Raw genomic sequence first — 48,725 nt, forward strand, 5'->3', positions numbered from 1 at the left:
TCAAGCGCTCAAAGCAGGTATCGGATTCACTGGAGTTAGCCAATGGGTTCGCCTCCTGTGAGGACTCCTGTAGCTCTTCAAGCTCTCTGTAACCGTCTTGGTCCAAACCAGATCGAGGAGTTCTTCCACCGTGGATGCAGGTCATCCCAATCCCACTCGACGATAGAGACCGTTTTGGCCGGTTTCTGGTGGGAGTTGTCAATGCGTCAGATCGAGGTCTCTCGCACTATCGTCTTTGATGCACCTCGTCGAGCCCGGGCCTTCTTCGAGTCAACCGTGGCCGACAACATCGACATCGGCCGCCCAGATGAAGTCAAGCTAATCTTTGCTCGCCAGATCCGTAAGAACACCAACGCTGAGTTCGCAACCAGGATCGTAACACGGGGAACCGATGTCACCATCAACGCGTTCTACAAACACTCTCGTATCAAGGAATACCTCAAGGAGGGTCGTGCACTCCGTATTGAGACGGTGGTCAATAGCCCCACCGATCTTGGTGTGCAACGTCGCCTCCGCAACCTCGCCGAGTTGATCGACAAGGCTCGAGCCGCCAATCGTCGACTACTTGACATCCAACGTGCCGGTCAGGGCTGTGCCATCGAGACTGCTCTATGGGAGCGGATCTCACAGCCCTCGCTAGAGGAGGGCAGACGAACCGGAGCGATACGCTTCGGGGATAAACGCGTCATGGCCCTGGCCGGTGCGCTCTGCGTGGCGCTAAATACCGTCATCGGCTTCACCAACAAGAGCCTTCGTGCCTCGGTGTCCCAGCTGCTTGGTGGTCCCTATAGCGCCGCGCAGATGACCTATGACCTGCGTAAGCTGCGCCTCAAAGGTATCATTACAAGGATTCCCCATACCAACAGCTATACGCTTACGCCAGAGGGAATCCGCTTTGCCATCACCTATACCAAGCTAGGCCACCGCGTTCTGCCACCCCTTCTCGCAGCCAACCAGCAACCTGCTCCTATCGGGTTACAGCGCGCACTCAACACGATAGAGAACTATGTCGGCAACTATCTCGAACATGCAAAACTCAAAGCCGCTGCTTGAAAACTTGGCTCAAAATTAAAGACTGGGATACCAGAGGAGCCCTAGAGCTGCCCTGGTATCCCAGTCTTCGATTTTGAGGTAGGTTTTAACCCAATCCTCACATCACCTTTCTTCTCAAATAGGGTCTCTACCCCCTAGCCACCTCCCGAATCCTGCTCACCTCCATCACCGTCTACAGATTCACTACCTCCTTCGATAACCTCCCTGCGCCTTTGCATTACAAGTCGCACTCCTTCTTGCGGTCCGCTACTGCGGTGCTCTTGAGCGGATGATCTCCCGTTTGATTGGACCGAGTATCGGGTGCACCGACGAGATTGCTCGCCTCGCTCCAGGTGAGAAACGGAGAGAACGCCACTGTGCTGCATGACGCAAAGGGGCCTCCAGTTGGATCAATCTGCGACTTGGCCACACTTGTTCAAGTGGGCATGTACGTGGAATGGCGAACCTAATGCGATCCACCTGAAGTGCGAGAGGGTCGAGCGGAGATGAGACAGCGCTCATAGTCCAAAAGGCCCATCAAGGGCCTCCCACGCTTGTGGAGAGTCACATCGTTGCAAAGGTCCCAGGGTTGAAAGGGGCACTCGTTTCGCTGACACCATAGCCACTTTGGGGACTTGTCGGGTTTTCTGGCAAGTCCATAGGGTTAACACATGGCCTGACCTGGTGGGCCCGGTGAGATTCGAACCCACGACCAAGGGATTATGAGGTGTTCACAAAGTGTCCGAGCTGGTAGTCATAGTGTCCGAGTACGTCCCATTTATGCAGCTCGTTGAAGTCTTTTGGCAAGGGTAATGACACAGGCTCGGACTGGGTGGGACGTTCTCGGACACATTTGTTGGGTGAAAAGTTGGGTGGACTTCGGATTTGGTTCCTCTATCGCATCTCCTGATTCCAACCTAAGCAAGCAATGAGCCCAGCGTTTGTGGGCAGACGTGACTGATGCCAGCAGTCGGGCCAAGAAGTTCTGAGTCACTCTTTCAGGAGAGAACTCGCCGCGCAAGTTTTCCGAATTAGAGGAACTCCCCCACTAGAGAAGGGCTAGGAGAGCAGAGACACATCGGACTTCGGAAGGTCTGGGGTCAACGATTGGGACAGCGGGAAGAAGTAGTCATAATTGTTAATAAATTGCGGTTGGTAGTTCGCGCACTTCTGGATCGGCCCAGGAACAGTCACTGACCCCGATGGCGTTGGTATCGAAAAGACCTCGACGCAGGAGATTAAGTCAGTAAAACGTGTCGTCCCCGAATGAGCGTGCCCAGCTGGATTTGGTTGGACGCTATCCGAGCCGTACCAGATCTCAGCTTTTGCTGCTGGTGCCAAAGTAAAGACTGGGCCAGCTGGGGGCTGCCCTTGGACGTTGATCTTTGTGCCGTTAGCCGAGGGAAGCGATGTTGAGGACAGGGCTGCGGACTGGGACCCAGTTACTACAATGCGTTCGATCGTAGGTACTCCCCCACCCAGGGAACAACTCGTGCCTGAGGTGTTCTCGATGATCTTGGCGTGCAACTCCCGATTCATACCGATCCCCATGAGGGAGGTGTTTTGCCGAGAGTCGTAGACAAGGCTCATAGTTGGGGTCATGATCATCAACTGCGCCGCCGTACACGAGGGTGCATTCGTGCTCGTTGTGGGTTGTGTTGTAATCTTCGACTTCGGCGAGGTAGTGGGTTTGGCTACGTGAGAGGCTGGGGCGCCCCCGGTGGCCCTTGCACCAGACGACGAGGCGCCCAAGTAATACATTGTGGCACCAACAGCTACAATCACGGCGATTGAACCGAGCTTCCAAATCTTGTTCTTCATCATTTCACCTTCTATCTTTCATGTTATGGCTATCCGTCATGTTCTGGCCCTACAACGCGTCGCGCACGGAGCTAAGAACTGTTTATTGTGGAGATCCCCAGTAGGTAATGTCAAAGTCGCCGGCGAAGCCTCCGCTCCACTGCCATGCGACGGCGTGGGCACCTCCAGCGGACTGGCCGCCAAAGAACTCAGCGCAACCTCCACTACCGCACCAACTCCCCAATGTCGGCGCTGGGTTGGCCGCGAAGGAGCTCTCAGAGGTCCACTCAAGGGTGTTTGGGATTGAGCCGTAGGACCCAGTCCCAAAGTCCGTTTGCCATGCCCCGGGATTACTGTAAACTCCAACGGTATAACCAGCTGCTGCAATGGTGTTGTAGAACGCATTGAATGTCGCGCGGTCCTGCGCGGGACCATAAAGAATCGTGCCTCCTTGGGGTTTGCCGCACGAGCTACCGTTTGAGTGCCAACCGTTACTCTGGCCGCCAGTATGCTCAATGTCGATCCAAATGATGTTATTGTCATTTGGCCCAACCAAGTGGCCGAGCACCCAATTCGCCTGTGCCGTGCCCCATGCGGCGTCTCCACCCGCCGAGTTTGAGATACCGGGACCTGCCATGAAGTAGTACTCTGAGGCACCCATTGCCAAGATTCTCGTTGAATCGTAGCTTGCGGCGTTGGCGTCGCCTAAGCTGTAGTAGTTACTCGCAGCGCAGCCATCTTTTTGTTGGAAGACACCCATCTCGCCTGCGTAGAACCCATAGATACTCGAAGGGCCGTTGCCTTCGTAGTAGTAACCTTCAGACGAGGAATAGGTCGGTGTCGGCCCGTTGGTGTCCGAACCATACAGGTACCGCCCACCAGGGCCAGGGTAGAATCCGTCTGGACTTATGGTTTGGGAAATAGTGCCAGAGGGACCAGTAGTACTAGATGAAGCAAGTGACGTCTCGGATGACATCACCAGAGGGTCCAGACCGACAAGGGTTGCACAGAGTACTGCTAGCGCCCCCCCCGCACGAAAGCTTTCAGTTTCATGAAGTTCTCCTCCTTGCCCTGACCTTGCGACTTCGCGACGCAATACCCAATCCGCATCGTAGCGCAATCGACCGAGGCCCGACCCAGATTGGGACAATATTTGACGGCATGTCGTCCATTCGGTTGACAAGGGCACATTCCAAGGAACTCAGAGCGCCTCATTGGACTTGTTCTGGCAGGATTCAACTGGGTAGGTTCTGACCTGGTGGGCCCGGTGGGATTCGAACCCACGACCAAGGGATTATGAGTCCCCTGCTCTAACCGCTGAGCTACGGGCCCCGAGCTCCGGGGGAGAGACTCGAACTCTCAACCACACGGTTAACAGCCGCGTGCTCTGCCGATTGAGCTACCCCGGAATAGACTTCACAATCTAGCAGGCCATGCAACCCAACCAGTCACGCAATGCTCGTGATCCTATCCATCCTGAAGGATCTCCTTCAAAGCCTGAGCCGACTCGTTGCGTCGGAGCCGAGAGATGGCTCTCGCTTCAACCTGACGAACTCTCTCTCTTGACACACCGAAGCGTTCCGATGCCTGCTCAATCGAGTGCGGCTCCTCGCCATTGAGTCCAAAGCGGTAAATGAGGATAGCTCGCTCGCGCTCATCCAACTTGTCGAGCACTATTTGCACTACTCGTCCAAGATCCTCGGATACCACCGTCCCCTCGATAGGAGGGCTCGACCTATCAGGTACCGCATCGCCGAGCATAGACTCGGAACCGCCCTCAGAGACCGGACTCGCCTCAAGCGACAGCACCGACTGCGCATACATCAAAATCTCCTCAACTCTGAAAAGCTCAATGCCACACGTCTCAGCCACCTCGTCAAGTCTTGGTTCGCGGCCGAACTTCTGTTGAAGATCGAGTCGGGTCTGTTGAATTCGCTGGAAATCCTGCAACAACGACCTGGGCAGGCTGATCTCGCTACGAAACTCTCCAATCGCCTGCGAGATCGCCTGACGAATCCACCAGGTGGCGTAAGTTGAAAAACGAAACCCTTTACGCCCATCAAAAAGCTCGACTGCGCGCATCAGGCCAATGTTGCCCTCCTGTATGAGATCCTCGAGTGGAACCGATCCTCCATGCATCCTTCTAGCGATCGATACTACGAGCCTCAGGTTCGCCGATACAAAGCGCTCCTTAGCCTCAGCCAGAACAAGCTCCTCATCTCGGGAGCGCAGTTCACGCGCCTGGAGTTCTTGAACGATCGCACTTAACTGAACCTCCTGATCACGCGACAAGAGTCCAAAGTCCTGCAGGCTGCCGAGAAATCTACGTGCAGACTCCATTGAAAATCGGCCTTCTTCTGCGTCCGGATCAGCTTCTAACTCTAGAACCCCTGAACTTGGCGTTGGGGTTGAGCTCCTCTTAGTCGGTCTATTACCGCCTGGCTGGCCGCCCTTAACCTCTCCAGCCGGTCTACTTTCCTCACTACCCCGAGGAGTTTGCCTAACCGATCTTGTTTCATCTGGTTCACTCGGTGCTTGCATCTGAGTTATCGAACTCCGAGACAGCTTTGGTCTCGCTCGATGGGCACTAGCAGGTCGTGGGCCATCAACCAAAGATGGATCTTCCCCGGGTGGCAAGTTATCGTTACACTCCTGTTCAACTGGTGGCATCGGAGATTCATTAATGACCTCGTCTAAATCAGCCAACCGTCTAGTGTTCTTACGCCTTGCCTGATTTTCATCGACCACTCAAAGGTCTCCACTAACCGAATCCGCGCCAGAAGAGGAGGTGGAGGCGAGGACATCCGCCCCATCTCGATTCGAACGCATTGATACCAACCAGTTAATCAACTCGCCACAAAGCTCCATTTTCGTCCGATCCTCTTGCAACTCCTCAATCAAGAGTCTTATTCTTGGAACCTCAGCGATCAACGTCGTCAGTTCGCCCGCGGATACTCGTAAGGAACGAGTGACTTTGGATAGTTCAAGTTTTGACTCTCTTAGCACCAATGTTGCGATGACATCACCGCTGTTATCAGTCTCGGGCCTCTCGCTGGCAAGTCGAAAAAAGAGCTCCAACACCGTGTCTGACTCGAGTTCAGTTAAACGCTGCTGTACCTCCCACAGCGAAGACGCTCCGCCGATGGCATCGACAACTCTCCGATGTGTTGGGTCGCGAAACAGCTCGGCGACGACAATGCCATCTAGCCCTTCGGGATCGTGCACCAGCAACCTGAGCGCCTCGACAGCAGGACGGTCAGTCACCGTCGTATCACCAGCGTACTCTTCGATAACACGATGTCGTGATCCCTTCGGTAGCTGCAGCATCAGCTCGTTCACCGAAAAACCGGTACGGTCAGCGATGAGTGCAACATACTCGCCACGAATCAGATGGTTTGGGTGTCGCTCGATCATTGCGATCGCCTCTTTGGCGACCCTAGAACGATCCTCCGTCGAGCTGAAATCTCCGTGGCTCAATAGACGCTCTAGTCTGAAACGAGTTATGGGTACAGCGCGAGCGAGCGCAATGTGAACCAGCGCAGGATCCTTGAGAGCCGCATCGGCAGGATCGAGCTCGTCAGGCAGAGTCACCACATCAAAGACGACACCTCGACTCTCCTCCTCGCCCCAGAGTCGCTCGGCCGCATTCTGTCCAGCTGCATCGGCATCAAAGAAAAGGGTGATCCGCTTGGCAAAGCGTCGTAAGACATCGAGGTGCTCCTCAGAGAAGGCGGTCCCACAGGTAGCCACCACGTTCGTGATCCCGAGTTGGTCAAGTGCAATCACATCGGTATAACCCTCGCAGACGATTGCCACCCCTTGATCCACGATAGACGCGCGTGCGCGGTCGAGGTTGTAGAGGGTACGCCGCTTGCGATAAACCGGTGACTCCGATGAGTTCTTATACTTGGCCGCCTTGCCTTCAAGGCGTTCTAGCTCCTCTGGCAAAATACGACCACCGAAGGCTACAACGCGACCAGTCGCATCACGAATCGGGAAAACAATCCTACCGTGCATGTGATCAACGAGAGAACCGTGCTGATCCCGATAGCCAAATCCCCCCTCCTCCCAGTCTCCGGGCTCAATACCTAGGCGAGCGATAGGGAGTTGAACCCGTGTAGGTGAAAGCCCAAGCCCAAACGAGCGAATCGACTCAGCGACGACACCACGTTCCGATAAATAGGTCCTTGCTGCCTCGCCACGGAGAGGATCGGCAAGTTGTGCCTGATACCATTGCGCAAGGCGATCATAGCCATCAAAGAGCCGAGTCTTCAAGTTGCGATCCGCCGGCGCATTCGTCGTCTGTTCGATCGCTACATGCGCACGATCTGCCAAGTATTCAAGCGCCTCGACAAAGTCAACTCCTTGGGTTTCCCGCACAAAGGTGATGGCATCACCCTTGGCGTGGCACCCAAAGCAATAGTACACACCGTCCTCTCCGTTGACGGAGAACGAACCGGTGCGCTCTTGGTGGAAGGGACAAAGGCCGACGTAACGCCTGCCTACGCGCTTTAGCGCAACCGAAGCACCAATGAGGGTGACGATGTCAGTGGCATCCAGGACACGCCGAATATCAAGCTCAGAGTAACCCACTCCACGAGCTCCTTCCCTCAAGTACTGTCGTACTTACAGGCTAGCCCTCACGAACCAGTGACTGAGCTACGGCGAGACGAGCGATAGGAACGCGATAAGGTGAACAGCTGACGTAGTCGAGACCGATCTTCACGAAACTTGCGATTGACTCCGGGTCACCACCGTGTTCTCCACATACTCCGAGCTTGATGTCGGGCCTCGCAGAACGCCCTCGCTTAGCTGCTATGTTCACTAACTCAATAACCGCCTCTTCATCCACAACCTTAAACGGATTCGAGGGCAAGAGACCTTGGGCAAGATAGATCGGCATCAGCTTTCCCTCAACGTCATCACGAGAGAAACCATAGGTCAACTGGGTAAGATCATTGGTACCGAAAGAGAAGAACTCAGCCACCTCGGCGATCTCCATCGCCAAGAGAGCTGCCCGTGGGGTCTCGATCATAGTCCCAAACAGTACATCAAGTCCATCATCAGCACCTAGCTCAGCCAATGCCTCCTCGACCCATGCATGCGCATAGGCGAGCTCCGGCTTAGAGATAGTTAACGGGATCATGACCTCCACATGAGGGTCACCACCTGCCCGCTTGAGCTCCATGGCTGCCTCAAGAAGAGCTCGAACCTGCATGGTATAGAGTCCAGGCTTTAAGACCCCAAGACGTACACCCCGCACACCGAGCATCGGGTTGAATTCTCGCCAGGTTTTGGCAGCCTCAAGTAGCTTCTCGTCCTCCTTGGTTAGAGTTCCGTTGCTCTCCTTTATTAAGAGTGCCTCGATGTCCGGCAAGAACTCATGCAAAGGTGGGTCGAGGAGGCGTACAGTCACCGGCAAGCCGTCCATGGCGCGCAGAATCTGGAGAAAATCCTGGCGCTGCGCGACCCTGAGTTCTTCAAGCGCCTGCTCCTCGTCGGCTGGTGTATCCGCCAAAATCATCCGCCGAACTATGGGAAGTCGGTCTTCGGCAAGGAACATGTGCTCAGTCCGGCAAAGTCCTATACCCTTGGCCCCGAATCGACGAGCAACCTCGGCGTCTGGACCCGAATCCGCATTTGCCCGAACGCTCATGTGGCCAGCGGAGAGCTCATCCGCCCACTGCAGGAGGAGATCTAGCTCCTCTGGAGGCTCAGCCACCTCCAGAGGCAAACGTCCCAAAGTGACGGTACCAGTCGTCCCGTCGATAGAAATCTCATCACCCTCACGAATCAGGTTATCTCCTACCCTAACGCCGCCACCCTCGAAGATTAACTGATCAGCGCCTACGACCGCCGGCTTTCCCCAACCTCGTGCCACCACCGCAGCGTGCGAGACCAATCCACCTCGACTAGTGAGTACACCATTGGAGGCGAGCATGCCATGGACATCATCAGGAGAGGTCTCCTTGCGAACCAAGATCACGTCTTCTCCGCGTTCGTGTGCCAGCACCGCGGCCTCGGAGGTGAAGTAAACTTTGCCTACTGCTGCGCCAGGCGACGCTCCTAGTCCAGTGGTGAGCACCTCAAACTTGGTGGTCGCAAACTGCGGGTGCAACATCTGGTCAAGATGGTCTGGAGAGATACGCAAAAGCGCCTCCTCCTTACTGAGTTTGATCCCTGCATCCGTGGTCATCGCCACGGCCATGCGAAGCGCCGCCATGCCGGTACGCTTACCCACACGAGTCTGGAGCATCCAGAGCTTGCCCTGTTCGACGGTGAACTCCACGTCGCACATGTCTCGATAATGCAACTCAAGGCGTTCAAAGATCTCCATTAACTGGTGGAAGACCTCGGGGAAGTGGTTCTCTAGCTCGGCCAGCGGCTCAGTCATCCGGACACCCGCAACTACATCTTCACCTTGGGCATTCACGAGAAAATCCCCATACACACCCTGATCACCTGTAGCAGGATCGCGAGTAAAGCCAACGCCAGTGCCCGAGTTATCATCGCGATTGCCAAAAACCATCGCTTGCACATTCACCGCAGTCCCGAGGCGATGATCTATCCCTTCGCGCTCGCGATAGGCGATAGCTCGTGGTCCATTCCATGAACCAAAGACCGCCTCTATTGCCCCCCGAATCTGTACCTTCGGATCCTGCGGGAATGGTTGCCCAGTCTCGCTCGCAACAAGTTCCTTGTAGGCGCCCACAAGATAACGAAGAAGCTCGGCTGGAATGTCGCCATCAGAGTCGACGCCCGCCAACTCTTTAGCGGCATCGAGTAGTCGGTCAAACTCCATCGAATCAATACCCTGCACAATCCTCGCATACATCGCTATGAAACGGCGGTAGGAGTCATAGGCAAATCGGGGATCGTCGGTTTGAGCCGCCAATCCTTCGACGGAGACATCGTTTAGACCTAGGTTGAGCACTGTATCCATCATGCCTGGCATAGAGAATTGGGCACCGGAGCGCACTGAGACCAGCAGCGGATCTCCTGGATCGCCGAGACGCTTACCCATTCGCTCCTCTAGCTCAGTTAACGCGCGGTCGACCTCGACCGTCAGGCCATCGGGCCAACCTCCGTCAATATAGGCACGACAGGCATCGGTCGAGATAGTGAAGCCGTGCGGAACCGGGAGCTCCAATACAGAGGTCATCTCGGCCAAATTGGCTCCCTTGCCCCCAAGCAAATGCTTGAGGTTCATCGGGGCGATCTCGTGGGGATAATCGAATGAGAACACAAACTGCACGGTCGTCTCCTTACCATCTGCCTGCACTGAACGCGCGACGAACGGGCTGTTCTCCCTCCATCTGGCCGCTTCAGTCCTGTCCCTGCCCGCTTTTGGCGGTGTACTACCTGTCAGCGACGTTGCCGAGGTATGCCAACTGAGTATAGCCAGCCATCTAGATTACTTAGACAAAAGGAGTTGCATGTGGCTTTGCGACTGAACCCAACTTAGCATGAAGATAGCTCGCGACTTCAGACACCGGGACTCTCACCTGTTTAGTAGTGTCACGATCCCGAACCGTAACTGCGTTGTCCTCGAGGGTGTCAAAATCGACGGTGACACAGAAGGGGGTACCAATCTCGTCTTGACGCCGATACCGACGACCGATTGACTGAGTTACATCGAAGTCGCAACTGAATTCCATAGACAAGCTCGCGAACATGGCATCAGAGACTTGCTGGAGTTCTGCCTTCTTGGAGAGCGGCAATACCGCGACAGTGTAGGGTGCGAGGAGCGGCGACAGTCGCAACACCGTACGTTCCTCACCTCCAACCTCATCACGATCATAGGCCGAGAGCAGAAAGGCCATCATTGCCCTAGTAACACCGCCAGCTGGTTCGATCACGTTCGGCAAGTATCGCTCATTAGTTTGAGGGTCAAAGTAGCTCATGTCCTCGCCCGAGTGGGTCGCGTGCGCATTGAGATCATAGGTTCCTCTATTTGCTATCCCTTCGAGCTCTCCGAAACCCCATGGGAACAGATACTCCACATCTATGGTGCCTTTGGAATAATGAGAGAGTTCGTCAGCCTCGTGCGGACGTAGACGCAGCTCATCCGCTGGGATACCAAGCGTCCGATACCACTGATAGCGTTCGTTCACCCAGTAGTCAAAATAGCGGTCAGCGAGTTCTGGCGGCGTGAAGAACTCCATCTCCATCTGGTCGAATTCTCGGGTACGAAAGACGAAGTTCCCCGGGGTGATCTCGTTACGGAAAGACTTACCAAGTTGGGCTATCCCAAAGGGAGGTTTCAGCCGGAGCGCGCGCTGAACCAATGGGAAGTTCACGAACATCCCTTGAGCGGTCTCCGGACGTAGATAGGCGACAGATGCATCATCGGCCAATGGACCTACAAATGTCTTGAACATCAGGTTGAAATCTCGCGACTCCGTGAGATCAGAGGATCCACAATTTGGACAGACACCCTCGATCTGATCCTCCCGCCACCTCGAGCCACACTTGCGACAATCCACCAGTGGATCGGTGAAGCCAGCCAGGTGTCCAGAAGCCTCCCAAATTTTAGGGCTCGAGAGTATGGCCGCCTCGATTCCAACCACATTCGTTCGCTGCTGCACCATGAAGTTCCACCAAGCATTGCGAACGTTACGCAGCATCAACGCGCCGAGGGGACCGTAATCGTAGGTTGATCGAAATCCTCCATAGATCTCCGCCGACGGAAAAATAAACCCCCGTTGTTTCGCGAGGCTGACAATTGCTTCCATTCGATCAAGATCAGGCATATCGGGATTGTAATAGGAGGAGCTTCTCCGCCTGGTTGTCAGCGGCTAGTATCCCTGGGTTTCGACCGATGGATGCTCTAGAAGTGTTGCGATTACCCCAGTGGAGCGAAGACCTCTGCCCACTACCTCCTTGACCAAGCGGATGGCAAAGGCCTCAAAATCACGTCCAGTCCCGACGTTCTCATCGGCAAGAACCTCGCTGACACGATGAGCAAGGACTGAAGCCGTCTTTCCGAGAATCTCTGGCGTGATCGACTCTCCTCCACATCCTTGGCATCTTGGTGCCGAACTTGCGAAGTCAAAGCCAGTGAAGGGGCCAGTGGCTCCACACTGTCCGCACCTAGACAGGTTGGGGGCATATCCTTCGATATCGAGCAGTCGCATGAGAAGTGCGCCCAACAAGGAGGGAGTTGGTTCATCATGGAGCAGCCGTAAACCACGATTCATAAGTTCATAGACCACTGGATCTGGGTGCCGATCTAGCGTAAGGTTGTCTATCGTCTCAAGCCACTCCAGCGCTGCACCGAACTGACCAGGATCCACCCCAATTCGGGCCAAGTGCGAACTCACTAGCGTCGCCTGTTGGATGACATCGAGCTCTCTGCCCCGATATAGCAAAACATCGATCTCGCTAGTCGGCTGTATTAGGCCCGACATACGACTCTTGGCACCACGTACACCTTTTGCCACCGCTCGCAGTTTGCCGTGCTCTCGAGTGAAGAGGCTGACGATCCTATCCGACTCACCTAGTGGCCAGGTTCGGATCACAACTGCACGATCCGGGTATGACTTCATCTATTACGAAAGCGCTGTCGACGCCCACCGAGCACCAGTAGCCCAATGAGCACCACGACCAAAATCATCAAGCCTCCGAGTTGCGCGGCGCCCCCCTCGATCGCCACCAAGGCGACGAAGACAAGACCAAGACCGATCAACCACGCTACGATCCTCGCGATCACGTATACAACCTTCATCGACGACGTTGCTCCTTGACTCCCCCGTAACGACGTGACCTCCCTTGGTAGAGTCGCACCGCGTCGAACAGATGTTCTCTGCGGAAATCCGGCCAGTACTCATCCACAAAGACAAGCTCGGAGTACGCCATCTGCCAGAGCAAGAAGTTCGAGATCCTAAACTCTCCCGAGGTTCGAATGACAAGATCAGGATCAGGCATCTCCGGTTGATAGAGATGGGAAGCGATAAGCGAGTCGTTGATCTGGCTCGGGCGGTGACCTTCCGCCACGATCGTCCGGACGGCATCGACTATCTCGGCTCGGCCGCCGTAGTTAAAGGCCATCGTCAGGGTTAACGTTGTGTTGTCCCTAGTCAGCTCCTCGGCTCGATCCATCTCTCGTAAAACGGACCGGGGTACACGCCAGTTGCGCCGACCAATAAAGCGTATTCGCACCCCGAGATCATTGAGCTCGTCTCTGCGCCGGCGCAACAACCCTCTATTAAAGTTCATCAGGAAGCGAACCTCATCGCTTGGGCGCCGCCAGTTCTCGGTAGAGAAGGCGTACACCGTCAACCACGTAACACCAAGATCAAGAGCACCGTAGACGGTATCCAGCAGAGCCTGCTCCCCTGCCGCGTGTCCCTCAGTACGAGGGAGTCCAAATTGTTGCGCCCAACGACCGTTTCCGTCCATAACACATCCAACATGGACGGGTATCTTGTCTGGATCGATCCCCTCGATCATACATCCCGCCGTAGCTCTGAGCTAAGGTGGGGCTGCATCGGCTGGCCCATGGCTGCCATCCAGAACTCAACAGACAACGACTCACCTCGCAAGACAAACCTCCGGCTGGTGGAATCGACCAACTTCGAGGTCTCAGTACGCGCCAGCTGGTGAGCCTGCAACGAGGCTCGATATCCATCCTCGGTCGCTTCGACCGATCCCGTCAGAACCTCACTAATACCGGTAGGCTGTGCCACCACAAACTCCAGTCGATAATCTGACAAAAACCGAATGTACCCTGCCTCGGTATGCAGAGGCGAACCATCACTCGCATGGGTTGTCTGTCGGTATGTTAAGAATGGACGTCCCGTGTCGGTGAACTCAAGCGTCTCTTGGTATTCGAAATCCGCGATGGTCGGATACCACCCGCGACCCTTCCCACTCCAGAGACCCTGTATTGCGTTACGAAAAACCATGCCCCTCCGACATTGACTCGTCATTGAGCTTAGCGTTACCTGCTGCCAGCATAGGAGGCAAACTCCAAGAGCATAGGTCAGAGTAGATCTAGACAGCCCTCGCCAACCTTCACACTAGCCGCCTGACGAATAGCCAACCCTAAATACACAGCCAAGCCTGAGCAAGGAACCGGCCACAACCAAGGCTGGATTATCGACAACACGACAGCATGAACGCAAATGACCTCGACGCCCTTGCGGTCTCAAATTCAGCTCCGAAGCCAGCCGACACCGATCAGGCCAACCACCAGAGTCTGTACCGACTCAAATAACTCGGTGCTAGGTGTGGGCCAATCTGTGTATCGATGGGTTACCACCACTTAAGATCGCGACCCCTTCACGTGAGGAAGATGCGCCAAATCTAACTCCACAACAGCTCCACTGGCCGCGATAATGCAACTAAGCTTAAGCTTGGTGACGAACAGAACAATGAGTACACCTACGGTGGTTTATATCGTTGTGATGATAGCCATCATTGTCGGTGTAGATCTGCTCCTCCTTCGAAGCAAACCGTTGGCAAGATTGATAGTGAATGTGGGCATCGTCGGTTTATTTTTGACGGTATATATGCGATTCGTCAAGAAAGCCTGAACCTTCCACCGCAGCTTGAGCTAGTCCACAACAGCATGCAGTTATCTAAGAAAACGAGGTGGCCTTCTAGCTTGTCGAGCATCACAATCCACCCTCCAACTGTCTGACTCAGGGCAGAATTTACTCGCGAGAATCGCAGAGACTAAGCAGTCCCCTATCAAAGATGCTCGAATAGTCGTTGGACGGACTCATGTTCGCCTCGACATAAAGCGGCAGAGGTCAGCTGCTGTGGGTTCACCCGACATTGGAGTCCGCAACGGGTAGTTTGAAAGGGTGAACTCACTGCCAAACACGCTCCGCAGTAGTGCCCCAATCTTCTAGAAGACTAATGAATTAGACTGCGCCCATGCGAAAGCAATATCACTTTCGAACAGCCAAGAACGGTAGTGGGTTTGACGCGTTCGATGTCGATCGGCTCATCGAGCTGAGTTATGGACTGCCAATTGAGAATGTTGCGCTCGCCTCCATTACCGACGTCGACACACCTTACTGGTTCTACACAAACCCCGAGTTGCCGACGGTCCGCGAGGTCATCGAGCACACAAAGTTGATCCATGAAGCGGATCTGACCTATCCAATCCTGCTGAGTATCGACGGTGAAGTGATGGACGGAATGCACCGCGTTGCAAAAGCGATTCTGGAGGGTAGTACCACGATAAGAGCAATCCATCTTCCAGCGCTAGGCGAGCCTGACTATCGCAACTGTCTGCCAGGGGAGCTCCAGTATTAAGTGTGGCGAACCATCGTTCTGCGCACAACCAAACTCCAGCTTGTCGATAGATCGGAACAGCCTTGGCTCATCCGGGTATGAACACGACTTCGTTTAGCCCGTCGAGTCTGCAGCGGCTGATGCGACTACCCGAGAGATTCATCAACGCGAGCTCTCCTTTGTGTGAAACAACACTCGACACACAACCAACACCAACTCTGTACTCGTTGCTCAGGTCGACAAGAGTAATGACATCCTCTCCATCCTTACTGAAGCGGCCTCCATGGCTGCTGTTAGCGGCCATGCAATAATGCATCGATGCGGCCAAATAATTGCACGGTAGCGGACACCAAAACTGCACGCACATCTGCGCCCTTCAAGGGTGGCTGGTTCAAGGTGAAGTACGCGTACATCGTTGAGGCGCGGCAGCGCGAGCATCGGGTTTGCCAATGGCGACTCGAGATTGCACCAGAGCACACGTCATCGCTCAAACAGTGCCGTAGCATATAGGTCTAGGTCGTCTACATAGCCACACGACCAGGGCAGGCTTGACCTAGAGCTTGCGTCAATCGAGGGTAAGCCTTACTGCATAGCTGGCGGCATCCGGCTAACCGGAGAAGCAGATATCTGCTGCCGGGTGCAGACGCAGCCATATGATCACCCTCAGGCTATCGGTAGAGGTGCAAACCGTCGTGGTCAGATCAGGGAGGTGCCGTACGCTGAATATAGGAAGCATCCACCCACCGGTGCACTGGGTCGTCAAGCTCTCATCGAGCTCGAAAGCCAGATATCAAAGTAGCAAACTCAGATTTCGAATTCATCAAGCATGCGCGAATCACGACTCCACTCTTTCGCGACCTTGACCTCGAGCCGCACGCGGTAACGACCGCGGAGGCGACGGTTGACGCGATGTCGCACCGACCGCAATCGCGCTCCCCCCTCGCCAATGAGAATACCCTTTTGCGATGTGCGCTCGACAAAGATGGTGACCGGCACCTCCTCCTCGTCATCTCCGTCCCAATCGATGACTCGACACTCGACGGAATGAGGAACCTCTTCACGAAGACCATTTAAGAGTTCGTCTCGAACGACCTCTGCGATCCAGATCCTTAACGGCAAATCAACCTTAGTTTCTGGGTCATACATAGGCCCACCTTCCGGAAGATGTCCTGACAGTATCTCGCGTAACTCAACCACGCCCTCACCGGTCTTCGCGGAGGCCAACAGGTAATCGCTGACTACCCAACTTGAGAGCTCCTGCAACTTAGGCAGAAGAGTACCAGGATGCACAAGATCTACCTTGTTTATGACCACCATGTCATCCGGACTAAGTTGGCCAAGAACACCACGCTCTCGATCGCTTAGCGGCTTAGTTGCATCGAGCACCATCAGGGTAAAGTCAGCACCTTCAATCTCTCCCTCGGTCACGGCGAAGAGGCGAGCTGCAAGCTGATCATGACCGACATCTAGTCCAGGGGTGTCCACTAGCACCATCTCGACCTCCGGTTCGCGCACTATCACTCGGACCGCTCGGCGTGTGGTGTTCTTGTGCCACGAAACGGTCGAGAGTCGTGCCTCCGCAATCGCGTTGATCAACGAAGATTTACCGACGTTTGTACGACCTACCACAGCTACGAATCCGGATCGCATCATCCTGCCTCTCCAGTGATATCCTGATCGATCCGTGGGGTAATCGCTACCTTGGCAACACGATGCCCGGTAACTTGTAGAACCCGAAAACTGAAACCAGCTACCTCAACCTCTTCGCCAGCAGATGGTAAATGGCCAAGCTGTCCAGAGATCAATCCGCCAACTGTATCCCAACCTCCCTCAGGTAAGTCCACATGTAGTAGCTCTTCAAGGTCGTCGATCGAGTAGGTGCCCTTGACCTGTAGACCGCCGTCTGAATCGGTCACCACCGCGTCCTCCTCGGTATCGAACTCATCGGAGATATCTCCGATCAACTCCTCGATAAGATCCTCAAGGGTAACGAGGCCAGCAGTTGATCCATACTCATCCACCACCACGCTGATATGAAACTTCTCCACCTTCATTTCACGTAGAAGGTCAGCAACCGGCTTGCTCTCAGGAACAAAGTGTGCAGGTCGCATATGGCGGCCGACTGGTTCATGGGCTGCGTCCTTGCGTTCTGGTGCAAGCAAGTCCTTTGCCAAAAGTATTCCGACGACATTGTCAATAGATCCGTCGTAGACTGGCAGCCGTGAACGTCCCACACGGACGATGACAGCAATCGCCTCATCCACAGTAGCGGTCGCCTCGACCGCTACGATATCTGGACGCGGAATCATCACCTCTCGAGTAATCGTATCTCCAAAATTTATTACCGAGTGGATCAACGCTCGTTCCTCATCTTCGATCACGTCTCCCTCTTCTGCGGCATCCGCCATAGCGAGAAGCTCTTGTTCTGAGACGAACGAAGTGATAGCACCGCGACCCGGAGTCAACAAGCGAGAGAGCCGTGAAACCGCCGAAGCTATCACTTTGATCGGCCAGAACTTCACCAGTATCGACACCATTGGTGCTGCAAAAAGGGCACTCTCATCCGGCCGAACGACGGCGATGTTCTTTGGCACCGCCTCACCAAGCACGAAGATCACCAATACCTCAACTATGGTCGCAGCAACTACTCCAAGCGGTCCGAATAGGTGATCGGCGATGATGCCAACGAGGGTGGCTGCAACCAACTGTGCAACCAACGTCACAAAGAGCACAGTACTCAAGTAGGAACCAGGGTCCTCGACCATTGCAGCTAGCAACTTCGCGCCCCGGCGCCTTTGTTCAACCAAGCCGAGAGCACGGATCCTGGAGGTACGCGTCAGCGAAGTCTCAGCAAGGGACATCACCGCAGACAGCAACACCAACAGAACTACGACAACCAGCGCCCAGGTGTCTTCAGTGTTCATCAGCTGGCCTACTCACGCCCCCGACCAAGCTGTGTCGCCTTCAGGGGACGGTAGAACCGTTCCAACAACTCATCCTCTCGTGCCTCCATCACCTCTGCCTCAGCATCAATAACATGATCCATCCCCTTAAGGTGCAGGATCCCATGCACGAGCAAAAGTGCTAACTCGTCCTCAAGTGTACCGTCGTGTCCGCGATCCCCTTCGTGTGCTGGGGCGTTCTCGGATGCGACTAACGGACAAATTACGATGTCACCTAGCAGCGCAGGGCGCTCCGGCTCTGGAGAGGTTGGCGTCGGTCTCCGCGAGTCTGGAGATCCTCCAAAAGGCGCGTCATCCTCCTCGATCACGAAAGAAAGTACATCGGTAGGGCCGCTAACCGCGCGAAACTCCAGATTCATCGAGGCGATCACATCGCGATCGACGAAGATGACTGAAAGTTCTGCCGGACGAACCTTGTACTCCTCGGTGGCGATCTGCTTTGCTAGGGCGTAGAACAGGTCTTCAGCTATCGGAACATCATCTTGCTCATTAGCGACAAAGATCTCTAACTCACCACTGCTCACGACCGACTCGCCTCCGCCTCACTTCGATCATAGGCGTCAACGATGGCAGTCACAATCGGGTTGCGCACAACATCTCGGGAGTCAAGTCTTACAAAGGAGACCCCATCAATACCAGTAAGCGTACGCTCAACGTCCATCAGACCTGAACGTCCACTCGTCAAGTCAATCTGGGTAACGTCTCCTGTGACCACCGCCTTAGAACCAAAACCTATGCGGGTAAGGAACATCTTCATCTGGCCAGAGGTCGTATTTTGTGCCTCATCCAGGATAATAAAACTTGAGTTCAGCGTCCGTCCGCGCATGAACGCGAGTGGTGCTACCTCGATCACCTGTCGTTCGAAGAGACGAGTAACTGTCTCCGGATCCATGAGGTCATAGAGGGCGTCGTATAACGGTCGCAGGTACGGGTCCACCTTGGCATTCAGATCGCCAGGGAGAAAGCCCAAACGTTCACCTGCCTCCACCGCCGGTCGAGTGAGGATAATACGGTTGATCCGCTTCTCTTGCAGCGCTGCTACCGCGAGGGCAACGGCAAGATAGGACTTCCCAGTACCTGCCGGCCCTATGCCAAAGGTGATGGTATTAGCTCCAATTGCCTCTACGTAGCGGCGCTGACCAATCGTCTTCGGGCGCACCGGCTTACCTGATCGCGAACGTGCGAGCTCGATATCAGTGACGTCTCTTGGACTCGCGTCGGCCTCCACCATGTCGATAGCGCGCTGTAGCGTTTGGGGTTCAATAGCATCACCACGATCTGCGATCGCGAGAAGCTCTGAGAAGAGTTGAATCACCACCGTCGCATCAGGTCCCTCAACCGTGATCTCATCACCACGAATTAGGATCCTAGAGCGCACAAACGCCCGTTCCAATATGCGAAGATGTTCATCGTTATGGCCGAGAACATTCAAGAGAGCCGGTGGACTCGCCACCCGCAACCTACCCGACATCGATGCCACGCCCATATCGGCGCTAGACATAGTCAACTTTCCCTCACTCTCGTACTCTTGATTCATCAATTCGATATCTCACATTGATCATCCATCGCTCTAGCAACTTGGCCAAGCCTCCATAACTGGACCGCCGGAATCGACCAGGCGTGCAGATTGCCTCGGTTCTGCCTTCCGCAGATCTTCATGCTGGTAGTAGTGGGCGTACCCACTGGCTGATAGAGTCCTCGTTGCATCTTGGTCGGCCTTTCCCAATCCTTGGTTAAGTGAGTCGATAAATGTTGCGATGGCTATCAGATGAACCCCAACGAACCGCGAACCGGGGCAGGGGCTGAAACCGGCGCCAGATCTGTGGACGACATCTCCGTCAGGCTCTTTGACGCACTCCAGGAGATCGCCGCCGAGACAGCCGCTTGGGAGGCGGTTCGTCGCCACCATCAGGCGGTCCGAAAGCTTGAGACCAGCCACTTCGACGATCTCTTGCGTAACCGACATCAGATTAGATTGACCGTCGGGCTGAATCGACTCATCGGGCAGATCGTTGGCTACGCGCCCGATGCAATCACCCTCGTCACCCAAGACGAACGAGTCCATCTGATCAACACCTCTGCCATCTCCTCCATGCAATTCATGGATGCACGAAAGGAACCCGCCGAAGCACTTGTCTCTTTTGCCACCGAACTCGAACGACTCGCGAGTCAGAGTGTCTGCAGTCTTACCGACATATCGGGGCACACCGACACACTCGAACTTCTGATTACACTTGCTGAGGACTACCTGTACTACAGGAGCCACGGAGGTTTCCCTACCGCCCTGCGGCTTACGCATATCGCTCTGGTCAGTCCAGGGCTCCCTGTCTCATACAATGCATCTTACTAATTAGCCTACCACCAAACGAGCACAGCAAACAGCCATTAGCTGCCAATCTTAGGCCTCAAGCACCGCCAACCTATGGCTCGGCCATGTCGATCCGGACTGGACAATCCTGACTCACTAGTCAATAACGCTTTGAGTATCTACCTCGACAGAACTCAAGTTCTGATGGTTGGCATCCATCTCATCGAACTGATAAAGATGCCTGAGGTCACCAGGTGTTATACGACTTCTTTGCACGTAATCATCGAGATCTTCATGGCGCAACCGAATATTGCGTCCAATCTGGTACCCCACTAGCTGGCCCTCATCAATCAACCGGTATAGCGTACGCAATGAGACCCCAAGTCGTTCAGCCGCATCTTTGGAACTCAGCCACCTGCCATCTACCACAAAGTCCCTCCATCTACCACTGTTTATCATAGTTCATCAGAGGATGACTTGACACCTCATAAGAATACTCAGTAGGCTCCAGTCTCGCAAGGATGCACTCGTACTGCCTGCAGAGGAGCCGTTGGCCGTAGCCATCCGACCATTCGGTTTGCTAGGCGCCACGGTTTTCTAGCTGCCACAGTACACAAACGCTCAGGGAGGAACCATGCGATCGATAGCTACACCTATACATCACGATGACCAGAAATGGTCCGAGAAACGCAAACGACTTCGAAGCAGGCGCCATATCGAGCCAGCAAGGTTGCGCTTCGTTGGTCTCGTAACGATGTTGGCCCTCGCTGTCGCCACTCTCGGCGCCTCCTTGGTCCATGAGGTGCAGAGTCCACCAACCAGCTGGGTGCCAGTAGCGAAGATCGCTATTCCCGCAGGTGCTGCCCTCCTGCCTCAGGACCTGGAGTTGCGTAAGACCGTCCTACCTAGCTGGCTTGCCAGTTCGGTCACCTCCAATCCAACCTCGTTGATCGGTCAGATCGCAACCAGCTCTATAGCTCCGGATGAGATTATTGAGGGATCGATGGTCAGCCACGTCGCACCGGCCGCCCACCTGCCTCTCGTAACGCTAACATTGTCAACCTCAACCGTTGCCGCTGGACTCGTACAACCAGGCGATCGCATCGACGTCATCGCCACCTACACCGCCGCCAGTGGCGTCGCCTCCTCTGAAGTACTCGCAACCGACCTTCGCGTCACCGCCCTCTCCAGCAGCAATGGCACTTACCTAATCACAGTCGGAGTCGATCATGTCGAGACAGCCCTCGCTCTTTACCAGGCCGAACAGATCGGAAAGATCGCACTCATCGGTGCCACTGGCGTGACCGGACATACCGCTCTTCGGGTCTATCCGCCGATCGGAGCTCCTCATGTCCCATAAGCCACTCGTAGTCATCATCGAGAGCACTGATGACTACGATGCCTCCACCGCGCTCGCTCACCTCGCTCCGAAAGCGGAGGAGATTCGAATCCGTTGCCTCGAAGACCCACAACAACTGACCGAGATCCCCGAAGTCGCATTGGTTATCTCGTCATCACCGCTCAAGGACTGGCGCACCCTCACGCCAAACGAAATCCTCGCACTCGATCCAACGTCGCTGGTCAATCTAGCCAAAAGACCGCAGACCCCAACTAGCATCTCACGGTCCCAGCATCCGGCGCCAAGTACCTCTAACCCAGGAGAACAACCGAGTGGTTGGAGAGGAGCTGTGAGCATCGATGGCGATGACGACTCACTTCTAGCCGAGTTGTCCACGCATACAGAGCCATCGACAGCACCAGCACTCCATCTAGACACTCCAGAGCTGACACAGACCCTGACTGTCGGTTCGTCAAAGTGCACTGCTTATTCCAGCGCAATAGATGACACTACCGGCGACCTATCGGTCTCTGACTGTAGCTCTCCACTGGATCCGACCCAGTCAGTCAACACAACACCTAGGGCACCGGCAATGGGGTGCTGGGTGATCCCAGTTCTTGGCACCGACCCATGCCTCACCGCTCAAATCAGCTGTATCCTGGCTCAACTCGCCACTGAGCACCGAGACACCGTGTTGATGGAACTCGATCGCCATGGACTCCAACGATTCCTCCATGATCTTCCACTAGAGACACCATCGCTTGATGCTTTTACCAGCTCAGTATCGACTGAATCGATCATCGACTTCGCGCCGCTAATTCCATCACGCGGTTATCACCTACTGCCTCGTCTCCATCGCAACCACCTCGCCAGAGAGCCGGAGCCCGATCGAATCGAAGCACTACTCAAGGGTTTGGCCGAGAGCGGCGCCACCATAGTGGTGCCGCTAGATGCCGCGATCGCAACCTCCAAACCAACCGATCAGACTGAGGTTGCTGACCTCCTTGCCGAGAGCTTGCTGCGTCACAGCAAGATGATGGTCTTTGTCGCCTCTGGTGGCCTTGTCCCCACCTTTGCCCTCGTCAACTTGATACGCGAGAGTCTCCGTCGTTTCAACGATGCGTGTGAACTCCTGATCATCACCACCGGAAACAGAGACGAGCTACGTCGCGGGCGCGACCTGCATCAACTCCTGACCGAGGCGATTCCCGAGAGTATTGCGCGGCTAGCGACGCTGGAGATTGTCACCCTTGGCAGCCTCGCCCTCGATGAGTTTCACGAGCGGGTTCTGCCGTTTCCTGCTGCACTACTCCGTGGGTTACGTCCCTTCAGCAAGCGCGCGGCTCTACTGCCTCCGATCGTCCCCGATCTTCATGCCCAGATGATCTCGCACCCCTTTTATGAACGAGTCGATCCACTGTTAAACTTCTTCAGCAAGGTTCAGGACTAATGCGAAGCAGGAACGACCTGATCGCCACGGAGCGACCAATCCCCTTCCTCGCTCAAATAGGTAATGGTCGCGAGCGTCGATGCCTTTGCCGACCAGGCGACAATCGGACTCTCGATGGGACCATAAAGTGCCTGAACCAGCTCGGGTACTACCCTAAGACCGGCTTCGAGATGATGACGAATCTGTTCCACGCGCTCGAGTCGATGAGAACGGTAGTAGGCAATGACGCTGCGGCCAAGGTTTGCGTCCATAGCGGGACCGTGTCCTGGCGCTATCGCCACAAACTCCGTGCCTTCCACCTTGGTCAGGGAGCGCAAGTACTGTCGAAGAGATCCATCTGGGTGCAGAATCGCCGTCGTCCCTCGTCCAAGAAGGTGATCGCCACTCAGAAGAACGCCGTCAGCACTGACGTAGCTAAGCGAATCACCGCTGTGACCCGGTGTCTGCAGCACGCCGATGCCACACCCGGTGAGGATCCGCTGAGCCAGCGCAGAATCAACGATCTCTTGTGCGGTGATAAAAGGCACGCTGAATTCATCTGCGGCCTGCGTGCCAAGTGCCGCATGATCGGGATGTGCATGGGTCGTGATCACAGCCTGCACTTCGAGCTGGCGCGATCTAATCTCATGGACCATGGCCGAGAGGTGCTCTGCTACCACAGGACCAGGGTCAATAACGACCACTCGCGACCGACCGGTGTCGGCCACCAGATAGGTATTGGTTCCATCCAACGTCATCGGCGACGGGTTTGGGGCGAGAATGCGAATCACAGTGGTACTAATCTCGACGACTCCAGCCTCGACCGGCGGTGCCTTTGGATCCCGAGGATCAATCGCATTCACCCTTCCGCCCACCTTTCGAACCATAGTATTCAATCGACCGACGCTCCAGTCAACGACCAGAATCAAGCACGCCAACCAACCCCAATGGCCCCCATCGGCGGCTCGGTCACGGTCGCCACCACAAGCCATACTAAGGGCGAGAACCGGAGTCCCATCCAAGGAGAGAACCGTGCAATTCAGATCTGATGCCGCCGAAGGTTTTCTTGCCTGTTGCGCCTTGGTTGAGCAACGAGTACAGGCAGTTGCGAAAGAAGAACACCTCGACCCAGAAGACCCACGAGCAGCAGGTAGAATCCGCGAACTTGCACGCTCAGAGGCCGAACACAGTACGCACGGACTTCGACTCGTGGAGGCTGATCGCGATATCGGCATCGACCATGTCGCTGACTACGTCACTCGAAGTATGCTCGGCGCCGGTCCGCTACAACCACTCCTGGAGGACCAACGTCTGGAAGAGATCATGATCAACGGACCGCGCGAGATATTTGTGCTACGGTCAGGCTCCGGTCATCTTCGCTATCCAGAGGGCTTCTATCACGAAGCGCATCTTCGTCGCATAATCGAACGACTCGCTGCTCGCTCACTCGGCAACAGTCGCGCTCTAGACCCTTCAGAGGGGATACAAGATATCAGCCTTCCTGACGGTTCTCGTCTCCACCTTGTCCATCCAGAACTGTCAGCGACTGGACATATGCTCGTAAACCTGCGCAGGGTCTCCTACCAACCGCACGCCATCGACCGAGTTGTGATCCATGAACTCCTGATCATGGCGCTTAACGAAGGAGCAACGATAGTAATAGCAGGGCTACCCGGATCTGGCAAAACCACGTTGGCGAGACGATTACTCTCCAGCGTCGATCCACGCAGTCGAATAGTCATAGCCGAAGAGGTTGCCGAGACCGGCGTTGGCCTGGCCAACGTTGCCCACCTCCAGACGCGTAGGGCTCGTCGTGGTGCTTCAGCCATCGACTTGAGGACGCTAGTCACTGCCTTCTTGCGGATGGCTCCTTCGATAGCAGTGGTTGGTGAGATCCGTGATAAGGAGGCGCTGCCATTCTTACTGACCACCACCAGTGGAATCCCAGGGCTCACCACCATCCATGCCAGGGATGCCCGTGGTGCACTCACTCGTCTTCGACTACTCTCAGAACTCAATGGCGGTGCGATATCGAGTGGTTCGATGAGTCAACTCATCGCCGATGGAATAGATATCGTCGTCTACCAAGCAAAGGTTGACCAAAGCTTTGCTATCACTGAGGTGGCACTGGTGGAGGACGTCATTCACACCCAAGGAAACACCAACTTCGTTACCATCGAACTTGACCTTGAACATGGGTCTCTTGCTGCACCCATTCCTCACAACGCTCGACTTCTCCAGCGCTACCCCGGGCTAAAGCGTCTCATGAGCTCGCCGACGATCGCGGAGCTCGCATGATCGCGATCATTTGCTCGGTCATCGTCATCGCCGGAGTGGTCTTCGAGTTCGTGAGCCATCGACCAATTCAACCACGACGGCACCTAAAAGGCGTCCAGATCGTTCCTTTACTCCTGACGATCTCGGTCATTGCACTTGTCCTATCGCCCGCGATTGGATTGATCGCCGGTGGAGCAGCACTGATACTCGTGGTGGTCGACTCCTCCCACAAAGGCGAGAAGCTCAACTTTGCGCTTAGCAACGCTTGGTCGATGGTGCTCGACGAGACGGCCACCCGGATCTCGAGCCTCGGTGACCCTCTACCAATCGCCTTCTTTGCAGCTGCAGCATCACTACCGAAGTCTTTGGAGACTCTTGTTGACGCGGGTGCTAAGAATTACCAGCTAACAGGTGATTTCCAGGCAGCACTCGCCCCTCTGATTGCAAGACTTGGTCCAGGGTCATCCACCGAGACGCTACGGATGTTGGCGAGTCTCACAAGCGTATCGACTTCAGAGGCGCAGGCCACTCTCGCCGTGCTCTCAGAGCGTCATCGTGAAGATCACAACCTCACCATGGAGCTACAGGCGAAACTTTCTGGAGCAAAACTAGCTCGAGCCTTCGTCGTCGCCGTTCCTTTCTTTCTGATGGCGATAGGAGTGATCATCGGCGGAGGTATCGCCCCCTACCTCACTCGACTGGGCCTCAGCATGAGCACTATAGCACTGACAATAATCACGTTGTGTTGGCTCTGGGCGGATCGATATCTTGCTCCATTAGGACACTCTCACACTCGAACCCAGCGCAGGTCGAAAATCATTGACCTCATGAACTGGACCGCTCCGTGACCGCCAGAATCATAACCCTACTGTTGATCGTCATCCTCGTGGCCATCGCAGCCCAGCTCAGCAAGCACTCCCCACTCAACAGGGACCATGAGCGCCTCCTGCGTCATCTTCGCCCAGTTGGAGAACGCCCAAGTCAGCGCACGAATCTTTTTAACGATGTGACTACCAGCATCAGCAGAGAATTGGCACTCCTATTGATAGATCAGCCTCCAGCTCGATATCTGCTGACCATCTCTACGAACGCAAGCGTGGTGACCGCGTTGCTGGTAGTGGTGTCGACTCTAATCACTCCCACAATCGCACCATTCCTCGCGGCTGCAGTCGCATGGTTTCTCATGGTTGCGATGCAACGACTACTCCTGTTTACAAAGGCACAGCAGGCAGCCGACGCTCTCCGCAATGACATGCCGCTCCTGCTGAGCGAACTTCAGACCTCGCTCGAGAGAGGAAACTCTCTCACCTCAGCGGTCATAGCCACTGCTCGCTCCACCCAAACAGTATGGCGTGACCAGCTTGAACGCTCAGCCGCCTCGCTCACCAGAGGCGAGCCGCTGTCGAGAGTACTAGCAGACCTCGCTCATAACGTCTCGGACCCCGACGTCCAACGAGCGCTCGAACTCTTAGCTCTCTCGAACCAGCATCAGGTAGCCCAACAATTAGTTGCCCAGCTGCTGACAAAGGCAAAACTCGACCACCATCATCGGCTCATCGCCACCGCAGGCAAGCGCGAACAGTTGATCTGGATTCCAGTTGCCCTCGCTACCCTCATCCCTGGAGTACTACTGGTCATCGTACCACTTATCGGCTCGCTAAAAATGCTCGCCTTGCATCCTTGAGGATCAACCAGTCTTGGAGTCGAATGAACCCGAGAACCACTGGGCCATAGGGGCCGAGATCGATCAACCGAGCGACCTGCGATCTTGCGCACGATCCTTTGATTACATCGCCGATTTACCGCTATCATGGGCCGGTTAGGCTGGTGTTGGAGTGCACTCAAGGGGGGAGACTTAGATGGCTAGTGAGAACTCGTATCTCGACTACTCGAGCCGCAACGATCGGCTAAGCGGCGGGGCCAGGCGAATTCCGATCGAAACACCTGCTGGCAGCTTTTATGTCTGGACCAAGCGGGTCGGCAACAACCCAAAACTCAAGGTGCTACTGCTTCATGGAGGACCGGGTGCGAACCACGCCTACTTTGAGGCCGTCGATAGCTACTTCCCAGCCTCCGGCATCGAGTACTACTATTACGACCAACTCGGGTCGATCTTCAGCGACCAACCGAACGAACCATCGCTATGGGAGATCGACCGCTTCGTAGACGAAGTCGAACAGGTGCGCTACGCCCTCGGTCTGGACCGTGACAACTTCGTGTTGCTCGGACATTCATGGGGTGGCATCCTCGCTATCGAATACGCCTTAGCCCATCAGGATCATCTACGCGGCCTCGTGATCTCCAACATGATGGCCAGTGCACCGGCGTATACCGCCTACGCAGAGCAGGTCCTGATGCCGCAGATGGATCAGGACGCGCTCTCAGAGATCAAGGCTATCGAAGCGGCAGGAGATATAGACAATCCTCGCTACATGGAGCTCTTGATTCCTCACTTTTACGAGTATCACACCTTACGGATGCCAGCTGCTGAATGGCCCGACCCAGTGCAGAGAGGATTCGATCATATCAATCAACAGATCTACGTATCCATGCAAGGACCAAGTGAACTCGGCATGAGTGCCGACGCCAAACTTGCAGCCTGGGATCGGGTAAATGACCTCGAGAAGATCATGGTACCGACTCTGGTCATTGGCGCGCGCTACGACACCATGGATCCAGCCCACATGGAGATGATGTCCGAGAGGCTCCCCCGTGGTCACTACCTGTACTGTCCTAACGGGAGCCACATGGCGCTCTATGACGACCAGCAGACCTACTTTGCAGGGCTAGTCGACTTCCTCCGGCAGCTACCGAGCTAATAACAAATCAGGACCCGACCCGTAGCATTCGCAGCGACGTCTATGGCCACAGCACTCGACTCCCTAGACCCACCGTCGATTGGCACATGAGACGCCTATCTGTGTGATCAGCTCACCAGGCCGGCATCTAGAGACACACGACATTCGCACGGTGTAGTAGCAGCCAGTTGCAGATCCCTGCCAGCTACGCCCATTTCACCTCGAAGAGCACACGAAGATATGCTGACAGCTCGCCTCAAGATCCAGAGAGTATCCAGAGCGAAACTCACGCAATGATCTCTACTGCCAACACACCAATAACCAGCTAGATTTTTCGCCTCCTGCATTGACATATTGCAGCAATGAAGCTAGAATATCATTCAATCCAAGGAAGGAGAATTCTATGCTGACATGGAAGTTGGCTCGAGTGTCGTCGATCATTCGTTTTACGGTGAATCGGTGCATTATGACCCTGATGTTTGCCTTCGGCTCCTTACGCGAATTTGCGTATACCCAACTCAGCCACATAGGTAGTTTGGGGGATGAAGCAGGCGAGGGTGTCATCTCTACCGCCATCGTAGTAATGATCATGGCGTTTCTCGCAGTTGGACTCTGGGTCGCGTTCAAGCTTATCATGTCCAATGCGACGAGCTCGATCTCGACCCAGGTCGCAAAGATAGGACAATGAGCTGGCTCTTTGTCCGCTCCTACTGGTGCTCTCGACGATGGGTACCAGCCGTACTCGCCACAGCGTACAAGTCCGGCAAGAAGCGACACTAAGGACCGATTCGGTGTCCAGTTACCCAAAAGTTGGGATACATGACGCAATCGATAGCTCTGGATCCTCACTCGTTACCACGCTCATCGCCGGAACAGTTGGTCTTATCCTGCTCATCGTCACCGTCCAGTCCGTAACTGCAATCATCCTCTGGATTCAACTAAATTCACTCGCCAATCATGCTGCAGTCCTCGCAGCAAGCGACCTCACCAATGGAGCAGCAAATGCGATCAGAACCGCTGATTCATCCATCTATGCATCGGGGATAACAGGTGTTCATCAAGGAGACATTAGCTGGTATATTCATGGACAAATGGTGGAGCTCACGCTCCGACGCCATGTTACCCTCTTGGTCGCTCCCAGCTCGATTATGGCACATGCCACTGCATTGGTTAACTAGGCAACAAAACCTTCAATCAAGGGAGACTACGGACGGCTTCATCGACCTGATCACGCTCATCTTCGCCAGCGTTCTCGTGCTCGTAGTGCTCATCCCGTTCGTGATCGGAACAGTGCGGATCGTAGTGCTTAAACAACAACTCGACCAACGGGCCTGGAATCTTCTGCGCGCTGCAACCACACAAGGACTGTCTCCTCCCTCCACGCTCCGCATCGATGGCCAAAGCGTGAGCGTCGCGTTACAGGGATCGCTTAGTGGCTGCAGCGTCAACCGACTCACTCTCAGCACCAACACCACCCTTCCCGGCCTCGCCCTCCTTGGACGCTCCATCAGCAGCTACCAGGTAACGGGCTCGGCAACCATTGCTATTGGTGGGTATCGAAACCCTGACAGCGAAGGAATCAACTGTGCAGTTACCATCCAGGGCAACTAGAGCTAATACCGAATCCGGCTCGGCATTGATACTGCTGCCGTTGATCGCTATGGTGGTAGTGATCCTGACCACCTTGGCCATAAACGCTGCATCACTCTACCTTGCCCAACACCAACTCACCCAGGTGGCCGAGGCCTGTGCGATTCAGGGAACACGAGCACTTGACCCATCGTCGTACTATTCGCGAGGTGTGCTCACCCTGTCGCCATCGACCGCTCGACAGGACGTAACTAGCTGCGTTTACAACGAGACCTCAACCAATACAAGCATCCTCGTCTCCTACCCCGCACCACTCAGCCTGACCGTTAGGCTGACGCAGCCACAGCGTGCTCCTCTACTCGCCATTATGCATATCGACCAGGGTATCATCACAGCCTCTGCTACCGCTAGCGCAGTACCGTCAACACCGATCGCTCCAGCCCGCGCTTAGCCGCCGCTCGCATACAGTTCAGACCGCGTCAATATCAGGCACTAGGCTGGTGGGGTGAATACTCCTGTCGATGCACACCTGAGCCAAGATCACCGCCACCTCCTTGTTGCCGCTTCGCTCGGATCCAAGCTCGGCCTCCGTCCCATCGGGCCGCTCGCGGCGCTAGAGCTGGATGACGCCTCCTGCGCCCCGGTCATCGAGCGAGAGGTAGACAATACACGCTACTTCATCGCGAATCGAAGAATACCTCTTGACGGAGCAACGAACTTTCGCGATGCAGGCGGTCGTAGAACCGAAAACGGCGACTTAGTCGAGTGGCGCACCCACTATCGGTCCGAGAACCTGGTCAAGCTCACCTCACGTGACTGGGAACTCGTCGAAGCCCTCGGCATAGATATGATCCTCGATCTGCGCCACGGCGATGAGTCAGGACTCGCACCGTCTAAGGCACCGAGCAGCATCAGCATCGTACAGATCCCTATCGTTGGCAATCTCGCCGGTCACGTCGACGCAACGAGTGCTCTACTCGATGGCAAGATAGACCGCATCGACGACGATGCCATGCGATCCATGTATCTTGACCTCGTCGCACAGCACGGCCAAGACCTATTGACAGCCTTCGAGCTCTACCGCGATCACGACCACCCAGTCCTCGTGCACTGCACAGCCGGTAAGGATCGAACCGGGATAGTCGTTGCACTTTGGCAACTATCTCAGGGAGTCTCTCCTAGAGAGGTGCTCGAAGACTATCGCCTATCCTCTCTCTATCGCACACTACCCCGCTTCTTGACGCTACGTCCCGACCTACTTGCTGCACACGTGAATCCTCGCAACATCCATAGCTACATCTCGACCCAGAATGAATCGCTGGCCGCAGCGCTCGAGGCACTCGATCTCAACTCCGTTCTTCGTCGCTAGACTCGACCACGGTCCGAGTGATCAGCCCTAGTCATCCACCCGAGTGGGCGACAACCCGCTGATATAGCCAAACTCGTAGCCATCCGCGGTGCGATCTGACAATACTCCGTGTTTAGCTAGCTTTTCAACTCTCCCTGTGCATTCTCGTGCTAATAGATAATACAAACAAGCGACTTAGCTCCCCCCAGTAATTCCAACTATGCGTATCGATATTTGCGACTGCAATTATAGATCGATGGCGGCATGTGGGGATCACTTCAAGCGGATTAATGCCCAGCTGAAACGCGAACGCGGCTTAACGGTGTGCTATGCTTGTCCCAAATGTGGGGGTGTAATTGACAAGCCGATTGGAACGCACTACCATCTGTATCAATACATGGTTGCGGAGTGAACTACCGCAAACGAAGTACTAGATAACATATAAGGGGGAAGAATGGCCGATGATGGCGCCACAATTGAGGCACTGTTCTCCGAGGGACGAAAGTTCGATCCTCCGGCGCAGCTCCGTGAAACCGCCGCAATCAACTCGCCGCAAATCTACCGTGAGGGCGAAGACTACGAGACCTACTGGGCCACTCAAGCTGAACGAGTGCTCTGGCGGCGGCGGTGGGATCGGGTCCTCGACTGGTCAAATCCACCATTCGCCAAGTGGTTTGAGGGAGCAACCCTCAACATCACCGAGAGCTGTCTAGATCGCCACGTGGCAGCGACGCCAGACAAGGTCGCCTATCACTTTGAAGGAGAGGAGGGGGATACTCGAACCCTCACCTATCGCGACCTTCTCGGCGAGGTATGCAAGCTCGCCAATGGCTTGAGTTCGCTCGGGGTTAGCAAGGGTGACCGGGTAGCAATCTATATGGGCATGGTGCCTGAATTCCCGATTGCGTTGCTGGCTTGTGCGAGAATCGGTGCGGTCCACTCAGTGGTATTTGGGGGCTTCTCACCAGACGCGCTCGCCGACCGCATCAATGATGCTCAGGCTAAGGTGCTTATCACCTGTGATCAATCTCGGCGTAAAGGTCAGCTCGTCGAACTCAAAACCTTCGCAGATCGTGCACTCGAGAATACACCATCGATCGAGCATGTCGTGGTCGTCGAGCGTACAGGGAATGCAGTCCCTATGCAGACAGGACGGGACATAACCTATGCAGCACTTACCGAAAACCAATCGGCCGAGCGCGAGGCTACAGAGACCTCGAGCGAAGATCCGCTATACATCCTCTATACCTCAGGAACAACTGGTCGACCGAAGGGCATCTTGCATACCACCGGTGGCTATCTCGTAGGTGTTGCTACAACCCACGCTCAGGTCTTTGACCTCCGCCCGGAGGATGTCTACTGGTGCACCGCCGACATCGGATGGGTCACAGGCCATAGCTATATCGTCTATGGCCCGCTCGCCAACGGAGCCACTAGCGTGCTCTACGAAGGAGTCCCCGACTATCCGGACAAGGATCGCTACTGGTCAATCATCGAAAAATACAAGGTCACTCAGCTCTACACAGCACCGACATCGATCAGGACGTTCATGAAGTGGGGAACCGAATTCCCTGATCGTCACAACATGGAGTCATTGCGCATTATTGGTACTGTTGGTGAGCCGATCAATCCTGAGGCATGGATGTGGTATCGAAAAGTCATTGGTGGCGATCGCTGTCCAGTGGTAGACACCTGGTGGCAAACCGAAACCGGCAACATGATGATCTCGCCGCTACCAGCCATTACGGCAGCAAAACCTGGGTCGGCAACCATTCCACTTCCAGGGATCGGCGCAGATATCGTCGATGATAGTGGCGTGTCAGTTCCACTCGGTGGAGGTGGGTATCTAGTCTTGACCCACCCGTGGCCAGCGATGGCGCGTACCATCTATGGTGATCCCGATAGATTTGTCGATACCTACTGGTCTCGGTTCTCAGATCCAGCCAATGGATTGTGGCGCTATTTTGCAGGGGATGGAGCCAAGCGCGATGAGGATGGATACTACTGGCTCTTGGGCCGAGTCGACGACGTTATGAACGTCTCTGGCCACCGGATCTCTACCCTCGAGGTAGAGTCGGCCCTAGTCGACCATCCCTCAGTGGCCGAAGCCGCAGTGATCGGCCGAAACGACCCGATCACCGGTCAAGCTATCGCAGCATTCGTTACCCTGCGCTCAGGAATCATCGGAACTGAAGCGCTCATCCTCGAGCTTCGAGATCATGTAGCGGACAAGATCGGTAAGATTGCCAGGCCGGCATCTATCGTGTTCACCGAGGAGCTTCCAAAGACACGCTCGGGTAAGATCATGCGCCGGCTCCTCCGCGACATCTCCGAACAGCGCAAGCTAGGAGATGTCACGACGCTGGCGAACGCCGATGTTGTACAGGAGATCGCTGATCGAGCGAACTCCATGAAAGCTTCAACCGAGGAGTAGCGGACCACTAGTGACGGAGGGGTAGCCAAGCAACGGGGTATGACAACATCAGCAGCCAACATGAGCTAAGTCATAGACATAACTAGTGCTTTGACCTATGGATCCAACGACAGGGGGTGTGGAACCAATGGTAACCAAATGGATTCGGCGTGCGGTTAATTCGGACACAAGCGGATCGCAACTGCGGCGTCCGTTCGTCAGTGTCGGCTCATCCTACGGTAAAACGGCTACTGCAACCAACCTACCTGCTAGCTCCCAGACAGGGGGGTGCCTATCGAACTAGGTATCAACCAGCATGGAGTTAGGGGTAGCAACCAACAATCGAGACAAATTGGTAATTCTAGTGCAGAAGTGTTGCAGACGCAATGCCTGTGCAAGTGCGCTGTTATTCAACAACGAAGAGCAGCATGTAAATTAAGAAAGGACATTATATGTCAGCAAAAGACACCTTCGCGGATCCTGGCCACTGGGCAGTAACCGCGTTCTCGGCCACCTCGTTGATGTTGGGTATTATCAATGCCCATCTCATCAGTGGGACCGCGATCGGAATCATCATCCCAACCGCCTTCCTGTTCGGTGGCCTTGTTCAGATTATTGCAGCCGTCATTGAGATCGCACGTGGTAGCACCTTTGGTGCCGTCGCCTTCGGATCATACGGACCATTCTGGATCATCGTAGGACTCTACCTACAGTTCTACGCCAAGACAGTCGCTCCAGCGAGCGTTGGTAGTGCATTCGCACTCTTCTTGTGGATGTTTGCGATCATCTCGCTCTACCTGTTCATCGCCTCGTTGAAGACGGACGTAGTCCTAGCCATCATTTTGTTCCTGCTGACAGTCACCTTCATACTCCTCGCCCTTGGCCAAGGAATGAACTCGACCAGCCTGACTGAGACCGGTGGTTGGACCACGATCATCTTCGCGATTCTTGGCTTCTACCATGCCGCATCAGGGACGATCACCTCAACCTGGGGACGTGTCCTGCTACCGATAGGGCCACTGACGCCGAAGGCACCAGCCCAAACTGGCCAGGCCTCCCATCCCCCTATGACCCCGGTGGACCGCTAGTATCAGAGACTAATTGGCTACGGTTGTGGGTCACCCACAATTGGTAACCACAATGGCCGGTGCTCTAACGAGCGTCGGCCATTGTGGTTTACGGCCACCAGCAACATCGTCCACGCAGTCTGGCTCGTCAAGCGCCGACAATAGCGGCAACGACTAGTCACCAACTATTCGAACTATTACAGGAACGCAACGTCACCGCCTAAACTTCGGGACCATCTGCTTGCTTCGGCGACAGCGAGGCGATTAGCTCATCTACCAAAGGAAGGAACGGACCACCATCTAACAGGGCGTGTAGCTTTAGGGCCGCTTCTTGAGCCCCAATGTGGTCCTTCGCCGCCAACCGATCTGCTACGAAGTCAAGGACATCGGGAAGTTCCGCATACAGTGCGAGCTGGTTGAGCTCACGAATGGAGTCTGCTCCACGACGAACTAGCTCGAAATTCCCGACAACCGCCGCTCGCAAAGCTCTCTCCAGAGCACTCACGACCTCACGTTGGCGTTGACCATCCATATAGCGACCACCTTTACCATGACGGACATCTAGCTAACAGCGAAACAGGCGTCGAGGTCGATACCACCTACTGAGGCATGCTAGCAAAATTGCTGCAACAGCGTTAGATCGCGTAGTTCGATCAAGGCAGTCAACAACCCAGAGAACTCATCGTCACTGGCCGCAAGCAGCCGATTCAACAGTACAGATGGTTCAGACAACGGCTGGTCGCAGGAGGCTGAGAGGAGGAGCAGGTCGGCGACATCGTCACCAGTGGCAGCCTCGCCGGCTAGTACGCTGATAAGCCTGTGCACTTGATCGTGACGGCTTAACTCGCCCTCTTCTAGACTATCGAGCAGAGCACCTAGCTCCATCGCCTGTCTCTTAGAGACTCCGAGGCTCACCGCTTAGCGGATACCGAACTAGCTAGAGACTCGCAAACCGAGGTCGTCCAAGAAGGCGATCATGTCCTCGAACGAGAGTCCAAGTACAGCGCCTATAATCTTTAGATCATCCGAACGTACGGTCATGACTCTACCGTTAAAATCCTGACGCGAGATCTGGATCATCGACAAGTATCGGCTGATCAGATCACGTTCCGGTCCAATCATCGACGATAGTCGACCAAGATCAATGGTGCACTTGACCGAACCGGTCACCCGAGAACGAGCCACCCCAGCGCTGATCTGGCGCTCGAGACCAGCAAGATCGATCCGATTGTGATCGTCTGTGACCGAAGCGACCCTATCGCGATTGCTGAGCGCAAAGAACTCGCGACCAGCGAGTTCAGGGGGCAGGAGTTGGTCGACTCCCACATGGTAGAACTCCGCCAAGCGTTGGAGTCGTGGAACCGATATCGAGCGCTCGCCTCGCTCATAAGCGCCAAGAACCGATGCCTTAAATTCCTTCTCAGAGATCGCCTCGACAGCCTGTAGCGAGTAACGCTGTTGCTTGCGCACAGATCGCAGACGTTTCCCTACCTCACGCGCATAATCTCGCTCCGCCTGATCCATCGCCACTCCTTGCTCCATCTCGCAGAGGACCTGTGTCTACTCCGTGTGGCCAAAGTATATCAGGAATTATCACAAATACAAATCAACGACGCTCGTAAAGCGGCCAAAACTACGGCACCAGCGACTGCAGCAGTCTCAATTCGCAGAATTGGAAGACCCAGGCTCACTCTGGGTATGGACTCAGGTGAGATAACCACACCCGACTCTGGACCCACTACCAACGTCGTAACCCCAGTTGGGAGCGGGCCGCCGTCCGGATCGAGAATAGCGACTCCAGCACTTGTATCACCGAAGAACTCCTGGGCCTCCATGGGAGGAGTGATGTCTGGTAGCCAAAGCCGCTCGGACTGCTGAGATGCCTCGCGAGCGATACGATCGAGGCGGTCGAGACCAGCGGCGGAGATCTGTACTCCTCCGCGTCGATCACCGCTATCGGATAGCAGATGAATGCGGTCTATTCCGACCTCGGTCAGTTTCTGCACCGCCCACGATAGCCGTTCATTCGAGGGCAAGAACATCGCTATCCCAAGGCTTGGCGTCTGGCGTTGCGGCGTCTGAATATCGGAGAGCGGGACCAAGTGCACTCTTGGCTGAACTGCGTCGACCTTTACAGCCCGAAAGCTTCCTGCCCCGTCACCAACAAAAAGCTCAGCACCCACTCGCAGACGACGAACAACCCCCAGATGGTGGCCGAGCTCACGCGACACCTCTAGCGTATCTAAATCATCGACCAACGCGAACGGATGAAGGCGTTGCGCGCTCACTTAGGGCTTGAAGGCTGACTTGAGCTTCGAAAAAATACTATGTTCATGGTGCTCAAGAACCTGCTCACCACGTAGTTCAGCAAGCTGGCGGAGCAACCCCTCCTCCTCTTCACTGAGCTCATCTGGCATCTTTACATCCATCGCAACAATTAGATCACCACGGCCACGGCCACGGCCAGAGAGAACGGGAACACCCTTACCCTTTATGTGCAGCGTTGAGCCAGGTTGTGTTCCTGGCGCAATCTCAATAGTCTCGGTTCCATCAAGGCTCTCGAAGTTTATGCGGGCACCTAGCGAGGCTTGCACGTAAGAGATCGGCAACCGCATCCACAGGTCATTGCCTTGGCGTTCAAACCTGTCTGAGGATGCCGCATTCACATGAACATACAGGCTCCCAGGCTGACCACCTCTTGGTGCAGCAGCACCCTTTCCGGTCAAGCGTAGGACAAGGCCGTTATCCGCCCCTGGTGGTACCTCGATGGTAAAGTGACGCTCGAGGGTCTTGCGCCCCTCACCTCTACAATCAGAACAGAGGTCGCGGACCACCTTCCCCTCTCCATGGCAGACGTCGCAGGTCATGGTGGTCACCATCCGACCCAAAAATGACTGTGTCACCCGTTTGACCGAACCACTACCTTGGCACTGCGCGCAAACCGTTGCGGAGGTACCAGGCCTAGCGCCAGAGCCGCTACAGGTAGGACAGGTCGTAGGCATCTTCAAGGAGATCTCCTTTTGACACCCAAATACCGCCTCTTCAAACGTGAGGTTTACTGCCGTCTCCATGTCTTCACCACGACGCGGTCCCGCAGTCTCCTGTGTGCCAAAACCTTGACCGAACACTGTCTGAAAGATGTCGGAGAAGTTCGGCTGGAACGGCCCACCGGCACCACCAAACGGATCCCCACCAGCACCACTGGAGGAGCCATAGAGATCGTACTGACGTCGCTTGTCGGGATCGCTTAAGGTGTCATAGGCCTCAGTCACCAGCTTGAAGCGGTTCTCAGCCTCCTTGTCACCTCCGTTTACGTCAGGATGAAGTTGGCGAGCTAGTTTCCGATAGGAACGTTTGATATCATCCGCGGAAGCACTACGCGCAACTCCTAAGACCTCGTAATAATCGACCACATTCCTCCTTATCGCACGGCACGCGCTACCTGCGCGCTGAGTGCCTCGACCGCGGCCAAGGCTCGCGAATAGTCCATCCGTGTAGGCCCAATCAACCCGATCGAACCCACAAGCTCACCGTCAATCTCACACGGCGCTACTACAAGTGAGCAATCATTGAGTGCCTCTACTCCACCCTCATCGCCGATGCTAACCATGCTTCCAGTCTCGATCAGCGTACGAATAAGGTCGACTACGTGGACATCATGTTCGAGGGTCTCAAGAACCTTTGCTACCTGGTCGAGCTGCTCTAGGGCGGCGGCGGTTTTGGATAGCTCACGCACACGAAGTCCTACCTCTTCTCGAACCCGCAAGTCATTGATCGCAGTCGCCACCGCGCTAAAAAGGGTCTCGAGAACCGACCCACGCGGATCACCGTCGTTGGATCCCCTCTGGCCACCATCAGCACCAGACTCGTCTACTACATCACCGCCGAGCTTCGCAATATCAATGGGGACGCTCATATCCTTACCTACGAGCATCGCGGAGAGCCTTGATCCAACCTCACTGGCTAGCCAATCATCAACGGCGACACTTGGGTGAACCGTCGTACGCTCAACAGTCCCCTTAGAACCCACCACGATCACCAACACAGTATCCGGCGCCAGACAGACCACCTGAATCGCCTTGTAGCTTTCTGTCGACATAGCCCAAGTGGTCATAACCGCGGTATAGTTCGTCTGTTGGGACAGAAAAGTTAGCGATCGCTCAAGCACATCCTCAAGCGCACCTTTGGCACTCCGGAGAAAATCCGCGACATCGTGTTCGATTCGGGCCAGCTCTACCGGATCAAAACGCAAAAGTCTGTCGACGAAATAACGATAACCACGAATCGACGGGATGCGGCCAGCCGATACGTGTGGTTGAGTGAGGTAACCCTCCTTCTCAAGATTCGCCATCTGCGAGCGCACCGAAGCTGGTGATAGCGATAGTTCAGCGGACTCTAGAACATGCTGAGAACCCACTGGGGCGGCAGTACGGATGTATTCAACGATGACCGCAAGGAGTATCGCCTCCTTACGAGCGTTTAACGATTGATCAACCATAAGCGAGAACCTGACCTCAATACAACTCCTGATTACGTTATCGCACTCAGTGCCTTGACCTATAGTCTAGCTTTCGAGGAGGCCAGCTTGGTTTTATGCGCCAAACTGCAGATTTGATACGTCGGCTTAGCGAACTTCGCTGCCACTCTCGGCAATGCCGAGGCTGCAAAACAGCCTTTGGAGGCTATCAAAAGCTTTAGCACGCCAGACCGTACATCGTGTTGATCATTCGAGGTTCGCTACGAGAAGCAGTAGCTATACCCGAAACATGCAACCAAATCGAAAGCCGCTAGCCCCTCGGCCGCTTTTGGCGCCAGCCAATCCTTGGCTGGTTTGGCGCCAGCCAATCGGGTGCAATTAGCCAAGCGTACGGCTGTCTGCCCGAGAGCGATCTAGCCCTTCGTCCGTGCAAGCTGTGCCATCAGGCGCGACTTGCGGCGAGCGGCTTGATTCTTATGAATCACGCCCTGTGACGCAGCCTTGTCAAGCCGCTTGAGGGCTAGGCGAACTGAAGCCTCATCCTCGGTAGTAACTGCGTTCTTGACACGCGTCTTTAGCTCGGAACGAACCGCCTTATTGCGCTCACGCCGACGCTCATTCTGACCGATGCGCTTGATCTGACTTTTAATGTTTGCCAAAACTGACTCTCCAAGTTGCGTTTCCAGTTGCGTTCACCGCTCAAAATCCGATCTATTAGCATAGCACCAGCTCATGACTCGACGCGCCGTGCCGGTAGCCTAAGCTTACCTGCGCATGCTGGACCAGTCTCACATCCGTAACATCTCAATCATCGCCCATATCGATCATGGTAAGTCGACTCTCTCCGATCGTATCCTCGAACTCACCAAAGCCGTGGATCCTCGACTGATGCGCGAACAATACCTGGACTCGATGGATATCGAGCGCGAGCGCGGGATCACGATCAAGGCTCAGAACGCCAGCGTGGAGTGGCGAGGGTATAGGATCAACCTGATTGACACGCCTGGTCACGTCGACTTCGGCTACGAGGTCAGTCGATCGCTAGCCGCCTGCGAGGGAGTAATCCTCCTCGTCGATGCCTCACAAGGCATCGAGGCACAGACGTTGGCAAACTGTTACCTAGCCCTTGAACACGATCTTGAGATCGTGGCAGCGCTCAACAAGATCGATCTTCCAGCGGCTGAGCCCGATCTCTATGCAAGCGAGATCGAGAACGTACTCGGCATCGATCGAACCAGCATTCTAAGGATCTCAGCCAAGACCGGGGAGGGAGTGGCAGAGCTCCTAGACGCGGTGGTGGAACGGGTACCACAGCCTGCCGGGGATCGCAACGCCCCACTCCAGGCACTCATCTTTGACTCTCTGTATGACCAATACCGTGGAGTGGTCAGTTCACTCAGGGTCGTCAACGGCGTCATTCACTCCAACGATCGCGTGACCTTCATGCAGGCACAACGAACCCATGAGGTGGAGGAGATTGGTGCTCGCAGACCAATCATGACACCGGTCACCGAACTCGGCCCAGGGGAGGTTGGCTACCTCATCGCCGGCATCAAGGATGTTGGCGAGGCACGCTCTGGTGAAACAATAACGCATGCATACCAGCCAGCAGCTACTCCACTACCCGGTTACGAACACCCGAAGCCGATGGTGTTCTGCGGTCTCTACCCCATCGATGGTGACGAGTACGAGGAGCTGCGTGACTCGCTAGACAAGCTCATGCTCAACGATGCGAGTTTCACCTTTGAACCCGAGACCTCTGCCGCGCTCGGATTCGGCTTCCGATGTGGCTTCCTAGGACTCCTGCACATGGAGATCGTCCGGGAACGACTTGAACGAGAGTTTGGGCTATCGCTGATAGCAACGACACCGAGTGTGGGCTATCGGGTGATCGACACCAAAGGAGAACTCCTCGAGGTCGCCAACCCTTCTGCAATGCCAGCGGCCAATCTGATCTCCGAGATTGCCGAACCGATGTTGAAGGTCAACATCATCACGCCCTCAACTTATATCGGAACGATCATGGAGCTTGCGCAATCGAAGCGAGGCGAGCTCGTCAAGATGGACTACCTCTCACCCGAACGCGTCGAGATCAACTACCGACTCCCACTTGCAGAGATCGTCATCGACTTCTTCGACACCTTGAAGAGCCGGACCAAGGGTTACGCTTCGCTCGACTATGAGTCCGATGGTTATCAACCAGCCAGCTTAACCAAACTAGACATCCTTATCGCCGGCGAACCGGTCGATGCCTTTTCGACAATCATCCATAAAGACAAAGCTTACGACTATGGCCGCCGTCTGGTCGCCAAGCTCCGAGAGCTCATACCTCGGCAGTCCTTCGACGTACCCATCCAAGCCGCTATCGGCACCAAGGTAATCGCTCGCGAGACGGTAAAGGCGTACCGCAAGGACGTGATAGCCAAGTGTTATGGTGGCGACATCACTCGCAAACGCAAGCTCCTTGAGAAGCAAAAAGAGGGCAAGCGACGGATGAAATCCGTGGGCCGAGTTGAGATTCCACAAGAGGCCTTCGTCTCTGCACTCAGCATCGGGAGCTAGGCAGCAGCTACCAAGCTGGACCTAGACATGGGTGCATCGCACTCGTCGGGTTAATTCCGGGGCACCTACCGTAACAGCTTAAACAGATGGCAACGCAACCAGCCTGTAGAATCAGCTCATGGTCATGCGAAAGGTTCGAAAAACACCCGGCAGCTGTAGAACCGGTGTGGGTGTTGGCGATCGCCTAGTGGTCACCAGTCTCCTTCTCATTACTTTGTTCCTTCTGGCAACACTTCGAGACCCGTGGGTAGCGCTACCTTTGGCACTCGTGTTCACGATCTTCGTAGTACGAAAGCGGCGTTGCCTGTATCCATCATCGAGAGCATCACTCCAGGCGGCTATCGACCAACCCCGAGACTAAGCCACTCCAACTTCTTACACAGATTGAGTCTCACATCGACAAACCGATAACCAGACTGGGTCTTCAACGGCCCATATCGATTGAGGTTGAGCGAGCACCGCGGTGCTATGCAAAAAAGAGTGCAAGTATCACGGCACTCAAGGTTCAATTGAGTCGACATAGACAACAAAGGTATCCCTCGGGTCGCTAGAGATCTACCCCCGGGTAAAATCGACACGCCTGCGCCAACATCGACGATCGGACTACTCGATCGCCGCTATTGCGCCACTATTCCATGCGAAGATGCTGCCCGTGGCCACCGGTCACTTCCCGATGCTCACGAACCTTAGCCCGCTGCATTAGTTTCACGTTGATCCACCCGCAAAGAGCGCATCATCAGCGCCAAACGTTGTACCTGTCTTAAACTTGTATTATACTTTTGAGTACGGACGAAAGGATGACCATGACAACAGCAGAATCCTCAACACCAACCGCGAGCGTCGCCAAACTCTATGAACGACTCTCTGAGACGACCGCGATCGGACGTGAGCGGCTTGGCAGACCGCTTACCTTTGCCGAGAAGGTGCTCTTCGCCCACTTTCTCCATCCTGAGACGACCGACTTGGAGCGAGGCGTGAGTTACGTCGAGCTCATGCCAGACCGTGTTGCCATGCAAGACGCGACTGCACAGATGGCTCTGCTGCAGTTCATGACGGCCGGGTTGCCACAGGTCGCAGTTCCCTCCACCGTTCACTGTGATCATCTCATCCAAGCGCAGTTTGGAGCCACCACCGACCTAGAGACTGCGGGGGTCACAAACAAGGAGGTCTATGACTTCCTACGATCCGTCTCCGCCAAGTACGGACTTGGCTTTTGGGAGCCGGGTTCTGGCATCATTCACCAAGTCGTCCTTGAACAGTATGCCTTCCCCGGCGCCATGATGATCGGAACCGATTCTCACACCCCTAACGCTGGGGGTCTTAGCATGGTGGCGATCGGCGTGGGTGGCGCAGATGCCGTCGACGTCATGGTGGGGATGCCTTTTAACGTACGTCTACCCAAGCTGATCGGGGTTCACCTCACCGGTGCACCGTCAGGTTGGACCTCGGCGAAGGACGTTATTCTTCGCGTTGCCGAGATCCTCACGGTCAAGGGCGGCACCGGTGCAATCCTGCAGTACTTCGGCGATGGTGCCCGAGCGCTGTCTACAACCGGAAAAGCCACGATCTGTAACATGGGGGCTGAGATCGGTGCTACATGCTCGCTCTTTCCCGCTGATGAGAACTCTGTCGCCTATCTCCGATCAACCGGGCGAGAGGCGATAGCCGATCTGGTCGCCTCTAATCTGATCGAGCTAACCGACGACCCAGAGGTCGAGCAAGATCCACGCCCCTACTTCGACCAATTGATAGAGATCAATCTCGACACCCTTGAACCACAGATCGTGGGACCTGGCACCCCCGACCTAGGCAGAGGGGTTGGAGAGATAGCTGCAGAAGCCAAGGAGAAGGGGTGGCCAGTGGAGCTCTCCTATACCCTCGTCGGTTCGTGCACCAACTCGTCATACGAGGACATCGCTCGAGCGGCATCTATCGCTCGATGGGCGAATGAGCGAGGGCTCAAGGTCAAGAGTCCGCTCTTGGTAACCCCCGGATCCGAACGGGTGCGCGCCACCATTGAACGTGATGGTCTGCTCGATGACTTGCGCGCGATCGGCGCCACCGAGCTAGCGAATGCATGCGGGCCGTGCATTGGCCAATGGAAGCGGACTGATGAGGCATCGCAAGGAGTCAACTCGATCTTGACCTCCTATAATCGCAACTTCCCGAAACGCAACGATGGCAGTGCCGACACCTTAGCCTTCATCGCCTCTCCAGAGGTCGTGGTCGCCTATTCACTGGTGGGCAACTTCAACTTCAATCCGCTCACCGATCCAATCGAAGGTGAGCTCATCCCCCAACCTACAGGCGACAAGCTCCCATCGCTCGGTTTTGCAAGCGAACAGTCCGGCTTCCAAACACCCCCTGTCGACTCTTCAAAAGTCGAGGTCAAGGTGGATCCCGCCTCTGAGCGTCTACAACTACTACAGCCCTTTGAACCCTGGGATGGAGAGGACTACCTCGGACTCGCCGTTCTTATGAAGGCGGTCGGGAAGTGTACGACCGATCACATATCGGCAGCAGGACCATGGCTTCGCTTTCGTGGCCACCTCGACAATATATCGAACAACCTCTTCTTAGGCGTCAACAACGCCTTTGGATCACAGGCTGGGAAGGGCTGGTGCAAGGTCCATAGCGCGGAGGAGTCGCTCCCAGAGATTGCGCGTCATTACAAGACAGCTGGTATCGCCTGGGTCGCTATAGGCGACGAGAACTATGGTGAGGGTTCCTCTCGAGAGCACGCAGCAATGGAGCCGCGGTTCTTAGGAGCCAAGGCGATTATCGCGCGTTCCTTTGCCAGAATCGCCGAAACTAACCTCAAAAAACAAGGTGTTCTCCCGTTAACCTTTGCGGATCCGGCGACATACGACTTGATCGCGAAGGACGATAACGTCGACATCGTCGATCTCGCAGCGCTAGCGCCCAATCGTCCGGTCAAGGGCATAATCCATCATGCCGATGGTAGCGCCACCGAATTCGAGATGACTCATACTCTCTCCCCCACCCACATCGAGTGGTTCCACGCAGGAAGTGCGCTCAACATCATCCGAGATCGCGCCCGCTGAACAACTACAACGCCAGTGCAGATGCCCTGTGACTAGCTAGTCGATACCCAAATGGAGTCAGTTCAACCAATGACCGCTACAAGAGCACGCTCATAGCGGTCATTGGCGCTTGTCCGCTAGAACACCGACCTGGCATAGTGTGTAGGCGATGACTAATGGCGTGTAGATCACCTCGGCTGCAGACCGCCAAGGTCGCACACCCTTCTAGACCTAGTGGTCCACTAGGCCGCTAGACGCCTCTCGTTCGAGGGCTGCCGCCAAGAGAGCTAACCCAACTTTCGGAGAATCTTCCCGAATTGGTGTCTGGTTTGATCCTTTTTCCCCGATTTCGATGGGTCATCCACGGGTGAGATTTGTATTATGCCAGGTCGGGTATATTTGGAGATGAATGTAGTGTCCTAAGTACTAATATACCCGTAATTAGGACAGCATTCCTTCCTACTCTCTGCACGTAACCTTAACCTACACGGTGATTCGCAAACCCCGTGGTTGAGGGCGACATGCACGCCGAACCCAGGGCCACCGCACAACTCAACCGGCAGACGCCCGCGTTCCTCGCCAAACTCGAAGAGGTACTTGGGTCGGTGCAGAAGACCATCGCGTCTATCGAGGCCCGTCTGTCCAACCTCGAGGCGAGGGTCAACCAGCTACCGAGTGGTTAGCGTTGTCGAGCGCACTCACACTCCTCGATGATCACCGTTGTTCAGGAGGCGAGCTGATGAGCCCGCTGGTAGGAGACACCAAGGAGTTTGCCAACATCACGCAGGGGAAGACCTGCGTCTACAAGTTGACGAGCCGCGATACGTATCTCCGCGGCAGCCTCTGACTGGGTACGGCTAGATTCAGCTCGAAGCTGTGCCGCTTTTCGTAGGTGCTCCTGCACCTCTTCAGGTAGCCGAGTCGTTACTTCCAGAGAAAACGAGTCAGGAGTTTCTCCTGTCATCGCGACAACGAGATCTCGTGCCATCTCATCTAACTCTCGTAGGTGTCTGGCTTGAGTAACGCCTATACCCGGTATGTGAATCAGCCAGAACTTGCCATCGCGTTCAACACTTGCCTGATAGGTCTTCATAGTCTCCACCATCCTTTGCCTAGTTCACCTTCACACTCGATGAAGATCGTTCGTACCAATCCTTCGCCGAGCTCGTTGTGGCGAGACCGGGATTAGTCGAGTACCCAACCGATACACGCTGTGGCGTGCGCCCTCGTGGTCGATCTTCCACGGTACCTCCTGTCGTTTCGCTTCCTGGCTTATCTTACGAACTAGATCTCGTCGTTTCATTAGTTAAGTCTACTCTGCACTTGGTGCCGACTGTCTAGTTCAGGGTAGAAGTGCTGAACTGCGATGGGCATCGCGTAGCGCGTGATGGCGATCTCCCATCCTCCCATGCCTTGGCGCCTCTGTGCACCAATATTCCTCACGATTCTCGCGTCAGATCAGCTCTCTACTCCTGCGCCATCCGCTGTGTTCTACTCACAATCACCCTTCGCGAGCCACTTTACGCATCACCCACTACGCTGCCAACGACTCGATCCACTCATGCAATTCATCCAAGGTATCGAACGTTAGGCGGTCATGTGCAAATCCGCTACATGTTTGCACTTCGGTCTCGTTGACGTGGGCAGCAACCCAGGTATCGCAATTCCTTCTATAGTCGACTCGCCACCTGGTTACGTCCGCGATTAACGCAAGTGCGGCATTGAACAGGTCTTCTAGGGAGGAAAGGTGTGCGTACCGTAGTCCAATGTTGTCATTACCGGTGAACGAGAAACCGGCAATGGAGTCGAAGATGTGAGCGATGTCAGACCCGAACCATCCCCAGTCTGGACTCAACCACACCGCATCCACGGTCACGGTCACGGTCCAGCCCAGTCCTCTATCGATTGTCACACGACAGTTCAGCGTTGCAGTCAAGAGTTCCAAGGCTCCAGTGAGGTCTCTTTCGTGAGTAGTTTCAAATCACAACGAACTCACAGAGGGCGAGATCTGGAATCTCTATATGACCTTAACCAGAGTCGAGAATGCCTTTCGGTCCCTAAAGAGCGATCTTGGCCTTCGTCCCGTCTATCACCAGCTAGCAACGAGAACCGCTGCTCACCTGTTCATCTCGGTACTTGGCTATCATCTCCTCAGTGCTATTGAGCTCACCTTGCGATCTAACGATGACACCAGGAGTTGGTCGACGATTAAAGAACAGGTCTCTACCCACGCTAGGACCACCATGGTGTTGACTAGTGACGAGGGGATCGTCAATCACATACGGGTCTCCTCTGTCCCAGAGCCAACACAGCGCAAGATCTATTCTCTTCTTGGGGTCAGGGACCCGCTCAAGCGCATAAAGACAATTGCCACGCGTTTGTAGTGTCTTACTGCTCTAACCCCAACCCCTCTACCAGGGAGAATGCGGATGAGTTTCGAAAGTTGGGTTAGGGCATGAGGTGTTGAGAAGCTGGTGACAACTGCCACCCGATCCAAGGATCGCCATCCATGCTGCTAAGCGCAGTTGCATGTTCGCCACTGTTGACGTTGAGAACGTTGGCACTTGGATGTTTACAGGAATAGACGACCCTGTACCCGTACTTGCACCAGCATAGAGTTTTGCATGGGCAAGGACGCTCTTGACGTACGTGAGCGGATTATCGGCACTGTGCAGGAATGGTCTGTCGTTGAACACGTACCTCAGTGGCTGTCCGTGGGCCATAATCACCGTGACGCCGTTCATCCCTGCGTCATATGCGTATTCCTGCGAAATGTGCCACCCGTTCTCGCTGAAATGTGCCACCCCCTAGAGGGCGCGAGACGGACTGTTTGAAGTGTATATCTGATGGGTCGAGAATTGGCTCCTTTTCGATTGATTTATGTGCACCCCAAAGGTCGGAGTTCTACTCCATCTTGGATGGTTGTATCCTCAGTTGAGAAAATCGTTGGGCCGACTAGCGAGACACTGCGCACCATCTCTGCTCTGACCGATGACAACGATCAGTTCGTCGTTGTCGCGACGTAGCTTGACCATCCACGACCGCTCCTCGCTTCGATTTCTTGTACTAGCGGAACCAAAGTGCACCTCTGCTGTGACCGGTCCTCTCCTTCGTCGTCGATGAGCAGCTACACGACAAGCGGCCGAGCAGTACCGGGCCGGTCTTCCCCTGGGTTGTTGGCCCAGAATCTGGGTGCATCCCGGCCCCTCGCAGATCCTTGACAACGATGGTTTCGTAACGTTACGTAATGGCTCTCGACTTTGTTCTTGTCGGCTCACACTCATGACTTCTTTGTCCTCATGGAGGCCCCGTTCATCTGGATAACGTGAGCGTTACACAGGAGACGATCGAGGACTGCATCAGAGAGCGTCGGATCCCCAAGTGCCTCATGCCAGGAGTCAACGGGAAGCTGTGAGGTGACGATGGTCGACTTGCGTTCAGATCGATCCTCCAATACTTCCAATAGGTCCGAGGGTTCGCTCCCTGTGAGTGGTGTGAGTCCGAAATCGTCTATGACTAGTATCTCAGCACGTGAAAGGCTCTGTAGTACCTTCAGATACCTTCCATCACCTCTGGCGATGGCTAGATCCGCAAAGAGAGCTGGTGCCCTCCGGTACAGTGCACTATGGCCAGATCGAATCCCAGCGTAGGCAAGTGCACACCCAAGGTAACTCTTACCTATTCCAGTTGGACCGGTGACCAGAATGTTCTGGTGTGCATCTACCCAGTGAGATGAGCTAAAGCCCATGATCATCGAACGCTCCAGTCCCCTCGGGGTGTGAAAGTCGAGGTCCTCAATGCTGGCTTGATGTCTGAGCTTGGCAGCTCTAAGCCGGGTAGCGAGCCTTCTGGCCTCTCGATCCATTGCCTCCCGGTCTACTAACATTGCGAAGCGTTCCTCAAAGCTGAGCTCGAGGTATTGGACACTCTCTAGCTGCTCACGAAACGCGTCTGCCATCCCCTTCAAACCAAGGTCTGTCAGGGTCCCAATCGTCTGGTTGTTCAACATGTCACGTTCTCCTGACCCCCGGC

At 55.1% G+C, this 48,725-nt stretch carries 48 protein-coding genes and 2 tRNA genes; 22 read left to right on the top strand and 28 right to left on the bottom strand.

Annotated elements, in window-relative coordinates; genetic code table 11:
- The first annotated feature begins 201 nt into the window (after window positions 1-201).
- Window positions 202-1,053, top strand: a complete 852-nt coding sequence (locus FEAC_RS10550; protein ID WP_152623197.1) for a hypothetical protein — start codon at window positions 202-204, stop codon at window positions 1,051-1,053.
- A 1,038-nt stretch (window positions 1,054-2,091) separates the two neighbouring features.
- Here the strand turns inward: FEAC_RS10550 and FEAC_RS10560 are convergent.
- From FEAC_RS10560 to FEAC_RS10615, 12 genes are all read right to left on the bottom strand, one after another.
- On the bottom strand, window positions 2,092-2,853 hold the full coding sequence (locus FEAC_RS10560; RefSeq protein ID WP_035390264.1) for a hypothetical protein: 762 nt from the start codon (window positions 2,851-2,853) through the stop codon (window positions 2,092-2,094).
- 82 nt (window positions 2,854-2,935) lie between these two features.
- Window positions 2,936-3,928, bottom strand: a complete 993-nt coding sequence (locus FEAC_RS10565; protein WP_035390265.1) for a glycoside hydrolase family 25 domain-containing protein — start codon at window positions 3,926-3,928, stop codon at window positions 2,936-2,938.
- Between the two features lie 160 nt (window positions 3,929-4,088).
- Window positions 4,089-4,164 (bottom strand) — tRNA-Ile (locus tag FEAC_RS10570).
- Window positions 4,165-4,168: 4 nt separating this feature from the next.
- Window positions 4,169-4,241 (bottom strand) — tRNA-Asn (locus FEAC_RS10575).
- Window positions 4,242-4,299: 58 nt separating this feature from the next.
- Complete coding sequence (locus tag FEAC_RS10580) at window positions 4,300-5,172, bottom strand: sigma-70 family RNA polymerase sigma factor (RefSeq protein WP_160290382.1); 873 nt, start codon at window positions 5,170-5,172, stop codon at window positions 4,300-4,302.
- A gap of 408 nt (window positions 5,173-5,580) precedes the next feature.
- Window positions 5,581-7,425 (bottom strand): DNA primase, encoded by a 1,845-nt coding sequence (gene dnaG, locus FEAC_RS10585; protein WP_052566244.1) that lies wholly within the window; start codon window positions 7,423-7,425, stop codon window positions 5,581-5,583.
- 40 nt (window positions 7,426-7,465) lie between these two features.
- Window positions 7,466-10,087, bottom strand: a complete 2,622-nt coding sequence (gene ppdK / locus FEAC_RS10590) for a pyruvate, phosphate dikinase (RefSeq protein WP_081901157.1) — start codon at window positions 10,085-10,087, stop codon at window positions 7,466-7,468.
- Between the two features lie 163 nt (window positions 10,088-10,250).
- Window positions 10,251-11,585: a glycine--tRNA ligase gene (locus tag FEAC_RS10595; RefSeq protein ID WP_035390267.1), complete on the bottom strand. Its 1,335-nt coding sequence runs from the start codon at window positions 11,583-11,585 to the stop codon at window positions 10,251-10,253.
- Window positions 11,586-11,630: 45 nt separating this feature from the next.
- Window positions 11,631-12,380 (bottom strand): DNA repair protein RecO, encoded by a 750-nt coding sequence (gene recO / locus FEAC_RS10600; RefSeq protein ID WP_052566245.1) that lies wholly within the window; start codon window positions 12,378-12,380, stop codon window positions 11,631-11,633.
- A complete protein-coding gene (locus tag FEAC_RS10605; protein ID WP_035390268.1) occupies window positions 12,377-12,559 on the bottom strand; it encodes a hypothetical protein in 183 nt (60 codons plus the stop codon). The genes recO and FEAC_RS10605 overlap by 4 nt, the downstream gene beginning before the upstream one ends.
- A complete protein-coding gene (gene uppS / locus FEAC_RS10610; RefSeq protein WP_052566246.1) occupies window positions 12,556-13,284 on the bottom strand; it encodes a polyprenyl diphosphate synthase in 729 nt (242 codons plus the stop codon). Before uppS ends, FEAC_RS10605 begins: the two co-directional genes overlap by 4 nt.
- Window positions 13,281-13,739 carry a heme-binding beta-barrel domain-containing protein gene (locus FEAC_RS10615; protein WP_035390269.1) on the bottom strand — a complete coding sequence of 153 codons (459 nt, stop codon included), beginning with the start codon at window positions 13,737-13,739 and terminating at the stop codon, window positions 13,281-13,283. The genes uppS and FEAC_RS10615 overlap by 4 nt, the downstream gene beginning before the upstream one ends.
- A 453-nt stretch (window positions 13,740-14,192) precedes the next feature.
- On the opposite strand from FEAC_RS10615, the gene FEAC_RS15620 reads away from it, so the two are divergent.
- Entirely contained in the window at window positions 14,193-14,369 is a 177-nt protein-coding gene (locus FEAC_RS15620; RefSeq protein WP_160290383.1) for a hypothetical protein, read from the top strand.
- A gap of 346 nt (window positions 14,370-14,715) precedes the next feature.
- Window positions 14,716-15,099: a hypothetical protein gene (locus tag FEAC_RS10620; RefSeq protein WP_035390270.1), complete on the top strand. Its 384-nt coding sequence runs from the start codon at window positions 14,716-14,718 to the stop codon at window positions 15,097-15,099.
- A gap of 783 nt (window positions 15,100-15,882) precedes the next feature.
- Here FEAC_RS10620 and era read toward each other — a convergent pair.
- The 4 genes from era to FEAC_RS10645 are packed head-to-tail and all read right to left on the bottom strand — an operon-like array spanning window position 15,883 to window position 19,578.
- Window positions 15,883-16,731, bottom strand: coding sequence for a GTPase Era (gene era, locus FEAC_RS10630; RefSeq protein ID WP_035390272.1), 849 nt, complete (start codon window positions 16,729-16,731; stop codon window positions 15,883-15,885).
- The gene (locus tag FEAC_RS10635) at window positions 16,728-18,002 is read right to left on the bottom strand and encodes a hemolysin family protein (RefSeq protein WP_052566247.1); all 1,275 of its coding nucleotides are present in this window, start codon (window positions 18,000-18,002) and stop codon (window positions 16,728-16,730) included. Before FEAC_RS10635 ends, era begins: the two co-directional genes overlap by 4 nt.
- An 8-nt stretch (window positions 18,003-18,010) precedes the next feature.
- Window positions 18,011-18,565, bottom strand: coding sequence for an rRNA maturation RNase YbeY (gene ybeY / locus FEAC_RS10640; RefSeq protein WP_052566248.1), 555 nt, complete (start codon window positions 18,563-18,565; stop codon window positions 18,011-18,013).
- Window positions 18,562-19,578 (bottom strand): PhoH family protein, encoded by a 1,017-nt coding sequence (locus FEAC_RS10645; RefSeq protein WP_052566249.1) that lies wholly within the window; start codon window positions 19,576-19,578, stop codon window positions 18,562-18,564. The genes ybeY and FEAC_RS10645 overlap by 4 nt, the downstream gene beginning before the upstream one ends.
- 231 nt (window positions 19,579-19,809) lie before the next feature.
- Here FEAC_RS10645 and FEAC_RS10650 point away from each other — a divergent pair, with 231 nt between their 5' ends.
- The gene (locus FEAC_RS10650; RefSeq protein WP_035390273.1) at window positions 19,810-20,391 is read left to right on the top strand and encodes a hypothetical protein; all 582 of its coding nucleotides are present in this window, start codon (window positions 19,810-19,812) and stop codon (window positions 20,389-20,391) included.
- A 114-nt stretch (window positions 20,392-20,505) separates the two neighbouring features.
- Here FEAC_RS10650 and FEAC_RS10655 read toward each other — a convergent pair whose 3' ends face one another.
- Window positions 20,506-20,778, bottom strand: coding sequence for a helix-turn-helix domain-containing protein (locus tag FEAC_RS10655; protein ID WP_035390274.1), 273 nt, complete (start codon window positions 20,776-20,778; stop codon window positions 20,506-20,508).
- Between the two features lie 205 nt (window positions 20,779-20,983).
- Between FEAC_RS10655 and FEAC_RS10660 the strand changes: the two genes are divergently transcribed.
- Together FEAC_RS10660 and FEAC_RS10665 are read left to right on the top strand one after the other, a co-directional pair.
- Window positions 20,984-21,709 carry an SAF domain-containing protein gene (locus FEAC_RS10660; RefSeq protein WP_035390275.1) on the top strand — a complete coding sequence of 242 codons (726 nt, stop codon included), beginning with the start codon at window positions 20,984-20,986 and terminating at the stop codon, window positions 21,707-21,709.
- Window positions 21,699-23,138: a hypothetical protein gene (locus FEAC_RS10665; protein WP_035390276.1), complete on the top strand. Its 1,440-nt coding sequence runs from the start codon at window positions 21,699-21,701 to the stop codon at window positions 23,136-23,138. The genes FEAC_RS10660 and FEAC_RS10665 overlap by 11 nt, the downstream gene beginning before the upstream one ends.
- Here FEAC_RS10665 and FEAC_RS10670 read toward each other — a convergent pair.
- On the bottom strand, window positions 23,135-23,980 hold the full coding sequence (locus FEAC_RS10670; RefSeq protein ID WP_160290384.1) for an MBL fold metallo-hydrolase: 846 nt from the start codon (window positions 23,978-23,980) through the stop codon (window positions 23,135-23,137). The genes FEAC_RS10665 and FEAC_RS10670 overlap by 4 nt on opposite strands.
- 169 nt (window positions 23,981-24,149) lie before the next feature.
- Here FEAC_RS10670 and FEAC_RS10675 point away from each other — a divergent pair, with 169 nt between their 5' ends.
- The 11 genes from FEAC_RS10675 (at window position 24,150) to FEAC_RS10725 (ending at window position 34,631) form a co-directional block, all read left to right on the top strand.
- A complete protein-coding gene (locus FEAC_RS10675; protein ID WP_052566251.1) occupies window positions 24,150-25,415 on the top strand; it encodes an ATPase, T2SS/T4P/T4SS family in 1,266 nt (421 codons plus the stop codon).
- A complete protein-coding gene (locus FEAC_RS10680; RefSeq protein ID WP_035390277.1) occupies window positions 25,412-26,242 on the top strand; it encodes a type II secretion system F family protein in 831 nt (276 codons plus the stop codon). The genes FEAC_RS10675 and FEAC_RS10680 overlap by 4 nt, the downstream gene beginning before the upstream one ends.
- A complete protein-coding gene (locus FEAC_RS10685) occupies window positions 26,239-27,078 on the top strand; it encodes a type II secretion system F family protein (RefSeq protein WP_035390278.1) in 840 nt (279 codons plus the stop codon). The genes FEAC_RS10680 and FEAC_RS10685 overlap by 4 nt, the downstream gene beginning before the upstream one ends.
- Before the next feature lie 175 nt (window positions 27,079-27,253).
- Window positions 27,254-28,213, top strand: a complete 960-nt coding sequence (locus FEAC_RS10690) for a proline iminopeptidase-family hydrolase (RefSeq protein ID WP_035390279.1) — start codon at window positions 27,254-27,256, stop codon at window positions 28,211-28,213.
- Between the two features lie 382 nt (window positions 28,214-28,595).
- Window positions 28,596-28,880, top strand: a complete 285-nt coding sequence (locus FEAC_RS10695; RefSeq protein WP_035390280.1) for a hypothetical protein — start codon at window positions 28,596-28,598, stop codon at window positions 28,878-28,880.
- 103 nt (window positions 28,881-28,983) lie between these two features.
- Window positions 28,984-29,370 (top strand): hypothetical protein, encoded by a 387-nt coding sequence (locus FEAC_RS10700; RefSeq protein WP_035390281.1) that lies wholly within the window; start codon window positions 28,984-28,986, stop codon window positions 29,368-29,370.
- A complete protein-coding gene (locus FEAC_RS10705; protein WP_035390282.1) occupies window positions 29,348-29,803 on the top strand; it encodes a hypothetical protein in 456 nt (151 codons plus the stop codon). Before FEAC_RS10700 ends, FEAC_RS10705 begins: the two co-directional genes overlap by 23 nt.
- Window positions 29,778-30,233: a pilus assembly protein TadG-related protein gene (locus tag FEAC_RS10710; protein ID WP_035390283.1), complete on the top strand. Its 456-nt coding sequence runs from the start codon at window positions 29,778-29,780 to the stop codon at window positions 30,231-30,233. The genes FEAC_RS10705 and FEAC_RS10710 overlap by 26 nt, the downstream gene beginning before the upstream one ends.
- Before the next feature lie 54 nt (window positions 30,234-30,287).
- Window positions 30,288-31,151 carry a tyrosine-protein phosphatase gene (locus FEAC_RS10715; RefSeq protein WP_035390284.1) on the top strand — a complete coding sequence of 288 codons (864 nt, stop codon included), beginning with the start codon at window positions 30,288-30,290 and terminating at the stop codon, window positions 31,149-31,151.
- A 433-nt stretch (window positions 31,152-31,584) separates the two neighbouring features.
- The gene (acs, locus tag FEAC_RS10720; protein WP_035390285.1) at window positions 31,585-33,564 is read left to right on the top strand and encodes an acetate--CoA ligase; all 1,980 of its coding nucleotides are present in this window, start codon (window positions 31,585-31,587) and stop codon (window positions 33,562-33,564) included.
- A gap of 431 nt (window positions 33,565-33,995) precedes the next feature.
- On the top strand, window positions 33,996-34,631 hold the full coding sequence (locus FEAC_RS10725) for an acetate uptake transporter (protein ID WP_035390286.1): 636 nt from the start codon (window positions 33,996-33,998) through the stop codon (window positions 34,629-34,631).
- Window positions 34,632-34,830: 199 nt separating this feature from the next.
- Here FEAC_RS10725 and FEAC_RS10730 read toward each other — a convergent pair whose 3' ends face one another.
- The 7 genes from FEAC_RS10730 to rpsT all read right to left on the bottom strand — a co-directional run bounded on the left by FEAC_RS10730 (window position 34,831) and on the right by rpsT (window position 39,746).
- Window positions 34,831-35,142 (bottom strand): hypothetical protein, encoded by a 312-nt coding sequence (locus FEAC_RS10730; protein WP_035390287.1) that lies wholly within the window; start codon window positions 35,140-35,142, stop codon window positions 34,831-34,833.
- Window positions 35,143-35,222: 80 nt separating this feature from the next.
- Window positions 35,223-35,495, bottom strand: a complete 273-nt coding sequence (locus FEAC_RS10735; protein ID WP_035390288.1) for a hypothetical protein — start codon at window positions 35,493-35,495, stop codon at window positions 35,223-35,225.
- Window positions 35,496-35,543: 48 nt separating this feature from the next.
- A complete protein-coding gene (locus FEAC_RS10740; RefSeq protein WP_035390289.1) occupies window positions 35,544-36,134 on the bottom strand; it encodes a transcriptional regulator in 591 nt (196 codons plus the stop codon).
- A gap of 59 nt (window positions 36,135-36,193) precedes the next feature.
- Window positions 36,194-36,898, bottom strand: coding sequence for an RsmE family RNA methyltransferase (locus FEAC_RS10745; protein WP_035390290.1), 705 nt, complete (start codon window positions 36,896-36,898; stop codon window positions 36,194-36,196).
- Complete coding sequence (dnaJ, locus tag FEAC_RS10750) at window positions 36,899-38,023, bottom strand: molecular chaperone DnaJ (protein ID WP_052566252.1); 1,125 nt, start codon at window positions 38,021-38,023, stop codon at window positions 36,899-36,901.
- An 8-nt stretch (window positions 38,024-38,031) separates the two neighbouring features.
- The gene (locus tag FEAC_RS10755) at window positions 38,032-39,108 is read right to left on the bottom strand and encodes an HrcA family transcriptional regulator (protein WP_035390292.1); all 1,077 of its coding nucleotides are present in this window, start codon (window positions 39,106-39,108) and stop codon (window positions 38,032-38,034) included.
- Between the two features lie 392 nt (window positions 39,109-39,500).
- The gene (gene rpsT / locus FEAC_RS10760; RefSeq protein WP_035390293.1) at window positions 39,501-39,746 is read right to left on the bottom strand and encodes a 30S ribosomal protein S20; all 246 of its coding nucleotides are present in this window, start codon (window positions 39,744-39,746) and stop codon (window positions 39,501-39,503) included.
- A gap of 115 nt (window positions 39,747-39,861) precedes the next feature.
- Between rpsT and lepA the strand changes: the two genes are divergently transcribed.
- The 4 genes from lepA to FEAC_RS15625 all read left to right on the top strand — a co-directional run bounded on the left by lepA (window position 39,862) and on the right by FEAC_RS15625 (window position 45,376).
- Window positions 39,862-41,649, top strand: coding sequence for a translation elongation factor 4 (gene lepA, locus FEAC_RS10765; protein ID WP_035390294.1), 1,788 nt, complete (start codon window positions 39,862-39,864; stop codon window positions 41,647-41,649).
- 118 nt (window positions 41,650-41,767) lie between these two features.
- Window positions 41,768-42,010 carry a hypothetical protein gene (locus tag FEAC_RS10770; protein ID WP_152623198.1) on the top strand — a complete coding sequence of 81 codons (243 nt, stop codon included), beginning with the start codon at window positions 41,768-41,770 and terminating at the stop codon, window positions 42,008-42,010.
- A gap of 442 nt (window positions 42,011-42,452) precedes the next feature.
- Window positions 42,453-44,714, top strand: coding sequence for an aconitate hydratase (locus FEAC_RS10775; protein ID WP_035390296.1), 2,262 nt, complete (start codon window positions 42,453-42,455; stop codon window positions 44,712-44,714).
- Between the two features lie 500 nt (window positions 44,715-45,214).
- Window positions 45,215-45,376 carry a hypothetical protein gene (locus FEAC_RS15625; RefSeq protein WP_156099290.1) on the top strand — a complete coding sequence of 54 codons (162 nt, stop codon included), beginning with the start codon at window positions 45,215-45,217 and terminating at the stop codon, window positions 45,374-45,376.
- Between the two features lie 41 nt (window positions 45,377-45,417).
- Here the strand turns inward: FEAC_RS15625 and FEAC_RS10780 are convergent, their stop codons facing one another.
- The gene (locus tag FEAC_RS10780) at window positions 45,418-45,786 is read right to left on the bottom strand and encodes a hypothetical protein (protein WP_035390297.1); all 369 of its coding nucleotides are present in this window, start codon (window positions 45,784-45,786) and stop codon (window positions 45,418-45,420) included.
- A 441-nt stretch (window positions 45,787-46,227) separates the two neighbouring features.
- Entirely contained in the window at window positions 46,228-46,605 is a 378-nt protein-coding gene (locus tag FEAC_RS10785) for a hypothetical protein (RefSeq protein WP_156099291.1), read from the bottom strand.
- A 109-nt stretch (window positions 46,606-46,714) separates the two neighbouring features.
- On the opposite strand from FEAC_RS10785, the gene FEAC_RS10790 reads away from it, so the two are divergent.
- Complete coding sequence (locus FEAC_RS10790; protein WP_052566253.1) at window positions 46,715-47,077, top strand: hypothetical protein; 363 nt, start codon at window positions 46,715-46,717, stop codon at window positions 47,075-47,077.
- Between the two features lie 896 nt (window positions 47,078-47,973).
- On the opposite strand, the gene istB is transcribed toward FEAC_RS10790, so the two are convergent.
- The gene (gene istB / locus FEAC_RS10795; RefSeq protein ID WP_052566254.1) at window positions 47,974-48,702 is read right to left on the bottom strand and encodes an IS21-like element helper ATPase IstB; all 729 of its coding nucleotides are present in this window, start codon (window positions 48,700-48,702) and stop codon (window positions 47,974-47,976) included.
- Window positions 48,703-48,725: the final 23 nt, after the last annotated feature.

The sequence above is a fragment of the Ferrimicrobium acidiphilum DSM 19497 genome, assembly GCF_000949255.1.
In the GTDB taxonomy this organism is placed as follows: domain Bacteria; phylum Actinomycetota; class Acidimicrobiia; order Acidimicrobiales; family Acidimicrobiaceae; genus Ferrimicrobium; species Ferrimicrobium acidiphilum.

Coding starts and splice junctions, on each gene's coding strand:
- FEAC_RS10550 (WP_152623197.1), top strand. CDS start 202: ATGCGTCAGATCGAGGTCTCTCGCACTATCGTCTTTGATGCACCTCGT.
- FEAC_RS10560 (WP_035390264.1), bottom strand. CDS start 2,853: ATGAAGAACAAGATTTGGAAGCTCGGTTCAATCGCCGTGATTGTAGCT.
- FEAC_RS10580 (WP_160290382.1), bottom strand. CDS start 5,172: ATGGAGTCTGCACGTAGATTTCTCGGCAGCCTGCAGGACTTTGGACTC.
- FEAC_RS10595 (WP_035390267.1), bottom strand. CDS start 11,585: ATGCCTGATCTTGATCGAATGGAAGCAATTGTCAGCCTCGCGAAACAA.
- recO (WP_052566245.1), bottom strand. CDS start 12,380: ATGAAGTCATACCCGGATCGTGCAGTTGTGATCCGAACCTGGCCACTA.
- FEAC_RS10605 (WP_035390268.1), bottom strand. CDS start 12,559: ATGAAGGTTGTATACGTGATCGCGAGGATCGTAGCGTGGTTGATCGGT.
- uppS (WP_052566246.1), bottom strand. CDS start 13,284: ATGATCGAGGGGATCGATCCAGACAAGATACCCGTCCATGTTGGATGT.
- FEAC_RS10615 (WP_035390269.1), bottom strand. CDS start 13,739: ATGGTTTTTCGTAACGCAATACAGGGTCTCTGGAGTGGGAAGGGTCGC.
- FEAC_RS10620 (WP_035390270.1), top strand. CDS start 14,716: ATGCGAAAGCAATATCACTTTCGAACAGCCAAGAACGGTAGTGGGTTT.
- era (WP_035390272.1), bottom strand. CDS start 16,731: ATGATGCGATCCGGATTCGTAGCTGTGGTAGGTCGTACAAACGTCGGT.
- FEAC_RS10635 (WP_052566247.1), bottom strand. CDS start 18,002: ATGAACACTGAAGACACCTGGGCGCTGGTTGTCGTAGTTCTGTTGGTG.
- FEAC_RS10645 (WP_052566249.1), bottom strand. CDS start 19,578: ATGAATCAAGAGTACGAGAGTGAGGGAAAGTTGACTATGTCTAGCGCC.
- FEAC_RS10650 (WP_035390273.1), top strand. CDS start 19,810: ATGAACCCCAACGAACCGCGAACCGGGGCAGGGGCTGAAACCGGCGCC.
- FEAC_RS10660 (WP_035390275.1), top strand. CDS start 20,984: ATGCGATCGATAGCTACACCTATACATCACGATGACCAGAAATGGTCC.
- FEAC_RS10665 (WP_035390276.1), top strand. CDS start 21,699: ATGTCCCATAAGCCACTCGTAGTCATCATCGAGAGCACTGATGACTAC.
- FEAC_RS10680 (WP_035390277.1), top strand. CDS start 25,412: ATGATCGCGATCATTTGCTCGGTCATCGTCATCGCCGGAGTGGTCTTC.
- FEAC_RS10690 (WP_035390279.1), top strand. CDS start 27,254: ATGGCTAGTGAGAACTCGTATCTCGACTACTCGAGCCGCAACGATCGG.
- FEAC_RS10695 (WP_035390280.1), top strand. CDS start 28,596: ATGCTGACATGGAAGTTGGCTCGAGTGTCGTCGATCATTCGTTTTACG.
- FEAC_RS10705 (WP_035390282.1), top strand. CDS start 29,348: ATGCCACTGCATTGGTTAACTAGGCAACAAAACCTTCAATCAAGGGAG.
- acs (WP_035390285.1), top strand. CDS start 31,585: ATGGCCGATGATGGCGCCACAATTGAGGCACTGTTCTCCGAGGGACGA.
- FEAC_RS10725 (WP_035390286.1), top strand. CDS start 33,996: ATGTCAGCAAAAGACACCTTCGCGGATCCTGGCCACTGGGCAGTAACC.
- FEAC_RS10730 (WP_035390287.1), bottom strand. CDS start 35,142: ATGGATGGTCAACGCCAACGTGAGGTCGTGAGTGCTCTGGAGAGAGCT.
- FEAC_RS10735 (WP_035390288.1), bottom strand. CDS start 35,495: ATGGAGCTAGGTGCTCTGCTCGATAGTCTAGAAGAGGGCGAGTTAAGC.
- FEAC_RS10740 (WP_035390289.1), bottom strand. CDS start 36,134: ATGGATCAGGCGGAGCGAGATTATGCGCGTGAGGTAGGGAAACGTCTG.
- FEAC_RS10755 (WP_035390292.1), bottom strand. CDS start 39,108: ATGGTTGATCAATCGTTAAACGCTCGTAAGGAGGCGATACTCCTTGCG.
- lepA (WP_035390294.1), top strand. CDS start 39,862: ATGCTGGACCAGTCTCACATCCGTAACATCTCAATCATCGCCCATATC.
- FEAC_RS10770 (WP_152623198.1), top strand. CDS start 41,768: ATGGTCATGCGAAAGGTTCGAAAAACACCCGGCAGCTGTAGAACCGGT.
- FEAC_RS10775 (WP_035390296.1), top strand. CDS start 42,453: ATGACAACAGCAGAATCCTCAACACCAACCGCGAGCGTCGCCAAACTC.
- FEAC_RS15625 (WP_156099290.1), top strand. CDS start 45,215: ATGCACGCCGAACCCAGGGCCACCGCACAACTCAACCGGCAGACGCCC.
- FEAC_RS10780 (WP_035390297.1), bottom strand. CDS start 45,786: ATGAAGACCTATCAGGCAAGTGTTGAACGCGATGGCAAGTTCTGGCTG.
- FEAC_RS10790 (WP_052566253.1), top strand. CDS start 46,715: ATGACCTTAACCAGAGTCGAGAATGCCTTTCGGTCCCTAAAGAGCGAT.
- istB (WP_052566254.1), bottom strand. CDS start 48,702: ATGTTGAACAACCAGACGATTGGGACCCTGACAGACCTTGGTTTGAAG.